General features: G+C 55.4%; 47 protein-coding genes, 4 tRNA genes, 3 rRNA genes and 1 riboswitch (1 of these 55 running past the window's edge). Of the genes, 24 read left to right on the top strand and 30 right to left on the bottom strand.

Annotated features, from left to right (window positions below; all coding sequences use genetic code 11):
• Window positions 1-165, top strand: partial view of an HTH-type transcriptional activator IlvY gene (ilvY, locus tag ACQG2G_RS21700; protein WP_013099284.1) — the final stretch only. The gene continues 726 nt to the left of window position 1, outside the view; only the last 165 of its 891 coding nucleotides appear in the window; its start codon lies beyond the left edge, outside the window; its stop codon occupies window positions 163-165.
• A 45-nt stretch (window positions 166-210) separates the two neighbouring features.
• On the opposite strand, the gene ilvA is transcribed toward ilvY, so the two are convergent.
• The 7 genes from ilvA to ilvL form a co-directional block, all read right to left on the bottom strand.
• Window positions 211-1,755, bottom strand: coding sequence for a threonine ammonia-lyase, biosynthetic (gene ilvA, locus ACQG2G_RS21705; protein ID WP_014833732.1), 1,545 nt, complete (start codon window positions 1,753-1,755; stop codon window positions 211-213).
• A gap of 2 nt (window positions 1,756-1,757) precedes the next feature.
• On the bottom strand, window positions 1,758-3,608 hold the full coding sequence (ilvD, locus tag ACQG2G_RS21710) for a dihydroxy-acid dehydratase (protein ID WP_013099286.1): 1,851 nt from the start codon (window positions 3,606-3,608) through the stop codon (window positions 1,758-1,760).
• A gap of 60 nt (window positions 3,609-3,668) precedes the next feature.
• Window positions 3,669-4,598 carry a branched-chain-amino-acid transaminase gene (gene ilvE, locus ACQG2G_RS21715; RefSeq protein ID WP_013099287.1) on the bottom strand — a complete coding sequence of 310 codons (930 nt, stop codon included), beginning with the start codon at window positions 4,596-4,598 and terminating at the stop codon, window positions 3,669-3,671.
• Window positions 4,599-4,616: 18 nt separating this feature from the next.
• Window positions 4,617-4,880, bottom strand: coding sequence for an acetolactate synthase 2 small subunit (gene ilvM, locus ACQG2G_RS21720; RefSeq protein ID WP_003860184.1), 264 nt, complete (start codon window positions 4,878-4,880; stop codon window positions 4,617-4,619).
• On the bottom strand, window positions 4,877-6,523 hold the full coding sequence (gene ilvG / locus ACQG2G_RS21725) for an acetolactate synthase 2 catalytic subunit (protein ID WP_061771721.1): 1,647 nt from the start codon (window positions 6,521-6,523) through the stop codon (window positions 4,877-4,879). Before ilvG ends, ilvM begins: the two co-directional genes overlap by 4 nt.
• Before the next feature lie 2 nt (window positions 6,524-6,525).
• A complete protein-coding gene (gene ilvX / locus ACQG2G_RS21730) occupies window positions 6,526-6,576 on the bottom strand; it encodes a peptide IlvX (protein ID WP_102046757.1) in 51 nt (16 codons plus the stop codon).
• 86 nt (window positions 6,577-6,662) lie between these two features.
• Complete coding sequence (ilvL, locus tag ACQG2G_RS21735; RefSeq protein ID WP_023620831.1) at window positions 6,663-6,761, bottom strand: ilv operon leader peptide; 99 nt, start codon at window positions 6,759-6,761, stop codon at window positions 6,663-6,665.
• 342 nt (window positions 6,762-7,103) lie between these two features.
• On the opposite strand from ilvL, the gene ACQG2G_RS21740 reads away from it, so the two are divergent.
• Window positions 7,104-8,624 (top strand): YifB family Mg chelatase-like AAA ATPase, encoded by a 1,521-nt coding sequence (locus ACQG2G_RS21740; RefSeq protein WP_061771720.1) that lies wholly within the window; start codon window positions 7,104-7,106, stop codon window positions 8,622-8,624.
• Between the two features lie 32 nt (window positions 8,625-8,656).
• Here the strand turns inward: ACQG2G_RS21740 and ACQG2G_RS21745 are convergent, their stop codons facing one another.
• A complete protein-coding gene (locus ACQG2G_RS21745) occupies window positions 8,657-8,995 on the bottom strand; it encodes a DUF413 domain-containing protein (protein WP_013099290.1) in 339 nt (112 codons plus the stop codon).
• Between the two features lie 118 nt (window positions 8,996-9,113).
• Here ACQG2G_RS21745 and hdfR point away from each other — a divergent pair, with 118 nt between their 5' ends.
• A complete protein-coding gene (hdfR, locus tag ACQG2G_RS21750) occupies window positions 9,114-9,935 on the top strand; it encodes an HTH-type transcriptional regulator HdfR (protein ID WP_020685959.1) in 822 nt (273 codons plus the stop codon).
• A 103-nt stretch (window positions 9,936-10,038) separates the two neighbouring features.
• Here hdfR and ACQG2G_RS21755 read toward each other — a convergent pair.
• The 9 genes from ACQG2G_RS21755 to btuB form a co-directional block, all read right to left on the bottom strand.
• A tRNA-Trp gene (locus tag ACQG2G_RS21755) sits at window positions 10,039-10,114 on the bottom strand.
• Between the two features lie 53 nt (window positions 10,115-10,167).
• A tRNA-Asp gene (locus ACQG2G_RS21760) sits at window positions 10,168-10,244 on the bottom strand.
• A gap of 55 nt (window positions 10,245-10,299) precedes the next feature.
• A 5S ribosomal RNA gene (gene rrf, locus ACQG2G_RS21765) occupies window positions 10,300-10,415 on the bottom strand.
• 66 nt (window positions 10,416-10,481) lie between these two features.
• Window positions 10,482-13,384: ribosomal RNA gene (locus ACQG2G_RS21770) — 23S ribosomal RNA — on the bottom strand.
• Window positions 13,385-13,554: 170 nt separating this feature from the next.
• Window positions 13,555-13,630, bottom strand: a tRNA-Ala gene (locus tag ACQG2G_RS21775).
• Window positions 13,631-13,737: 107 nt separating this feature from the next.
• Window positions 13,738-13,814 (bottom strand) — tRNA-Ile (locus ACQG2G_RS21780).
• A 70-nt stretch (window positions 13,815-13,884) separates the two neighbouring features.
• A 16S ribosomal RNA gene (locus tag ACQG2G_RS21785) occupies window positions 13,885-15,424 on the bottom strand.
• The 16S, 23S and 5S rRNA genes sit together here with 4 tRNA genes alongside, the layout of an rRNA operon.
• 384 nt (window positions 15,425-15,808) lie before the next feature.
• A complete protein-coding gene (gene murI, locus ACQG2G_RS21790; protein ID WP_061771807.1) occupies window positions 15,809-16,660 on the bottom strand; it encodes a glutamate racemase in 852 nt (283 codons plus the stop codon).
• Complete coding sequence (gene btuB, locus ACQG2G_RS21795) at window positions 16,605-18,458, bottom strand: TonB-dependent vitamin B12 receptor BtuB (protein WP_046889509.1); 1,854 nt, start codon at window positions 18,456-18,458, stop codon at window positions 16,605-16,607. Before btuB ends, murI begins: the two co-directional genes overlap by 56 nt.
• Before the next feature lie 66 nt (window positions 18,459-18,524).
• A riboswitch (cobalamin riboswitch) is annotated at window positions 18,525-18,700 on the bottom strand.
• Window positions 18,701-18,804: 104 nt separating this feature from the next.
• On the opposite strand from btuB, the gene trmA reads away from it, so the two are divergent.
• Window positions 18,805-19,905, top strand: coding sequence for a tRNA (uridine(54)-C5)-methyltransferase TrmA (gene trmA / locus ACQG2G_RS21800; protein ID WP_040020274.1), 1,101 nt, complete (start codon window positions 18,805-18,807; stop codon window positions 19,903-19,905).
• Between the two features lie 79 nt (window positions 19,906-19,984).
• Here trmA and ACQG2G_RS21805 read toward each other — a convergent pair whose 3' ends face one another.
• Window positions 19,985-20,344: a YijD family membrane protein gene (locus tag ACQG2G_RS21805; protein WP_008501783.1), complete on the bottom strand. Its 360-nt coding sequence runs from the start codon at window positions 20,342-20,344 to the stop codon at window positions 19,985-19,987.
• A 9-nt stretch (window positions 20,345-20,353) separates the two neighbouring features.
• The gene (gene fabR, locus ACQG2G_RS21810) at window positions 20,354-20,992 is read right to left on the bottom strand and encodes an HTH-type transcriptional repressor FabR (protein ID WP_008501784.1); all 639 of its coding nucleotides are present in this window, start codon (window positions 20,990-20,992) and stop codon (window positions 20,354-20,356) included.
• Between the two features lie 196 nt (window positions 20,993-21,188).
• Between fabR and sthA the strand changes: the two genes are divergently transcribed.
• Window positions 21,189-22,589 (top strand): Si-specific NAD(P)(+) transhydrogenase, encoded by a 1,401-nt coding sequence (gene sthA, locus ACQG2G_RS21815; protein ID WP_014833741.1) that lies wholly within the window; start codon window positions 21,189-21,191, stop codon window positions 22,587-22,589.
• Here the strand turns inward: sthA and oxyR are convergent.
• The 4 genes from oxyR to argC all read right to left on the bottom strand — a co-directional run bounded on the left by oxyR (window position 22,572) and on the right by argC (window position 27,051).
• Window positions 22,572-23,489 carry a DNA-binding transcriptional regulator OxyR gene (gene oxyR, locus ACQG2G_RS21820; RefSeq protein ID WP_014833742.1) on the bottom strand — a complete coding sequence of 306 codons (918 nt, stop codon included), beginning with the start codon at window positions 23,487-23,489 and terminating at the stop codon, window positions 22,572-22,574. The genes sthA and oxyR overlap by 18 nt on opposite strands.
• Before the next feature lie 326 nt (window positions 23,490-23,815).
• Entirely contained in the window at window positions 23,816-25,189 is a 1,374-nt protein-coding gene (gene argH, locus ACQG2G_RS21825) for an argininosuccinate lyase (protein WP_020686924.1), read from the bottom strand.
• Window positions 25,190-25,263: 74 nt separating this feature from the next.
• On the bottom strand, window positions 25,264-26,040 hold the full coding sequence (gene argB / locus ACQG2G_RS21830; RefSeq protein WP_020686923.1) for an acetylglutamate kinase: 777 nt from the start codon (window positions 26,038-26,040) through the stop codon (window positions 25,264-25,266).
• A 6-nt stretch (window positions 26,041-26,046) separates the two neighbouring features.
• Window positions 26,047-27,051 carry an N-acetyl-gamma-glutamyl-phosphate reductase gene (gene argC, locus ACQG2G_RS21835; protein WP_020686922.1) on the bottom strand — a complete coding sequence of 335 codons (1,005 nt, stop codon included), beginning with the start codon at window positions 27,049-27,051 and terminating at the stop codon, window positions 26,047-26,049.
• An 88-nt stretch (window positions 27,052-27,139) separates the two neighbouring features.
• On the opposite strand from argC, the gene argE reads away from it, so the two are divergent.
• The 5 genes from argE to gldA all read left to right on the top strand — a co-directional run bounded on the left by argE (window position 27,140) and on the right by gldA (window position 33,979).
• A complete protein-coding gene (gene argE / locus ACQG2G_RS21840) occupies window positions 27,140-28,291 on the top strand; it encodes an acetylornithine deacetylase (protein WP_013099301.1) in 1,152 nt (383 codons plus the stop codon).
• Between the two features lie 271 nt (window positions 28,292-28,562).
• Window positions 28,563-31,214 carry a phosphoenolpyruvate carboxylase gene (ppc, locus tag ACQG2G_RS21845; RefSeq protein ID WP_013099302.1) on the top strand — a complete coding sequence of 884 codons (2,652 nt, stop codon included), beginning with the start codon at window positions 28,563-28,565 and terminating at the stop codon, window positions 31,212-31,214.
• A gap of 93 nt (window positions 31,215-31,307) precedes the next feature.
• Complete coding sequence (locus ACQG2G_RS21850) at window positions 31,308-32,072, top strand: helix-turn-helix transcriptional regulator (protein WP_061772743.1); 765 nt, start codon at window positions 31,308-31,310, stop codon at window positions 32,070-32,072.
• 128 nt (window positions 32,073-32,200) lie between these two features.
• Entirely contained in the window at window positions 32,201-32,863 is a 663-nt protein-coding gene (gene fsa / locus ACQG2G_RS21855; RefSeq protein ID WP_061772742.1) for a fructose-6-phosphate aldolase, read from the top strand.
• Between the two features lie 12 nt (window positions 32,864-32,875).
• Complete coding sequence (gldA, locus tag ACQG2G_RS21860; RefSeq protein WP_013099305.1) at window positions 32,876-33,979, top strand: bifunctional L-1,2-propanediol dehydrogenase/glycerol dehydrogenase; 1,104 nt, start codon at window positions 32,876-32,878, stop codon at window positions 33,977-33,979.
• Window positions 33,980-34,018: 39 nt separating this feature from the next.
• Here gldA and katG read toward each other — a convergent pair whose 3' ends face one another.
• From katG to metB, 4 genes are all read right to left on the bottom strand, one after another.
• The gene (katG, locus tag ACQG2G_RS21865) at window positions 34,019-36,199 is read right to left on the bottom strand and encodes a catalase/peroxidase HPI (protein ID WP_061772741.1); all 2,181 of its coding nucleotides are present in this window, start codon (window positions 36,197-36,199) and stop codon (window positions 34,019-34,021) included.
• Window positions 36,200-36,346: 147 nt separating this feature from the next.
• Complete coding sequence (metF, locus tag ACQG2G_RS21870) at window positions 36,347-37,234, bottom strand: methylenetetrahydrofolate reductase (protein ID WP_013099307.1); 888 nt, start codon at window positions 37,232-37,234, stop codon at window positions 36,347-36,349.
• A 225-nt stretch (window positions 37,235-37,459) separates the two neighbouring features.
• On the bottom strand, window positions 37,460-39,892 hold the full coding sequence (locus tag ACQG2G_RS21875) for a bifunctional aspartate kinase/homoserine dehydrogenase II (RefSeq protein WP_252107038.1): 2,433 nt from the start codon (window positions 39,890-39,892) through the stop codon (window positions 37,460-37,462).
• A gap of 2 nt (window positions 39,893-39,894) precedes the next feature.
• The gene (gene metB, locus ACQG2G_RS21880; protein WP_013099309.1) at window positions 39,895-41,055 is read right to left on the bottom strand and encodes a cystathionine gamma-synthase; all 1,161 of its coding nucleotides are present in this window, start codon (window positions 41,053-41,055) and stop codon (window positions 39,895-39,897) included.
• A 276-nt stretch (window positions 41,056-41,331) separates the two neighbouring features.
• On the opposite strand from metB, the gene metJ reads away from it, so the two are divergent.
• Window positions 41,332-41,649, top strand: a complete 318-nt coding sequence (gene metJ, locus ACQG2G_RS21885; RefSeq protein WP_003862042.1) for a met regulon transcriptional regulator MetJ — start codon at window positions 41,332-41,334, stop codon at window positions 41,647-41,649.
• Between the two features lie 48 nt (window positions 41,650-41,697).
• Here the strand turns inward: metJ and rpmE are convergent, their stop codons facing one another.
• Window positions 41,698-41,910 (bottom strand): 50S ribosomal protein L31, encoded by a 213-nt coding sequence (gene rpmE / locus ACQG2G_RS21890; RefSeq protein ID WP_003862040.1) that lies wholly within the window; start codon window positions 41,908-41,910, stop codon window positions 41,698-41,700.
• 200 nt (window positions 41,911-42,110) lie between these two features.
• On the opposite strand from rpmE, the gene priA reads away from it, so the two are divergent.
• The 7 genes from priA to rraA all read left to right on the top strand — a co-directional run bounded on the left by priA (window position 42,111) and on the right by rraA (window position 50,078).
• Window positions 42,111-44,306: a primosomal protein N' gene (priA, locus tag ACQG2G_RS21895; protein ID WP_248766694.1), complete on the top strand. Its 2,196-nt coding sequence runs from the start codon at window positions 42,111-42,113 to the stop codon at window positions 44,304-44,306.
• Between the two features lie 119 nt (window positions 44,307-44,425).
• Window positions 44,426-45,451: a DNA-binding transcriptional regulator CytR gene (cytR, locus tag ACQG2G_RS21900; protein WP_013099311.1), complete on the top strand. Its 1,026-nt coding sequence runs from the start codon at window positions 44,426-44,428 to the stop codon at window positions 45,449-45,451.
• 93 nt (window positions 45,452-45,544) lie between these two features.
• On the top strand, window positions 45,545-46,546 hold the full coding sequence (gene ftsN / locus ACQG2G_RS21905) for a cell division protein FtsN (RefSeq protein WP_028028089.1): 1,002 nt from the start codon (window positions 45,545-45,547) through the stop codon (window positions 46,544-46,546).
• Window positions 46,547-46,640: 94 nt separating this feature from the next.
• The gene (gene hslV / locus ACQG2G_RS21910; protein ID WP_008501802.1) at window positions 46,641-47,171 is read left to right on the top strand and encodes an ATP-dependent protease subunit HslV; all 531 of its coding nucleotides are present in this window, start codon (window positions 46,641-46,643) and stop codon (window positions 47,169-47,171) included.
• A 9-nt stretch (window positions 47,172-47,180) separates the two neighbouring features.
• A complete protein-coding gene (hslU, locus tag ACQG2G_RS21915; RefSeq protein WP_013099313.1) occupies window positions 47,181-48,512 on the top strand; it encodes an HslU--HslV peptidase ATPase subunit in 1,332 nt (443 codons plus the stop codon).
• A gap of 67 nt (window positions 48,513-48,579) precedes the next feature.
• Window positions 48,580-49,500 carry a 1,4-dihydroxy-2-naphthoate polyprenyltransferase gene (gene menA, locus ACQG2G_RS21920; RefSeq protein WP_248766695.1) on the top strand — a complete coding sequence of 307 codons (921 nt, stop codon included), beginning with the start codon at window positions 48,580-48,582 and terminating at the stop codon, window positions 49,498-49,500.
• Window positions 49,501-49,592: 92 nt separating this feature from the next.
• Window positions 49,593-50,078, top strand: coding sequence for a ribonuclease E activity regulator RraA (rraA, locus tag ACQG2G_RS21925; RefSeq protein ID WP_013099315.1), 486 nt, complete (start codon window positions 49,593-49,595; stop codon window positions 50,076-50,078).
• Between the two features lie 583 nt (window positions 50,079-50,661).
• Here the strand turns inward: rraA and zapB are convergent.
• The gene (gene zapB / locus ACQG2G_RS21930) at window positions 50,662-50,901 is read right to left on the bottom strand and encodes a septal ring assembly protein ZapB (RefSeq protein WP_013099316.1); all 240 of its coding nucleotides are present in this window, start codon (window positions 50,899-50,901) and stop codon (window positions 50,662-50,664) included.
• A gap of 398 nt (window positions 50,902-51,299) precedes the next feature.
• On the opposite strand from zapB, the gene ACQG2G_RS21935 reads away from it, so the two are divergent.
• From ACQG2G_RS21935 to fpr, 4 genes are all read left to right on the top strand, one after another.
• Entirely contained in the window at window positions 51,300-52,145 is an 846-nt protein-coding gene (locus ACQG2G_RS21935) for an MIP/aquaporin family protein (RefSeq protein ID WP_013099317.1), read from the top strand.
• A 21-nt stretch (window positions 52,146-52,166) separates the two neighbouring features.
• Window positions 52,167-53,675, top strand: a complete 1,509-nt coding sequence (gene glpK / locus ACQG2G_RS21940) for a glycerol kinase GlpK (RefSeq protein WP_013099318.1) — start codon at window positions 52,167-52,169, stop codon at window positions 53,673-53,675.
• Between the two features lie 123 nt (window positions 53,676-53,798).
• Window positions 53,799-54,809, top strand: coding sequence for a class II fructose-bisphosphatase (gene glpX, locus ACQG2G_RS21945; RefSeq protein WP_013099319.1), 1,011 nt, complete (start codon window positions 53,799-53,801; stop codon window positions 54,807-54,809).
• Between the two features lie 96 nt (window positions 54,810-54,905).
• Window positions 54,906-55,652 (top strand): ferredoxin--NADP(+) reductase, encoded by a 747-nt coding sequence (gene fpr / locus ACQG2G_RS21950; protein ID WP_013099320.1) that lies wholly within the window; start codon window positions 54,906-54,908, stop codon window positions 55,650-55,652.
• Here fpr and ACQG2G_RS21955 read toward each other — a convergent pair whose 3' ends face one another.
• Window positions 55,653-56,072 carry a DUF805 domain-containing protein gene (locus tag ACQG2G_RS21955; RefSeq protein ID WP_020686904.1) on the bottom strand — a complete coding sequence of 140 codons (420 nt, stop codon included), beginning with the start codon at window positions 56,070-56,072 and terminating at the stop codon, window positions 55,653-55,655.
• A gap of 112 nt (window positions 56,073-56,184) precedes the next feature.
• On the opposite strand from ACQG2G_RS21955, the gene ACQG2G_RS21960 reads away from it, so the two are divergent.
• A complete protein-coding gene (locus ACQG2G_RS21960) occupies window positions 56,185-56,781 on the top strand; it encodes a DUF1454 family protein (protein ID WP_013099322.1) in 597 nt (198 codons plus the stop codon).
• A 111-nt stretch (window positions 56,782-56,892) separates the two neighbouring features.
• On the top strand, window positions 56,893-57,660 hold the full coding sequence (tpiA, locus tag ACQG2G_RS21965; RefSeq protein WP_003862019.1) for a triose-phosphate isomerase: 768 nt from the start codon (window positions 56,893-56,895) through the stop codon (window positions 57,658-57,660).
• Window positions 57,661-57,671: the final 11 nt, after the last annotated feature.

Raw genomic sequence — 57,671 nt, forward strand, 5'->3', positions numbered from 1 at the left:
CCGGAAGTGGTGCTGGAAAACAGCCCGGAACCGGTGCGCAATCGCGTGATGATTCTGGAGCGCAGCGACGAAAAGACACCGTTCGAGCTTGGCGTGTGTGCACAAAAAAAGCGGCTGCATGAGCCGCTTATTGATGCGTTCTGGAAGATATTGCCGAACCATTAAAGTCGGGTGGCGCTACGCTTACCCGACCTATACGCAGACCTCCCCTTAGCCCGCGAGGAAGAAGCGGAACGCCGGGTTGTGGGTTTCATCATGGCACTCATAGCCCAGCTCGTTCAGTCGCGTTTCGAAATCCGGCTCGTGCTCGGCCAGTTCAAACGCGGCCAGCACGCGGCCATAGTCGGTGCCGTGGCTGCGGTAGTGGAACAGGGAGATGTTCCAGTGCGTGCCCAGCGTATGCAGGAACTTCAGCAACGCGCCCGGGGATTCCGGGAACTCAAAGCTGTAGAGACGTTCCTTAAGCGGCTTCGACGGACGACCGCCGACCATATAACGTACGTGCAGTTTCGCCATCTCATCGTCAGAGAGATCGACCACGCTGTAGCCGCCTTCGTGCAGCAGGTTGAGGATCTCTTTGCGCTCTTCCAGACCGCGGCTTAAACGCACGCCGACAAAAATACAGGCGTCTTTCGCATCGGCAAAACGGTAGTTGAACTCCGTTACCGAACGGCCACCAAGCAGCTGACAGAACTTCAGGAAGCTGCCCTTCTCTTCCGGAATGGTCACCGCCAGCAGGGCCTCACGTTGCTCGCCCAGCTCGCAACGTTCAGAAACGTAACGCAGACCGTGGAAGTTGACGTTAGCACCCGAGAGCACGTGCGCCAGGCGCTCGCCGCGAATGTTGTGCTGGGCAATGTATTTTTTCATTCCAGCCAATGCCAGCGCGCCGGACGGTTCCGCTACCGCACGCACATCCTCGAAGAGATCTTTCATTGCCGCACAGATCGCATCGCTGTCGACGGTGACGATGTCGTCAAGATACTCCTGGCACAGACGGAAGGTTTCGTCGCCAATACGTTTCACCGCCACGCCTTCGGCAAATAGCCCAACGCGCGGAAGATCGACCGGATGACCCGCATCCAGCGCGGCCTTCAGGCAGGCTGAATCTTCCGCTTCCACGGCAATCACTTTGATCTGCGGCATCAGCTGTTTGATCAGCACCGCCACGCCTGCGGCTAAGCCACCGCCGCCCACCGGAACAAAAACGCGGTCAAGATGGGCATCCTGCTGCAGCAGTTCCAGCGCCAGGGTACCTTGTCCTGCAATCACCATCGGATGGTCGAACGGCGGTACCCAGGTAAAGCCCTGCTGCTGCGCCAGCTCGATCGCTTTGGCTTTTGCTTCGTCAAAGTTAGCGCCGTGGAGCAGCACTTCGCCGCCGAAGCCACGCACCGCATCCACTTTGATATCCGCCGTGGCAACCGGCATCACGATCAGCGCTTTCAACCCCAAACGGGCAGACGAGAACGCCACACCCTGCGCGTGGTTGCCCGCCGACGCGGTAATCACGCCGCGTGCTTTTTGCTCGTCGGTCAACCCGGCCATCATCGCGTAGGCCCCGCGCAGCTTGAAGCTGTGCACCGGCTGACGGTCTTCGCGCTTCACCAGAATCACGTTGTCGAGGCGCGAAGAGAGTTTTTCCATTTTCTGCAGCGGGGTGACCTGCACCGCTTCATAGACCGGCGCGCGTAGCACTGCCCGGAGATATTCCGCCCCCTCAGGGGCGGCGGATAAGGGTTGTGACTCGGCCATCATTAGCCCCCAAGTTTCGATTTATCGCGTACCGCGCCTTTGTCTGCACTTGTCGCAAGGCTCGCGTAAGCGCGCAGGGCGAAGGAGACTTCACGCTGGCGGTCCTTCGGCGTCCAGGCTTTATCGCCGCGCGCTTCCTGTGCTTCACGACGAGCCGCGATCTCCTGATCGCTCAGCTTGAGCTGGATCCCGCGATTCGGAATGTCGATTTCGATCAGGTCACCGTCTTCGATGATCGCAATGTTGCCGCCGCTCGCCGCTTCCGGTGATACATGGCCGATGGAGAGGCCGGACGTACCGCCCGAGAAACGTCCGTCGGTGATCAACGCACAGGCTTTACCGAGGCCCATCGATTTCAGGAAGGTGGTTGGGTAGAGCATCTCCTGCATGCCTGGACCGCCTTTCGGCCCTTCGTAACGGATGACCACCACGTCGCCTTCCACAACTTTGCCGCCCAGGATGGCGTCTACCGCCTCGTCCTGGCTTTCGTACACTTTGGCCGGGCCGGTGAATTTCAGGATGCTGTCATCCACGCCCGCGGTTTTTACGATGCAGCCGTTTTCCGCAAAGTTGCCGTACAGCACGGCCAGACCGCCATCTTTACTGTAGGCGTGCTCCAGCGAACGAATGCAGCCTTCGGCGCGGTCATCATCCAAGGTGTCCCAGCGACAATCCTGGGAGAAGGCCTGCGTGGTACGAATACCGGCCGGACCCGCGCGGAACATGTTTTTCACCGCCTCATCCTGAGTCAGCATCACGTCATATTTATCCAGCGTCTGCGGCAACGTCAGACCGAGAACGTTCTTCACATCGCGGTTCAGCAGCCCGGCGCGATCCAGCTCGCCAAGAATACCGATGACGCCACCCGCACGGTGTACATCTTCCATGTGGTATTTCTGGGTGCTTGGCGCGACTTTACACAGTTGCGGCACTTTGCGGGACAGCTTATCGATATCGCTCATGGTGAAGTCGATTTCCGCTTCCTGCGCCGCAGCCAGCAGGTGCAAAACGGTGTTAGTAGAACCGCCCATGGCGATATCCAGCGTCATGGCATTTTCGAACGCCGCCTTGCTGGCGATGTTGCGCGGCAGCGCGCTGGCATCGTCCTGCTCGTAGTAACGTTTGGTCAGTTCAACAATGCGCTTACCGGCGTTGAGGAACAGCGCTTTACGGTCAGCGTGCGTCGCCAGCAGCGAACCGTTGCCCGGCTGAGAGAGGCCCAGTGCTTCGGTCAGACAGTTCATGGAGTTGGCGGTGAACATTCCGGAACAGGAGCCGCAGGTTGGGCACGCGGAGCGTTCCACCTGGTTACTCTGCTCGTCAGACACTTTTGGATCCGCGCCCTGGATCATCGCATCGACCAGGTCGAGCTTGATGATTTTGTCAGAAAGCTTGGTCTTGCCCGCTTCCATAGGACCACCGGAGACGAAAATTACCGGAATGTTCAGACGCAGGGAAGCCATCAGCATCCCCGGTGTGATTTTGTCGCAGTTGGAGATACAGACCATGGCATCCGCACAGTGCGCGTTAACCATGTATTCCACCGAGTCGGCAATCAGCTCGCGCGACGGCAGTGAATAGAGCATGCCCCCGTGCCCCATCGCGATACCGTCATCCACCGCAATGGTGTTGAATTCTTTCGCCACACCGCCCGCAGCTTCAATTTGCTCAGCAACCAGTTTGCCGAGATCGCGCAGGTGCACATGGCCCGGCACAAACTGGGTGAAGGAGTTCACCACGGCGATAATCGGTTTACCGAAATCTGCGTCGGTCATCCCGGTGGCGCGCCACAGTGCGCGGGCACCCGCCATGTTACGGCCGTGGGTGGTGGTGGCGGAACGATACTTAGGCATGCTTTATTTACTCCCGTCTGACTATTAAATGGGACGGTGCGTGCCGTCCCATATTTATGCTTATTGATTAACCTGATCCAACCAGCCGTATTTATCTTCTGTTTCGCCGGTGAAGAGGCCGAAGAAGGCTTGCTGAATACGTTTGGTAACCGGGCCACAGCGGCCTGCGCCCACCTGAATACCGTCTACACTGCGAACCGGCGTGATCTCAGCCGCCGTACCGGACATAAAGACTTCATCGGCCAGATACAGGGATTCGCGGGACAGAACCTGTTCACGCACTTCGATACCCAGATCTTTCGCCAGCTTAATGATGGCGTCACGGGTAATACCCGGCAGGGCTGAAGAGGTAAACGGCGGGGTGAACAGGATACCGTCTTTCACTTCAAACAGGTTCTCACCTGCACCTTCAGAGATATAACCGTTCACATCCAGCGCGATGCCTTCCTGGTAGCCGTGGCGGCGCGCTTCGCTGCCGACCAACAGTGAGGAGAGGTAGTTACCGCCCGCCTTGGCCGCAGTTGGGATGGTATTAGGCGCCACGCGGTTCCAGGACGAGACCATTGCGTCGATCCCCTGCTCCAGCGCTTCTGCACCCAGGTACGCCCCCCACGGGAACGCAGCAATGATCACGTCAGTGGTGTAACCGGCCGGCGGGTTTACGCCCATGCCCACGTCACCCACGAAGACCAGCGGACGAATATAGGCGCTGGTCAGGTTGTTCTTACGAATCACCTCGCGGCAGGCTTCCATCAGCTCATCAACACTCTGAGAAACCGGGAAACGATAAATTTTGGCTGAGTCATGCAGACGCTGCATATGTTCACGATGACGGAACACCACTGGCCCTTTGTGAGAGTCGTAGCAACGGATGCCTTCAAACACAGACGTACCGTAGTGCAGCGCATGGGACATCACGTGAACCTTCGCGTCCTCCCAACGAACCATCTCACCATTGAACCAAATGTAATCAGCTTTTTTTGTCGTCATTTTCTCTTCCTGTCACGCTCAGGCGCGGATTTGTTGTGATGTGGTTGTGCTCTGGCAGATGGCAACGTGGGCAACATCCACCAGCTTTGATAATTGACTAAACAGTAAGTCGACCGGGCGCGGGCTGGCAACGGTTAATTCGATACTGATATTTTGGGCGTCAGTGGCCGTCTCCATATTCATAGAGCAAATCTGAAAGCCACGATGACGGACCACGCGCAAAACGCGCTCTAATGTCTCTGGATTGAAGCGAGCCTGAACGGCGACCTGATGTTGCATCATGATAATTTCTCCAGCATTTGTGAGTTACTGGCACCTGGCGGTACCAACGGCCAGACGTTCTCAAGCTCGTCGATTGAGACATGAAGCAGGTAAGGCCCTTCGCTTGACAGCATGGTGTCGAGTGCCGCTTCAACCTGGTCTTTACGGGTGATGTGCTGTCCAGGAATGCCAAAGGCGCTGGCCAGAGTGAGGAAATCGGGGTTATCAGTCAGGGTGGTTTCGCTGTAGCGCTCCTCGAAGAACAGCTGTTGCCACTGGCGCACCATCCCTAAACGCTGGTTATCGAGCAACACGATCTTCAGCGGCAATTGTTTACGCTTAACGGTGCCCAACTCCTGAACGTTCATCATGAAGGAGCCGTCACCGGAGATACAGATGACCGTATCGTTTGCACGGGCAACCTGAGCACCCACCGCGGCAGGCAGGCCGAAGCCCATCGTGCCTAATCCGCTGGAGGTGATGAAGTTTTCCGGGCGGGTGTAGGTCATGTGCTGCGCAGACCACATCTGGTGCTGGCCGACATCGGTCGTCACTACGCTGTCTGCCGGTTTACGGTCAGACAACTGCTTCAACAGCAGCGGCGCATAGATGGCCTCACCCGGATGGTCGTAACGCCAGGCGTGCTCGGCACGCATTTCAGCCGTGTGCTGGCGCCACTCGCCGATATTCAAAGGCTGCTGTAACGCCGGCAGCAGCGTGTTGAGATCGCCCTGCAGCGCAACATGCGCCTGACGCAGCTTGTTCATTTCCGCCGGGTCGATATCCATATGGATAACTTTGGCGTTTGGCGCGAAGGTATTCAGCTTGCCGGTCACGCGATCGTCAAAACGGGCACCGACGGCAATCAGCAAATCACACTCCTGCACCGCCAGGTTTGCCGCTTTGGTGCCGTGCATCCCCAGCATGCCCAGGTAGTATGGGTAGTCAGCATCCACTGCGCCCAACCCTTTCAGCGTGCAGGTGGCAGGCATTTGCGTTACCGCGATAAATTCGCGCAGGGCCGGAACTGCCTGTGCCATGCCAACGCCGCCGCCGACGTACAGCATCGGCTGGGCTGCCTGCGCCAGCATCCGACGCGCCTCTTCGACTTCCGCATGTGGGAACGCGTCGTCACTTTCAACGGTGGAGAAGTGCGGTTCCAGCTCACCGAGTGCGACCTGAATATCTTTCGGGATATCCACCAGAACCGGGCCAGGACGGCCAGAGCTGGCAATACGGAACGCTTCCGCCATCACGCCTGGCAGTTCTTCGAGGGACTGCACGAGGAAGCTGTGTTTGGTACAGGCCAGCGACAAGCCGAGCACATCGACTTCCTGGAAGGCATCAGTACCGATGAAGGGTGAGGCCACCTGGCCGGTGATCGCCACCACGGGAACGGAATCGAGCAGCGCGTCAGCCAGACCGGTGATCAGGTTTGTGGCGCCCGGTCCAGACGTTGCCATGCAGACGCCCGTTTTACCGGTGGCACGTGCATAGCCAATGGCCGCCATGGCTGCGCCCTGCTCGTGTCGGCACAAGAGGTGTTCCACGCCGCCGTCATACAGTGCATCGTAAATCGGCATAATTGCGCCTCCCGGATAACCAAAGACGGTTTCGACTCCCTGTGCGCGCAACGCATGTACTACCCACTGTGCCCCATTCATAGTTAGTTCCCCGTCATAAATCGGGAGAAACAGAATTTTGTGCTATTTGTCATTCTCTACTCCTCGTTTAAGTTTTTTAGTCATAAAAAAACCCCCGGACCTTTCGGTGCGGGGGTCTTAGTTCGTTAAGGCTTGATTTCTAAGCCTTTCCTCGTCCAAGTGCAGCCCCGCACGGTGGGATAATAATCACCACCACGCTAATCACGACCAGGCTAATCACTAGTAGAAGGGCTGTCATTTTCAGTTCTTTGTGCATCTTGTTCGAAGGAATGCCTAAAGAGTTATCACAGTTATCAAATCAAACACAAGATTTATTTATGACGGATTTGATTAGCAGGCAAATCATATTCCTGAAAAGCTTTGTTTTATATAGGGAAATTAGATAGTGAATATTTTTCATTTTTTTGGGGTGTTTTAGCGCTCTGCAACGTTCCGTCCTTCTCTTTGCGAGAGGGCTTCCGAATGAGTGAAAATAGTTACACTATGTCGCTAAAAAGCAGGAATGAGCGTCGTAAATCAGCCAACTGACGCTCAACAGGCAAAATCAATACTGACATAGTGACTCACTGAGGAGGTGCTTATGTCACTGTCAGTTGTTTACACGCGCGCGGCGATCGGAGTAAAGGCACCGCTTATTTCTGTGGAGGTTCATCTGAGTAATGGGCTCCCTGGGCTAACGCTTGTCGGCCTGCCAGAAACCACTGTCAAAGAAGCCAGAGATCGGGTTCGCAGCGCAATTATCAATAGCGGTTATACCTTTCCCGCAAAGAAGATCACGATCAACCTTGCTCCCGCAGATCTGCCCAAGGAGGGCGGACGATACGATTTACCTATCGCTATTGCGCTTCTCGCAGCCTCTGAGCAGCTCAACACAGCGAGGCTAGGCTCGTACGAGTTCATTGGCGAACTGGCGCTTACAGGCGCGTTAAGAGGCGTTCCTGGCGCCATCTCTGGTGCGCTGGAAGCCATTCATGCCGGTCGACAAATTATTGTAGCCAATGAAAATGCCTCAGAAGTGAGCCTGATTGCCGAGAAAGGGTGCCTGGTCGCGGGGCATTTACAGGAAGTCTGCGCGCACCTTGAAGGCCGACATACGCTCTCCGAGCCAAAGGAAACCGGAGATATCCTGCCTGAAAGCCCGGACGACCTCAGCGATATTATCGGGCAGGAGCAGGGGAAGCGGGCACTGGAGATCACCGCAGCCGGAGGACATAACCTGTTGCTGATTGGCCCGCCGGGAACAGGGAAAACCATGCTGGCGAGCAGGCTGAATGGGTTATTGCCGCCACTCAATAATCATGAGGCACTTGAAAGCGCAGCGATATTCAGTCTGGTGAGCTCTGCATCATTGCAAAAACAGTGGCGACGACGCCCTTTTCGCTCTCCCCATCACAGCGCCTCCCTGACGGCCATGGTCGGAGGGGGCTCCATTCCGGGGCCGGGAGAGATCTCGCTGGCACACAATGGCATCCTGTTCCTTGATGAACTGCCTGAGTTTGAACGCCGCGTACTGGATGCCCTGCGGGAACCTATCGAATCTGGCGAGATCCATATCTCCCGCACGCGCGCCAAAATAAGCTACCCGGCACAGTTCCAGCTGGTTGCTGCCATGAACCCCAGCCCATCAGGCCATTATCAGGGGAATCATAATCGCTGCACGCCTGAGCAGACGCTGCGCTATCTGGGGAAGCTGTCAGGCCCTTTCCTCGATCGTTTTGATTTATCCCTGGAGATCCCCTTACCGCCCCCTGGTTTGCTCAGCCAGACAACGATACGCGGTGAGAGCACAGCGCAGGTTCGCGAACGGGTTATCACCTCACAGGCCCGACAGTACGCTCGTCAACATAAGCTAAATGCGCGTCTGGATAATGCTGAGATTCGGCAGTTTTGCCATCTTAAGGCTGAGGATGCCTGCTGGCTTGAAGAGACATTGACGCGATTTGGGCTCTCGATCCGTGCATGGCAGCGCCTGCTGAAAGTGGCTCGCACTATTGCCGATGTGGAAGGAGACCCAGAGATTGAAAGACACCATCTGCAGGAAGCGCTGAGCTATCGCGCCATAGATCGGTTGTTGCTGCACCTGCAAAAATTACTGGCATAAAAAAAGGAGCCGAAGCTCCTTTTCTCATCAACTTAGTCGTCAGACTCGGTGTAGTCTTCAGCACCTTCCATCTGCGGCTTACCGCCAGACAGCGTATGGAAACGCTTTGGACGCTTGATGCGTGCCATATACTTGATCCATACACGTTCTGCTTCAGACTGCGGCTCACGCTCACCGCGACAAACAGCAACAAACTGTTTTTCGTCTTCAGTCGCAGGCTCACGTTTACCCAGATCCAGCTCGTTAAAGGCATAACCATGACGCTCAAGCAATTGCGCCTCTTTGATGGTGAAATCGCCGTGACGAGAGAACCCGCGTGGATAATTTTTATTGTCGAAAAAACGATTAGTCGTCGTAAAGCTTTCCGCCATCCTACACGCTCCTAATTCTTTGGCCGAGCTATTTATGGCGCGGAGTATTAGTTACGCTTGACAGAGTGTAAAACAAAACATTTAAATCATAACGACAAATAATTTTGTGGAGAAAGATGTGGATACGGAATTGCTAAAAACTTTCCTTGAAGTGAGCAGGACACGCCACTTCGGGCGAGCAGCTGAAGCCCTCTATCTGACGCAGTCAGCGGTCAGTTTTCGTATTCGACAGCTGGAAAATCAATTGGGTGTGAATCTATTTACCCGTCACCGCAACAATATCCGCTTAACGCCGGCCGGTGAGAAACTGCTCCCGTATGCAGAAACGTTGATGAATACCTGGCAGGCGGCCCGTAAAGAGGTGGCTCATACGTCCAGGCACAATGAGTTCTCGATCGGGGCCAGCGCCTCCCTGTGGGAATGTATGCTCAGCCAGTGGCTTTCGCGGTTATACCATTCGCATGGGCATTTGCAATTTGAGGCCAGAATTGCGCAACGGCAGTCGCTGGTTAAGCAACTTCACGAGCGCCAGCTTGATCTGCTGATCACCACTGAAGCCCCCAAGATGGACGAATTTAGCAGCCAGATTGTTGGGCAGTTTGGTCTGGCTCTGTATGCTTCTGAGCCTGCGATGATGAAGTCCGATCTAACCTATCTGCGGCTTGAATGGGGCCCCGATTTTCAACAGCATGAAACCGGTTTGATCGCCCCTGACGATGTTCCACAGCTAACAACCAGCTCAGCGGAGATCGCCTGCCAACAGCTTTCCTTGCTAAAGGGCTGCACGTGGTTACCCGTTTGCTGGGCAGACAGTAAACCGGGACTCCATACCGTACTGGATTCCACTACGCTTTCCAGGCCGCTGTATGCAATCTGGCTGCAGAACAGCGATAAGCAATCGCAGATAAAAGATCTATTAAAAATCAATATTATGGAATGATTGACCAGCCAGCATAATAGCTGGCTGCAGTTTTTGATTAGGAAGGGATTTTGGCCATGTTGAAGGCAAAAAAAAATCCTTTGCCGAAGCAAAGGATTCTATATGGCAGGGGCGGAGAGACTCGAACTCGCGACACCCGGTTTTGGAGACCGGTGCTCTACCAACTGAGCTACGCCCCTAAAGTTTTTTGCCATTAAGCCTGCCGATAAGGCAGGCTTAATGTCTTAATAAGTGGCGGAACGGACGGGACTCGAACCCGCGACCCCCTGCGTGACAGGCAGGTATTCTAACCGACTGAACTACCGCTCCACCGAAGACTGCTGTAACCACCGGATTTATGCACCGGCTTACTACTTAATTTGATGCCTGGCAGTTCCCTACTCTCACATGGGGAGACCCCACACTACCATCGGCGCTACGGCGTTTCACTTCTGAGTTCGGCATGGGGTCAGGTGGGACCACCGCGCTAAAGCCGCCAGGCAAATTCTGTTAATCTGTATCAAGGCTGAAAATCGTCTCTCTTCGCCAAAACATCTTCGGCGTTGTAAGGTTAAGCCTCACGGTTCATTAGTATCGGTTAGCTCAACGCATCGCTGCGCTTACACACCCGACCTATCAACGTCGTCGTCTTCAACGTTCCTTCAGGAGACTTTAAGTCTCAGGGAGAACTCATCTCGGGGCAAGTTTCGTGCTTAGATGCTTTCAGCACTTATCTCTTCCGCATTTAGCTACCGGGCAGTGCCATTGGCATGACAACCCGAACACCAGTGATGCGTCCACTCCGGTCCTCTCGTACTAGGAGCAGCCCCCCTCAATTCTCCAGCGCCCACGGCAGATAGGGACCGAACTGTCTCACGACGTTCTAAACCCAGCTCGCGTACCACTTTAAATGGCGAACAGCCATACCCTTGGGACCTACTTCAGCCCCAGGATGTGATGAGCCGACATCGAGGTGCCAAACACCGCCGTCGATATGAACTCTTGGGCGGTATCAGCCTGTTATCCCCGGAGTACCTTTTATCCGTTGAGCGATGGCCCTTCCATTCAGAACCACCGGATCACTATGACCTGCTTTCGCACCTGCTCGAGCCGTCACTCTCGCAGTCAAGCTAGCTTATGCCATTGCACTAACCTCCTGATGTCCGACCAGGATTAGCTAACCTTCGTGCTCCTCCGTTACTCTTTGGGAGGAGACCGCCCCAGTCAAACTACCCACCAGACACTGTCCGCAACCCGGATTACGGGTCTACGTTAGAACACCAGCCATTAAAGGGTGGTATTTCAAGGATGGCTCCACGCAGACTGGCGTCCACGCTTCAAAGCCTCCCACCTATCCTACACATCAAGGACCAGTGTTCAGTGTCAAGCTATAGTAAAGGTTCACGGGGTCTTTCCGTCTTGCCGCGGGTACACTGCATCTTCACAGCGAGTTCAATTTCACTGAGTCTCGGGTGGAGACAGCCTGGCCATCATTACGCCATTCGTGCAGGTCGGAACTTACCCGACAAGGAATTTCGCTACCTTAGGACCGTTATAGTTACGGCCGCCGTTTACCGGGGCTTCGATCAAGAGCTTCGCGTTGCCGCTAACCCCATCAATTAACCTTCCGGCACCGGGCAGGCGTCACACCGTATACGTCCACTTTCGTGTTTGCACAGTGCTGTGTTTTTAATAAACAGTTGCAGCCAGCTGGTATCTTCGACTGATTTCAGCTCCACCCGCAGGGGCTTCACCTACATATCAGCGTGCCTTCTCCCGAAGTTACGGCACCATTTTGCCTAGTTCCTTCACCCGAGTTCTCTCAAGCGCCTTGGTATTCTCTACCTGACCACCTGTGTCGGTTTGGGGTACGATTTGATGTTACCTGATGCTTAGAGGCTTTTCCTGGAAGCAGGGCATTTGTTACTTCAGCACCGTAGTGCCTCGTCATCACACCTCAGCGTTAAAAGGTACCGGATTTACCTGGAACCTCCGCCTACATGCTTAAACCGGGACAACCGTCGCCCGGCTAACATAGCCTTCTCCGTCCCCCCTTCGCAGTAACACCAAGTACAGGAATATTAACCTGTTTCCCATCGACTACGCCTTTCGGCCTCGCCTTAGGGGTCGACTCACCCTGCCCCGATTAACGTTGGACAGGAACCCTTGGTCTTCCGGCGAGCGGGCTTTTCACCCGCTTTATCGTTACTTATGTCAGCATTCGCACTTCTGATACCTCCAGCAGCCCTCACAGGCCACCTTCAACGGCTTACAGAACGCTCCCCTACCCAACAACACAGAGTGTCGCTGCCGCAGCTTCGGTGCATGGTTTAGCCCCGTTACATCTTCCGCGCAGGCCGACTCGACCAGTGAGCTATTACGCTTTCTTTAAATGATGGCTGCTTCTAAGCCAACATCCTGGCTGTCTGGGCCTTCCCACATCGTTTCCCACTTAACCATGACTTTGGGACCTTAGCTGGCGGTCTGGGTTGTTTCCCTCTTCACGACGGACGTTAGCACCCGCCGTGTGTCTCCCGTGATAACATTCTTCGGTATTCGTAGTTTGCATCGGGTTGGTAAGCCGGGATGGCCCCCTAGCCGAAACAGTGCTCTACCCCCGAAGATGAGTTCACGAGGCGCTACCTAAATAGCTTTCGGGGAGAACCAGCTATCTCCCGGTTTGATTGGCCTTTCACCCCCAGCCACAGGTCATCCGCTAATTTTTCAACATTAGTCGGTTCGGTCCTCCAGTTAGTGTTACCCAACCTTCAACCTGCCCATGGCTAGATCACCGGGTTTCGGGTCTATACCCTGCAACTTAACGCCCAGTTAAGACTCGGTTTCCCTTCGGCTCCCCTATACGGTTAACCTTGCTACAGAATATAAGTCGCTGACCCATTATACAAAAGGTACGCAGTCACACCCGAAGGTGCTCCCACTGCTTGTACGTACACGGTTTCAGGTTCTTTTTCACTCCCCTCGCCGGGGTTCTTTTCGCCTTTCCCTCACGGTACTGGTTCACTATCGGTCAGTCAGGAGTATTTAGCCTTGGAGGATGGTCCCCCCATATTCAGACAGGATACCACGTGTCCCGCCCTACTCTTCGAGTTCACAGCCTGTGTGCTTTCGTGTACGGGACTATCACCCTGTACCGTGCGACTTTCCAGACGCTTCCACTAACACACAAGCTGATTCAGACTCTGGGCTGCTCCCCGTTCGCTCGCCGCTACTGGGGGAATCTCGGTTGATTTCTTTTCCTCGGGGTACTTAGATGTTTCAGTTCCCCCGGTTCGCCTCGTTAACCTATGTATTCAGTTAACGATAGTGCAACGGATTGCACTGGGTTTCCCCATTCGGACATCGCCGGGTCAAGGGTTCATATCACCTCGCCGGCGCTTTTCGCAGATTAGCACGTCCTTCATCGCCTCTGACTGCCAGGGCATCCACCGTGTACGCTTAGTCGCTTAACCTCACAACCCGAAGATGTTTCACTTCTGATTGCGAAAATTTGAGAGACTCGAACACACATTAACTGTGTGTCGTTTCAATTTTCAGCTTGATCCAGATTTTTAAAGAGCAAAACTTCGCAGTGCACCTTTTCAGGTTCACTCTGAAGTTTTCTTGTGTTCGCAGTAAAAGATGGTGGAGCTATGCGGGATCGAACCGCAGACCTCCTGCGTGCAAAGCAGGCGCTCTCCCAGCTGAGCTATAGCCCCATCGTTTGCAAACCTCTGTACCGGTAATTTTTCCTGAGACAAGGCGTGGTAACGCGACGCATACATCAGTATGTGAGCGTTGCCGCAACGCAGTATCAGGGAAAATTTGGTAGGCCTGAGTGGACTTGAACCACCGACCTCACCCTTATCAGGGGTGCGCTCTAACCACCTGAGCTACAAGCCTGTAGAGGTTTTTTACTGCTGTTTTTCATCAGACAATCTGTGTGAGCACTGCAAAGGCAGGTTCTTTAAGGTAAGGAGGTGATCCAACCGCAGGTTCCCCTACGGTTACCTTGTTACGACTTCACCCCAGTCATGAATCACAAAGTGGTAAGCGCCCTCCCGAAGGTTAAGCTACCTACTTCTTTTGCAACCCACTCCCATGGTGTGACGGGCGGTGTGTACAAGGCCCGGGAACGTATTCACCGTAGCATTCTGATCTACGATTACTAGCGATTCCGACTTCATGGAGTCGAGTTGCAGACTCCAATCCGGACTACGACGCACTTTATGAGGTCCGCTTGCTCTCGCGAGGTCGCTTCTCTTTGTATGCGCCATTGTAGCACGTGTGTAGCCCTGGTCGTAAGGGCCATGATGACTTGACGTCATCCCCACCTTCCTCCAGTTTATCACTGGCAGTCTCCTTTGAGTTCCCGGCCTAACCGCTGGCAACAAAGGATAAGGGTTGCGCTCGTTGCGGGACTTAACCCAACATTTCACAACACGAGCTGACGACAGCCATGCAGCACCTGTCTCACAGTTCCCGAAGGCACCAATCCATCTCTGGAAAGTTCTGTGGATGTCAAGACCAGGTAAGGTTCTTCGCGTTGCATCGAATTAAACCACATGCTCCACCGCTTGTGCGGGCCCCCGTCAATTCATTTGAGTTTTAACCTTGCGGCCGTACTCCCCAGGCGGTCGATTTAACGCGTTAGCTCCGGAAGCCACGCCTCAAGGGCACAACCTCCAAATCGACATCGTTTACGGCGTGGACTACCAGGGTATCTAATCCTGTTTGCTCCCCACGCTTTCGCACCTGAGCGTCAGTCTTTGTCCAGGGGGCCGCCTTCGCCACCGGTATTCCTCCAGATCTCTACGCATTTCACCGCTACACCTGGAATTCTACCCCCCTCTACAAGACTCCAGCCTGCCAGTTTCGAATGCAGTTCCCAGGTTGAGCCCGGGGATTTCACATCCGACTTGACAGACCGCCTGCGTGCGCTTTACGCCCAGTAATTCCGATTAACGCTTGCACCCTCCGTATTACCGCGGCTGCTGGCACGGAGTTAGCCGGTGCTTCTTCTGCGGGTAACGTCAATTGCTGTGGTTATTAACCACAACACCTTCCTCCCCGCTGAAAGTACTTTACAACCCGAAGGCCTTCTTCATACACGCGGCATGGCTGCATCAGGCTTGCGCCCATTGTGCAATATTCCCCACTGCTGCCTCCCGTAGGAGTCTGGACCGTGTCTCAGTTCCAGTGTGGCTGGTCATCCTCTCAGACCAGCTAGGGATCGTCGCCTAGGTGAGCCGTTACCCCACCTACTAGCTAATCCCATCTGGGCACATCTGATGGCAAGAGGCCCGAAGGTCCCCCTCTTTGGTCTTGCGACGTTATGCGGTATTAGCTACCGTTTCCAGTAGTTATCCCCCTCCATCAGGCAGTTTCCCAGACATTACTCACCCGTCCGCCACTCGTCACCCGAGAGCAAGCTCTCTGTGCTACCGTTCGACTTGCATGTGTTAGGCCTGCCGCCAGCGTTCAATCTGAGCCATGATCAAACTCTTCAATTTAAAAGTTTGATGCTCAATGAATTAAACTTCGTAATGAATTACGTGTTCACTCGTTGAGACTTGGTATTCATTTTTCGTCTTGCGACGTTAAGAATCCATGTCACTTTGAGTGCCCACACAGATTGTCTGATAAATTGTTAAAGAGCAGTGCAACGCGGCTTTCGCTCACCGTTGCGAGGTCCCGTATAATACGTTTTCCTCATTCAGAGTCAAGTGATTATTTTCACTTTTCTCTGTCGGCATTCATCTCTGAACCCCGCTAACCCGGCGGCTTGCAAGCCGTTGTTCCGTGTCAGTGGAGGCGCATTATAGGGAGTTCTCAGACGTTGACAACCCCTCTTTTAAAAAAAACGTTCAACCGTCTCTTTTTTGCTCAAAACCGTGCTACAGCGCGAGTTTTTCGAGCGTTTCAAACCCATAACGGCGCAAAACGGGTAAAAGTTGTTTAGTCTCGTCTGTCAGTGCCATACAAAAAGCGATATTCGCATCGGCAGATTTGGCATCCGGCGCTTCATGTTCCAGCAGCCAGGCAGTACGACGGGCAATAGCCGCACCGGAATCCACCAGACGCGTCCCCTCCGGCAGTACTTCTAACAATTCTTCCTGTAAGAGCGGGAAATGAGTGCAGCCCAATACGACGGTATCCGGCGGTTCCGGCATACGCAGCCACGGGCGAAGAATACGACGCAGCTCCTCAAGTGGCACCGTCTTGCCATGCAGCTTCGCTTCAGCCATCTCCACCAGCTCTGCCGAACCGAGCATCGCGATCTGACATTCATTGGCAAAACGATCGATCAATTCACGCGTATAAGGACGCTTCACCGTGCCGCGCGTAGCCAGCAGACCCACAATACCATTCGCAGTCAGGCGCGCAGCAGGCTTTATTGCGGGAACCACGCCCACAACCGGGAACTGAAATTTTGCGCGCAATGCAGGCAGCGATACCGTGCTTGCCGTATTACAGGCGATGACCGCCAGCGCCAGGGGATAACGCTGCTGTACCGCGGTGACGATTTCAACGACACGCTCAACAATAAAGTCCTCGCTCTTCTCCCCATAAGGGAAAGCGACGTTATCGAAGGCGTAGATATAATGGAGATCCGGCAGGAGATGCCGAATCTCATCATAGACCGAAAGCCCACCGACGCCGGAATCAAATACCAGCACGGTGGGACGCGGATTAGAAGGTGTAGCTGCCAGACAAGGTGTATTCCCGTCCTGCAGTTTGGTAGCCATAAACTGTCTCGTAATCTTTATCGAACAGGTTGGCTATTTTACCACGAACTGTAAGGTGAGAGGTGACAGGATATGAAACTGCGACATCCCACAGGCTTACCCCGCCCATTTTCACGCGTTCTGACGCATAAGTGTCTGGATCGATCGCGACATCATAGCGGGTGCCGAGGTAACGGTAAGCGAGGTTCCAGTCGAGATCCCATACCTGCCAGTCAAGCTGATACTTAACCTGCTGCTTAGAACGGCGGGCCAGCACTTCATGAGTTTTGGCGTTACGCGGGTCAACATAATCATAGGAGATCTGGTGTCCAACCGGTCCAGTTTCGAACTGTGCCGTCGCTTCCACACCTTTAATACGCGCTTCGTCAACGTTGTAGTACCGATACGTATGCGGATCGCTGCTGATCAGGTTATCAATATCATTACGATAACCGGTGATACGCCAGTTGACCGGTCCCGTCAGGCCTTCAAAGCCCCCTTCCCACTGTTTACTCTCCTCCGGTTTAAGGTTCGGATTTCCGTAAGAAGCGCTGTGGATCTGGCTCATCGTCGGTGCTTTAAAAGCGGTGCCGTAGGAGGCAATCACGCGATAGCCATCCACAAACTCCCACGCTGCGCTGGTTTGCCACGTGCCATGGTTGCCAAAGTTGGAGTTGTCGTCATTACGCGCCGCCGCTTCCAGCGTCACGCTGTTGAACTGCTGCATCGCAGACGCGAACACGCCGGTATTACGTTGCTCGTAACCTTTTTCCAGGTAACCGGTCCCGGCCTGCGTCTTCTGCTTTTGCCAGTCCAGGCCTGCACCGATATTGCCATGGCCAACTTCTATAGTGTTGAGCCATTGGGTGGTGTACTGCTTCACGTCATCCATGGTTGCGGAATCAGCGTAGCGCCCTTTCTTCGGATCATAGTTCTGATCTTTACTGCGGCCGTAACCCGCCACCAGCTGTGACTGGAAAATCCCTTGGCTGTAACGCAAACCGGTATCCCAGTTCTGGCTGTAAAGCTGGCGAGTATCAGGTCGTCCATCCACCATAAAATTGGCGTCGTAATGATCGTAACCGTCATACGCAGTGCGGTTGTCATAACCAAAGCCACGGAAGAACCCGCTCACGCTGTCGGTAATTTGCTGTTCCACGGAGCCGTACAGCGATTTACTCATAAAACCATCGCGGTCAGGCTGGCGCGGCGCATCCTGGGCAGCAATATCAAAGCCGCGGGTATAGGTGTAGTTACCCGCCATGGTGATTTTGGTTTTATCCAGCACCTGCTGGAAAGCGCCATCATAGGTCTGGTAGCCCTTAGAGCCGACGCCCGCTGAGATTTCCGCACCCGGCTTATCGCGCCCGGTGATGATGTTAATCACGCCGCCAATCGCGTCGGAGCCATACAGCGCAGAACGCGGGCCACGGACGTATTCGATTCGCTGAATCAGCGAGGTTGGGATTTGGCTCAGATCGGGAACGTTGCTAATCCCGGCGCTGTTCAACGGTACACCGTCAATCAGGACCAGAACATGACGGGATTCAGTGCCGCGGATAAAGGTAGAAGAGGTGGCACCCAGGCCACCGCTTTGCGCGATATCTACGCCCGGCAGACGTGACATAATCTCCACAACGCTCTTTGCCTGCCAGCGCTCAATATCTTCACGCGTCACCACGGACGTCGGTGCCAGAACTGTTTTTGCCGGTTGTTCAAAACGATTTGCTGTCACCACCAACGAGTCAGCGCTATCCTGCGCCCAGCCCGAAAATGCCGTAACGGACAACGCCGTTAACAGCGATACTTTTTTAATCATTGTTAAAGCATCCACAATATAAGAAGGATGCCGCAGGCCTCATCTATAGCACGCGATGATGAAACCAAATGCGACGTGATCCCGGCAGGTCTTCGGGCTGGGTGGCGTTTTGTGGATGAAGACTTCCCATTTTCACAGTGTCTGCAACTCTCATCCCGCCAGTCTTTACCGCTGCGCGTCAGCTCCAGATTTACACTGGATTCCCTTTTCACTCTCAGGAGACCGGAAACAGAATGCTACAATTAGACACGTATAGATGTCCAGATAGCTATTAGCCATTAAATCTGGACATCCACTGCACAATCCCTACAATCCCCGCGTAATTCTTTATCACTCAGGACGCATCATGACCCCCGAACACCTCCCGACAGAACAGTACGACGCACAGCTGGCAGAGAAAGTTGTCCGCCTGCAAAGTATGATGACGCCGTTCAACGCGCCCGTTCCTGAGGTGTTCCGTTCCCCCGTCAGCCACTACCGTATGCGCGCCGAGTTCCGCATCTGGCACGATGGCGACGACCTGTATCACATCATTTTCGATCAGCAGACTAAATCCCGTATCCGGGTTAACAGCTTCCCGGCGGCGAGTGAGCTGATTAACCAGCTCATGACTCTGATGATTGACGGTGTGCGCAACAACCCGGTGCTGCGCCATAAGCTGTTCCAGATTGACTACCTGACCACCCAAAGCAATCAGGCCATTGTCTCTCTGCTGTACCACAAGGCGCTTAACGACGAGTGGCGCGAGCAGGCAGAAGCGCTGCGCGATGCGCTACGGGCGCAAAACATCAACGTTCACCTGATTGGCCGCGCGACAAAAACCAAAATCATGCTGGATCAGGATTACATCGATGAGCGCCTGTCGGTGGCAGGAAAAGAGATGGTTTACCGTCAGGTAGAGAACAGCTTCACCCAACCTAACGCGGCGATGAACGTGCAAATGCTGGAGTGGGCGCTGAAAGCGACCGAAGGGTCAAAGGGGGATCTGCTTGAGCTGTACTGTGGGAATGGCAACTTCTCGCTGGCACTGGCGCGCAATTTCGAGCGCGTACTGGCAACGGAAATTGCCAAACCGTCCGTTGCGGCCGCGCAGTACAACATTGCCGCCAACCATATCGACAACGTGCAGATTATTCGTATGGCAGCAGAAGAGTTTACGCAGGCCATGAACGGCGTGCGCGAATTTAACCGTCTTGAGGGGATCGATCTGAAGAGCTATCAGTGCGAGACGATTTTTGTCGATCCGCCGCGCAGTGGCCTGGACAGCGAAACCGAGAAGATGGTGCAGGCATACCCGCGTATTTTGTACATTTCCTGTAACCCGGAAACGCTGTGCAAAAACCTGGAAACATTAAGCCAGACGCACAAGGTTGAACGTCTGGCGCTGTTCGATCAGTTCCCGTATACGCACCATATGGAGTGCGGTGTTTTACTTACCGCACGGTGATCTGTAGGCCGGATAAGCGTAGCGCCATCCGGCGTTTTTGGCAGGTGGCGCTTCGCTTACCTGCCCTACAAATAATTCCTTACTCCGGCAACTGGCTCTTGCGGCTGCGCATGCGAGAGCCAATCCAGAACACCAGCGCCACAGACAGAACAGCAGGGAAGAAGTTAGAGCCGATATCCGGGTACTCTGCGCGCACCACCGTGCTGTACAGCAACACACCCAGAATAAAGCAGGCAGCGGCCAGACCCGGTAACCCCACCGGCATGGTGCGGTTCAGATAACGCTGGTGCAGGCAGTACACCGTCAGCACCAGGGCGATAAGCGGGAAAATCGAGAAGGGTACGATGGAGCTAAAAATAGCGGCAAACGTACCATTAATGGATAAGCCAGCGATCAATGCCAGCAACAGCGTCCCTTTATCCTGACCTGACTGTTTCATTACTCACCTTCACTCTTCGGTTTGATGTGCCAGTTTCTCTTGTTCACGGCGATACCAGTAGTACGCACCTTTGGAGATCATCCTGAGCTGCAATACCAGTCGCTCTTCGAGTTGCTTACGTTGTTCAATGCTGACATCCAGCGCTTCGGCACCTGCACTGAAAACAATCGTCACCATTGCTTCAGCCTGTGCTTCGGTGAACGCACGCGGCATATGGTTTTCGAGTTCAAGATAGTCGGCAAGTTCCGCAATGAAATGCTGAATTTCACGCGCGACAGCGGCACGAAATGCCGCTGATGTCCCTGAACGCTCGCGCAGCAACAGGCGAAACGCGTTGGGGTTATTGCCGATAAATTCCATAAAGGTCGACACGGAGGTACGGATAACGCTACCGCCTTTCGCGATACGCTGCCGCGCCTGGCGCATCAACTGGCGCAGCATGAGCCCACTCTCGTCGACCATGGTCAGACCCAGTTCATCCACATCACGGAAATGGCGATAGAAGGACGTTGGCGCAATCCCGGCCTCGCGTGCGACTTCACGCAGGCTCAAACTGGCAAAACTCCGCTCAGCACTCAGTTGACTGAATGCAGCTTCCACCAGCGAACGCCGGGTTTTCTCTTTTTGTTGTGCTCTTACGCCCATCACGATAGTTGAATCCTTCCAAAGGTCTGATGGCACTATACCAGAGAATAAAATTAATCTGTTTACCTGGCTTTGTGAATGATTGTTTACGCGCGCTTTGTGCTCCACTGCCGGAAAAAAGCACAACGATAATTGGGTTACCCTGGCAATGATGTTATGATTCTGTTGCTTTTATGTATAAGAACAGGTAAGCCTTGCCATGCCACATTCCTACGATTACGACGCAATAGTTATTGGTTCCGGCCCCGGCGGCGAAGGCGCTGCTATGGGTCTGGTAAAACAGGGAGCCAGAGTAGCGGTCATTGAGCGCTACCATAATGTTGGCGGCGGTTGCACCCACTGGGGCACCATCCCTTCCAAAGCCCTCCGCCACGCCGTTAGCCGCATTATTGAATTTAACCAGAACCCTCTTTACAGCGACCACTCCCGACTTCTTCGTTCCTCTTTTGCCGATATCCTGAATCACGCAGATACCGTTATTAACCAGCAGACACGCATGCGTCAGGGTTTTTACGAGCGTAACCATTGCGAAATTCTTCAGGGTAACGCGCATTTTGTGGATGAACATACGCTGGCGCTGGAGTGTCACGACGGTTCGGTTGAAACCCTCACCGCTGAAAAATTTGTTATCGCCTGTGGTTCCCGCCCGTATCATCCGGCAGACGTGGACTTCTCCCACCCGCGCATTTACGACAGCGATTCCATCCTCAGCCTGCACCATGAACCTCGCCATGTGATTATCTATGGCGCGGGGGTGATCGGGTGTGAATATGCGTCTATCTTCCGCGGAATGGATGTCAAAGTTGATCTGATTAACACGCGCGACCGCCTGCTGGCTTTCCTGGATCAGGAGATGTCAGACTCGCTCTCCTACCACTTCTGGAACAGCGGTGTGGTGATTCGCCACAACGAAGAGTACGAGAAGATCGAAGGCTGCGACGACGGCGTGATCATGCATCTGAAGTCTGGCAAAAAGCTGAAAGCCGACTGCCTGCTGTATGCTAACGGCCGTACCGGTAACACCGATTCACTGGCGCTGGAAAACATCGGTCTGGAGACGGACAGCCGTGGTCAGTTGAAGGTTAACAGCATGTACCAGACTGCCCTGCCGCACGTTTACGCGGTCGGTGACGTGATTGGTTACCCGAGCCTCGCTTCCGCGGCCTATGACCAGGGGCGCATTGCGGCGCAGGCGCTGGTAAAAGGCGAAGCGACGGCGCATCTGATCGAAGACATTCCAACGGGGATTTACACCATTCCGGAAATCAGCTCCGTGGGGAAAACCGAGCAGCAGCTGACCTCCATGAAGGTGCCTTACGAGGTGGGTCGCGCCCAGTTTAAACATCTGGCACGGGCACAAATTGTTGGCATGAGCGTGGGAACGCTGAAGATCCTGTTCCATCGCGAGACGAAAGAGATCCTCGGTATTCACTGCTTTGGTGAACGCGCGGCGGAAATCATTCATATCGGCCAGGCGATAATGGAGCAAAAAGGTGGCGGTAACACCATTGAGTACTTCGTTAACACCACCTTTAACTACCCGACCATGGCGGAAGCCTATCGGGTTGCCGCGCTGAACGGTTTAAACCGCCTGTTTTAACGCGTTGTCAAAATGGCCATCCATCGCACCACGGATGGCCTCTGCCAGCTGCTCATAGCGGCTGCGCAGCGGTGACCCCGGACGATAAACCAGACCTATAGTACGACGTGGCTCTGGTTTAATGCACGGCAGGTAAACCACACCGTCACGTTTACGCTCGCGCGGCACGGCCAGCGCAGGCAGCAACGTAATACCACTTCCCGCCGCCACCATATTACGCAGCGTTTCCAGGCTGGTTGCGCGGAAATGGGTGTCTTCATCCGCTCCCGCTTCAAAACAGAAGCCCATGGCCTGATCGCGCAGGCAGTGGCCATCTTCCAGCATCAGCAGCTTTTCACCGGCAAGATCGGCCATCGGCACGCGATCGCGGTTCGCCCACGGGTGATCTTCGTAGATCGCCAGCATCATCGGCTCGTCAAACAACGGCACTTCGATAAAGGCTTCGCTCTCTTTTACCAGCGCCAGAATGGCGCAGTCGAGCTTGCCGCTATCTAACTGTGCCAGCAGCTGATGGGTTTGCGCTTCATGCAGATACATTTCGAGTTTCGGGAACGTCTGGTGCAGCATCGGAATGATGTGCGGCAGAAGGTACGGACCAACGGTTGGGATCAGGCCAATATGCAGCGGGCCGGACATGGTCTCCCCTTGCTGACTTGCCATTTCCTTGAGCACTTTGACCTCGCGCAGCACGGTGCGCGCCTGATCCACCAGCAGCAAACCCGCCTGAGTGAACAGCACTTTACGACTGGTGCGCTCCAGCAGCATCACGCCCAGCTCGTCTTCCAGCTTGCGGATCTGACCGCTCAGCGTAGGCTGGCTGACGTGGCAGGAATCTGCCGCACGGCGAAAGTGGCGATGCTCGGCTAACGCTACCAGGTATTCAAGATCACGAATATTCATTATTCATCCTCCGTCGCCACGATAGTTCATGGCGATAGATAGCATAGCAACGAACGATTATCCCTATCAAGCATTCTGTTGAATAATACACCACATAGACGAGGCGGCACGTGTTTGACCCTTGACGTCCCCGCACCGTCAGCGAGTTTCTCTCAAAACTCGAACAACTAAAACCAACGTGAACTTTTGCGGACCCCGTGGTCCGCTTTTTTTTGCGTAAAAAAACCCGGGGGTAAAAGCAAAATGGCAACCGAAGTTGCCATTTTTAGGGTTTGCTCCCTCTCCCTGTGGGAGAGGGCCGGGGTGAGGGCACCAGCCCGCACAAATCAAACCAACCGGTTTTTCGCGTCCGCAATCGCCTGCGCCACCTGCTTCGGCGACACACCGCCTTTCGCCGCACGCTTATCCAGGCATGACTGCAACGACAGAATCGGGTACACATCCTCCCCGATAACCGCACTGAATTTCTGCAGGTCGGCAAGCGCCAGCTCTTCCAGCGGTTTCCCCTGACGAATCGCTTCCACTACCGCTTCGCCCACAATGTGGTGCGCTTCACGGAACGGTACGCCTTTCGCCACCAGGTAATCCGCCAGTTCGGTCGCGTTTGCATAACCCTGCTGCGCCGCTTCCTGACAACGAGAACGTTTCACCTGAATGCCGTCCAGCACCAGCGCACCCATATGCAGGCAGTCCAGCCAGGTGTCGAGCGCGTCGAACAGCCCTTCTTTGTCTTCCTGCATATCTTTGTTGTACGCCAGCGGCAGCCCTTTCAGGGTCATCATCATGCCGGTCAGTGCGCCCTGTACGCGGCCACACTTCCCGCGAATCAGCTCCAGCGCATCCGGGTTTTTCTTCTGCGGCATCAGGGAAGAGCCGGACGTTACACGGTCAGACAACTCCACAAATCCGGCTTCGCCAGAGTTAAAGAAGATCAGGTCTTCGGCAAAGCGTGACAGGTGGACCATCCCGATAGAAGCATTCGACAGCAGTTCCAGCACGTGGTCACGGTCAGAGACGCTGTCCAGACTGTTACGGGTGGCAGACGCAAAGCCCAGCCAGCCTGCCAGCTGCTCGCGGTCAATTTCATATGCCGTACCCGCCAGCGCACCGCTGCCCAGCGGGCTGACGTCCAGGCGCTTCAGGGTATCCTGCAGACGGCTTTCGTCACGCGCCAGCATCTCGACATAGGCCAGACACCAGTGCGCAAAGGTCACCGGCTGCGCGCGCTGCAAATGGGTATAACCCGGCATCACCGCGTCCTGGTTGTTCTGCGCCGTTTCCACCAGCGCGCTCTGCAACTGACGGTTAGCCGCCAGCAGCTCCGCGACGGTATCTTTACACCACAGCTTCAGATCGGTCGCGACCTGGTCGTTACGGCTACGGCCGGTGTGCAGCTTTTTACCCAGCTGGCCAACTTTGTCGATCAGTTTGCCTTCTACCCAGCTGTGAATATCTTCGGCATCGCTTTGCAGAATTTGCTGCGGATCCAGACGCACTTCTTCCAGCAGATTATTGAGCGCCTCTTCCAGCTGCTGCTGCTCCTCTGCGGTCAGCACGCCCACCGTCACCAGCGCTTTGGACCAGGCCACAGAGCCGACGATATCCTGTTCGGCCAGGCGGTAGTCGAAGCGCAAAGAGTCGTTGAACTGTTTGAACCGTTGATCCGCTGCCTGTGTAAAACGCCCACCCCAAAGTGCCATAACATCGTTCCTTTATTCGTTAGTTCCGCCGGGTGGCGCTGCGCTTACCCGGCCTACGGTCATTCATTAATAACTTACGCTAAAATACGCGTGCCAATTGGCGTGCCGTTAAACAGCGCCGGAAGCTGCTCCGCGTGACGCCAGGAGGCGATATCCACCGGGCGCCCGAGCGTACGGGCGGCATCCAGCGCGGCATTCACTTTGACGATCATCCCGTCGGTAATAATGCCCTGGGCGATCAGCTGTTCGGCTTTTGCCGCGGTCATTTCCGCAATGCGCTGGCCTTTGCCGTCCAGAATACCGCTCACATCGGAGAGCAGGATCAGGTCCGCGCCCAGCGTTGCCGCCAGTGCCGTCGCCGCCTGGTCCGCATTCACGTTCATCAGCTCACCCTCTTCGGTCACCCCGATAGAGCTCACCACCGGCAGGAAACCGCCTTCCAGCAGCGTGTTAATCAGCTTAGGCGAACCTGGCTGCGCCAGTCCAACGTGGCCGAGTTCTTCATCGAGCTGGGTCACTTTTACGCTGTCACCGTCGCCCAGATAGAGGCCAACGGAGGCAATGTGGTGTTTCTTCGCCCAGGACAACAGAGTCTTATTCGCCGTACCTGCCAGCGCACCGGTGATGATGTCAATCTGGTCGGCAGGCGTCACGCGCAGGCCGTTTTTCTTTTTCACCGGCAGGTTGAGCCCTTTCATCAGCTCATCCACTACGCAGCCGCCGCCGTGCACAATCACCAGCGGACGCTGGTGTGATTCGCGATAGTTAACCAGCGCGGTAAACAGACGCTCCAGCGCTTCTTCGCTGTCCAGCAGTACACCACCGAGTTTGATAATTAATGGGTTCATCATCACACCTTAAATAAGAGCCTGCGTTTCCGGGAAACCGAAACGAATATTTGCACACTGCATTGCCTGAGCGGCAGCGCCTTTGAGTAAGTTATCTTCTGCTGCCACCACGATCAGATGCTCGCCCTGCACGGCATAGCCGATGTCGCAGAACGGCAGGCCAACCACGTTTTTCAGCGCGGGCACGCCTTTGTCGTAGAGACGCACCAGCGGTTTATCCGCATACGCCTGAGTAAAGGCCTCGCTCACCTGGTCTTTGGTCACGCCCGGTTTCAGGCGGCAGGTAATGGTTTCGAGGATCCCACGCGGGAAGCTGCCCAGGTGCGGCGTAAAGATGACATTGGCCCCCAGATGGGTGGTGATTTCCGGATGATGGCGGTGATTAAACACGCCATACGGCTGCAGGCTGACTTCACAGAAGCTGTTAGAAATAGCAGCCTTGCGTCCGGCACCGCTGACACCACTGGTGGCGTTGATCACCGGCCACTGGTTCAGATCCAGCAGGTCTGCGTCGATCAGCGGCTTCAGAGAAAGCTGTGCGGCCGTCGGGTAGCAGCCCGGCACGGCAATCAGATCCGCTTCTTTCAGCTTGTCTGCGCTCCACTCCGCCAGCCCATACACGGCTTTTGCAAGCAGGTCCGGGTGCTGATGGGTAAAGCCATAATATTTTTCGTAGAACGCGCCGTCGTTAACACGGAACGCGCCGGAGAGGTCGAACACCACGCAACCGGCCGCCAGGAATTGCGGCGCCAGGTCGTGACTGACCTCGTGCGCGGTGGCCAAAAACACCACGTCGACGCCGTCAGTGAACTCGCTGATGTCAGACATTGGCTGCAGTGGCAAGTCGACAATGCCCTTAAGCCACGGATGCAAATCAGAAATTAACTTTCCTGCATCATTGCTTTGCGCTGACACGGTCAAAGCGGTTATGGTCATATGTGGATGGCGATTCACGTAGCTTACAAGCTCTGCGCCCGCATAACCGCTAGCGCCTACAATCAGCGTATTCAACATCGGGTTCCTTTATGCTCAACGTTAATGTATTTTTATTCACATTTATTGCATGAATATTGATACTATCACGACCTAAGGTGTGTCAACAATGAAAATGAACTTACCGCCATTTATCGAGATTTACCGCGCCCTGATTGCCACACCCTCCATCAGCGCGACCGAAGAAGCGCTGGATCAGAGCAATGAGTCTTTAATCAATCTGCTGGCGGGTTGGTTTAGCGATCTTGGCTTTAACGTTGAGGTTCAGCCTGTTCCCGGAACACGCCATAAATTTAACCTGCTCGCCAGTACCGGACACGGCGCAGGCGGACTGCTGCTGGCCGGTCATACCGACACTGTGCCGTTTGACGATGGCCGCTGGACCCGCGACCCGTTTACCCTGACCGAGCATGACAACAAGCTTTACGGCCTTGGCACCGCCGACATGAAAGGCTTCTTCGCCTTTATCCTTGACGCGCTACGTGACGTAGACGTGACAAAACTGAAAAAGCCGCTCTACATTCTGGCGACCGCCGATGAAGAAACCAGCATGGCGGGGGCGCGTTACTTCTCAGAAAACACATCGATTCGCCCGGATTGCGCCATCATCGGTGAGCCAACGTCATTACAACCGATCCGTGCGCATAAAGGCCATATTTCCACGGCAGTGCGCGTGATGGGCCAGTCCGGCCACTCCAGCGATCCGGCGCGTGGCGTGAACGCCATTGAACTGATGCACGACGCCATCGGCCGCATCATGACTCTGCGCGACGAACTGAAAGAGCGGTATCACTACGATGCCTTCACCGTGCCGTATCCGACCCTGAACCTCGGTAGCCTGCACGGTGGCGATGCCTCTAACCGTATCTGCGCCTGCTGTGAGCTGCACATGGATATCCGTCCGCTGCCGGGCATGACGCTGAGCGATCTCGACGGCTTGCTGACCGAAGCGCTGGCCCCGGTGAGTGAACGCTGGCCTGGCCGCCTGACGGTGTCTGAACTGCATCCACCGATCCCGGGTTATGAATGTCCACCGGATCATCAGCTGGTTGAGGTGGTGGAAAAACTGCTCGGTGAGAAAACCGACGTGGTGAACTACTGCACCGAAGCGCCGTTTATTCAGACGCTGTGCCCGACGCTGGTACTTGGCCCAGGCTCCATCAACCAGGCGCACCAGCCAGATGAATACCTGGAAACCCGCTTCATCAAGCCCACCCGCGAACTGATTACCCAGGTCGTGCATCACTTCTGCTGGCATTAAAACCGCACCGATTAGTCCCCTCTCCCGGTGGGAGAGGGTTAGGGTGAGGGCAACAAATCCCGCGATCTCCGTCACATTCCCATAAGCATCTCTTATCTGACGCAATGCGAATTAAATTTCGTAAATTGCCCGCATTTATTCGTTTGCTGAACCGTTTTCGCAGCAATTGACGACGGGGGTTTTACGTGGCTTTATAAAGGGAGATGACAAAATAATGTCCAGAAGATTTTCGCATGGGCATAAACAAAAATGATGGGGTGACTGGGTTTTTATGAACGAACAATATTCCGCGTTGCGTAGTAATGTCAGTATGCTCGGCAAAGTGCTTGGAGATACCATCAAAGATGCGTTGGGGGAAAACATCCTCGACCGCGTTGAAACCATCCGCAAGCTGTCTAAATCTTCCCGTGCCGGTAACGAAGCGAGTCGTCAGGAGCTGCTCACCACCTTGCAGAACCTCTCTAACGATGAGCTGCTGCCCGTTGCACGCGCATTCAGCCAGTTCCTGAACCTGGCAAACACGGCTGAGCAATACCATAGCATTTCGCCAAACGGCGAAGCTGCCAGCAACCCGGAAGTCATTGCCCGTACGCTTCGTAAACTCAAAGACCAGCCAAACCTCAACGAAGCCACCATTAAAAAAGCGGTGGAGTCCCTTTCGCTGGAGCTGGTGCTGACCGCCCACCCAACCGAAATCACCCGTCGCACCCTGATCCACAAAATGGTCGAAGTGAACAACTGTCTGAAACAGTTGGATAACAAAGACATTGCCGACTACGAACGTAACCAGCTGATGCGCCGTCTGCGCCAGCTGATTGCGCAGTCCTGGCACACCGATGAAATTCGTAAGCATCGCCCAAGCCCGGTAGACGAGGCCAAATGGGGCTTTGCGGTGGTGGAAAATAGCCTGTGGGAAGGGGTGCCGAACTACCTGCGTGAGCTGAACGAACAGCTGGAAGCAAACCTGGGCTATCGCCTGCCGGTAGATTTTGTCCCGGTACGCTTTACCTCCTGGATGGGCGGTGACCGCGACGGTAACCCGAACGTGACGGCAGAAATCACCCGCCACGTGCTGCTGCTGAGCCGCTGGAAAGCCACCGATCTGTTCCTGAAAGACATTCAGGTGCTGATCTCCGAGCTGTCGATGGTGGAAGCAACGCCAGAACTGCGCGCGCTGGCCGGTGAAGAAGGTGCCAGCGAGCCGTATCGTTTCCTGATGAAAAAATTGCGTAGCCAGCTGATGGCGACCCAGGCCTGGCTGGAAGCACGCCTGAAAGGCCAGCGCCTGCCGAAACCAGAAGGTCTGCTGAGCCAGAACGAACAGCTCTGGGAACCGCTATACGCCTGCTATAAATCACTACAGGCCTGCGGGATGGGCATCATCGCCAATGGCGAACTGCTCGACACCCTGCGCCGCGTGAAGTGTTTTGGCGTGCCGCTGGTGCGTATCGATGTGCGTCAGGAGAGCACCCGCCATACCGAAGCGCTGGGCGAACTGACCCGTTATCTTGGCATTGGCGACTACGAAAGCTGGTCTGAAGCCGACAAACAGGCCTTCCTGATCCGCGAGCTGAACTCCAAGCGTCCTCTGCTGCCGCGCAACTGGGAGCCAAGCAACGAAACCCGCGAAGTTCTCAACACCTGTAAAGCGATCGTGGATGCGCCGAAAGGATCGGTCGCCGCCTATGTGATCTCGATGGCGAAAACCCCGTCCGACGTGCTGGCCGTTCACCTGCTGCTGAAAGAAGCCGGTATCGACTATGCCCTGCCGGTCGCCCCGCTGTTTGAAACCCTTGACGACCTGAACAACGCCAATGATGTAATGACCCAGCTGCTGAACATCGACTGGTATCGCGGCTTTATTCAGGGCAAACAGATGGTGATGATCGGCTATTCCGACTCTGCAAAAGATGCGGGCGTGATGGCGGCATCCTGGGCGCAGTATCAGGCGCAGGACGCGCTGATCAAAACCTGCGAGAAAGCCGGTATTGAGCTGACGCTGTTCCACGGTCGCGGTGGCTCCATTGGCCGTGGCGGTGCGCCTGCGCACGCGGCGCTGCTCTCTCAGCCGCCGGGAAGCCTGAAAGGCGGGCTGCGCGTGACCGAACAGGGCGAGATGATCCGCTTCAAATACGGCCTGCCGGAAGTGACCATCAGCAGCCTGTCGCTCTATACCAGTGCGATTCTCGAAGCAAACCTGCTGCCACCACCGGAGCCGAAAGAATCCTGGTGCCGCATTATGGATGAGCTGTCTGACATCTCGTGCGACCTGTACCGCGGCTACGTGCGTGAAAACAAAGATTTCGTACCTTACTTCCGCTCTGCTACGCCAGAGCAGGAGCTGGGCAAACTGCCGCTGGGTTCACGTCCGGCTAAGCGTCGTCCGACCGGCGGCGTGGAGTCTCTGCGTGCAATCCCGTGGATCTTCGCCTGGACGCAGAACCGTCTGATGCTGCCAGCCTGGCTGGGTGCCGGTGCGGCGCTGCAGAAGGTGGTGGAAGATGGCAAACAGAACGAACTGGAAACCATGTGCCGCGACTGGCCGTTCTTCTCTACCCGTCTGGGTATGCTGGAGATGGTCTTCTCGAAAGCTGACCTGTGGCTGGCGGAATACTACGATCAGCGCCTGGTGAAACCAGAGCTGTGGGCGCTGGGTAAAGAGCTGCGCGAACTGCTGGAAGGCGACATCAAAGTGGTGCTGGATATCGCCAACGACTCCCATCTGATGGCCGATCTGCCGTGGATTGCCGAGTCTATCCAGCTGCGTAACATCTATACCGACCCACTGAACGTCCTGCAGGCGGAGCTGCTGCACCGTTCGCGTCTGGCGGAAGAGGAAGGTAAAGATCCGGATCCACGCGTTGAACAAGCGCTGATGGTGACAATTGCGGGCGTTGCAGCGGGTATGCGTAACACCGGCTAATGCTCACTGCCCGGCGGCGCTTCGCTTGCCGGGCCTACGACAGGTAGGCCGGGTAAGCGTCAGCGCCACCCGGCACATTTCGGTAGTCTCCTGATGCATTCCGATATCACCCGAATTTTGACAGAGCTGGTTAACCGCACGTTATCGCTGGGTCAGATCCATTTCTCAGCCAGGGCTGAGCAGTCCCCCCGAACAGCGCCCTGCCTCGTTATTACCCTGAATAATTCCTGTGAGGCGATATTTTCCTCATCCGGGCACATGACTCATCACCCGGCTAACTTCCTAAGAATCAACTTCGGTAAGCAGCAAATGGCCATTGAGTTACAGCGTGAGAACGTGCCTGCGCAGCAGGTCCAGGTCGCCCGGCGTGGCCCGCGAACCGGTGCGTTTCTCCTCCAGACACTAGCCGAATTACAGATGCAACCGGATGAACAAGACACCGCGAGGCTGGTGGTACTGAGTCTGCTCAGCCACTGCCGGGATCTTTTTGGCAGCGACATTCGCACCGCCAACCGCAGCCACGCGCTCTTCGAAGCGATTCGTAGCTATATCGACGAACATCACGCCTCTTTGTTAACGCGTGAATCGGTGGCGCAGGCGTTCTACATCTCCCCAAACTATCTTTCCCATCTCTTTCAGAAAGTTGGCAGTGTCGGATTCAATGAATACCTGACCCAAACCCGACTTGAACATGCCCGACAGTTGCTTAAAGGCTACGATCTCAAAATCAAGGATATCGCCGCACGATGCGGTTTTATGGACAGCAACTACTTCTGCCGCCTGTTTCGCAAACACACCGAACGTTCTCCTTCCGAATATCGCCGCCAGTATCACAGCCAGTTAACCGCCAAAAACTAGCACTGTGATCGGCATCGCACATCGCTAAGCACATTACATTTGTCCAGTATTTGGCAAAATTGACCTGTATATCCTGCCTGCCGCTCCGCCTTATCCTTAAATCAATCTTTTTGACTTAAGGAAAAATAATGGAACTGTATCTCGATACCGCCAACGTGGCGGAAGTTGAACGCCTTGCGCGCATTTTCCCCATCGCAGGCGTCACCACCAATCCGAGCATCATTGCCGCCAGCCGTGAGTCTGTCTGGGAGGTACTGCCGCGCCTGCAAAACGCCATTGGGCCAGAAGGCACGCTATTTGCCCAAACAATGAGCCGCGACGCAGAAGGCATGGTGGCGGAAGCCAAACGCCTGAGCAACGCCATCCCGGATATCGTGGTGAAAATCCCGGTCACCGCCCAGGGGCTCATCGCTATTAAGGCGCTCAAAACAGCGGGCATTACTACGCTGGGGACCGCCGTATACAGCGCCGCGCAAGGCCTGCTGGCTGCACTGGCCGGGGCAAAATATGTCGCGCCATACGTAAACCGCGTGGATGCCCAGGGCGGGGACGGTATTCGCATGGTTCAGGAGCTGCAATCCCTGCTGGAACAGCATGCACCGGAGAGCAAGGTGCTGGCAGCCAGCTTCAAAACGCCACGCCAGGCGCTGGACTGCCTGCTCGCCGGATGTGAAGCAATCACGCTTCCCTTAGATGTAGCGCAACAAATGCTCGGCACGCCGGCGGTAGAGTCAGCAATAGAGAAGTTCGAGCAGGACTGGAAAAACGCGTTTGGTAACCTCAACCTCTAAGGGAGATATGTTATGGACCGTATCATTCAATCGCCGGGAAAATATATCCAGGGCGCTGATGTTCTCACCCGTCTCGGCGACTATCTGAAACCTCTGGCTACACGCTGGCTGGTTGTTGGCGATAAATTTGTGCTGGGTTTTGCCGAAGAGACCCTGCGCCAGAGTTTTAAAAATGCAGAGCTACATGCCGAAATCGCGCCGTTTGGCGGCGAATGTTCGCAGAATGAGATCGATCGTCTGAAAAAACTGGCCGACAGTGCGGACTGCATGGCGGTGCTGGGTATTGGCGGCGGTAAAACGCTGGATACCGCCAAAGCGCTGGCACATTTTATGGACGTGCCGGTCGCTATCGCCCCGACTATCGCCTCCACCGATGCCCCGTGCAGCGCCCTTTCTGTGATTTATACCGACAGCGGCGAATTCGAACGCTATCTGATGCTGCCGCATAACCCCAATATGGTAATTGTCGACACCAAAGTGGTGGCTGGTGCGCCGCCGCGTCTGCTGGCCGCCGGAATTGGCGATGCCCTTGCCACCTGGTTTGAAGCGCGTGCCTGTTCCCGCAGTGGCGCGACCACCATGGCGGGCGGCAAGTGCACGCAAGCCGCGTTAGCGCTTGCCGAGCTGTGCTACAACACGCTGATTGAAGAGGGAGAAAAAGCGATGCTGGCCGCCGAGCAGCACGTCGTCACCCCCGCGCTGGAACGCATTATCGAAGCCAATACCTATCTGAGCGGCGTAGGGTTTGAAAGCGGCGGGCTGGCGGCAGCGCATGCCATTCACAACGGGATGACGGCAGTGCCGGATGCGCATCACTTCTACCACGGTGAAAAAGTGGCGTTTGGTACGCTGACGCAACTGGTGCTGGAAAACGCGCCGGTTGAGGAGATCGAAACCGTCGCGGCACTTTGCCACAGCGTTGGATTGCCGATCACGCTGGCGCAGCTGAATATCAAAGAAGACATTCCGGCCAAAATGCGCCTGATTGCCGAAGCGTCTTGCGCTGAGGGAGAGACCATCCACAACATGCCGGGTGGCGTGTCGCCGGATCAGGTTTACGCGGCACTGCTGGTTGCCGACCAGTATGGACAGCGTTTCCTGCAGGAGTGGGAGTAACAAAAAAGCCGGGTGCGCTATGCGTACCCGGCTCAATGTTTATTTCACGTCAAAACGGTCCAGATCCATCACCTTCGCCCACGCTGCAACGAAGTCGCGAACGAACTTCTCGTGAGCATCACTGCTGGCGTACACCTCTGCCAGCGCGCGAAGGACAGCGTTAGAGCCGAAGACCAGGTCAGCGCGAGTGGCAGTGTATTTCACTTCACCGCTGGTGCGATCGCTTCCGGCAAACAGCTCGTTCGATTCATCGGTCGCCTTCCACTGGGTGTTCATATCCAGCAGGTTCACGAAGAAGTCATTGCTCAGCACGCCTTCGCGGTTGGTAAACACACCATTTTTACTGCCGTCAAAGTTTGCACCCAGTACGCGCAGGCCGCCGATCAGCACCGTCATTTCTGGTGCGGTTAGCGTCAACTGCTGGGCTTTATCAATCAGCAGCGATTCGGTGGTGGAAACATCAACCTGCGCACGATAGTTACGGAAACCGTCAGCAATCGGTTCAAGCAGGTTAAACATATCGATATCCGTCTGATCCTGACGTGCATCCACACGGCCCGGCGTGAACGGTACGGTGACGTAAACGCCTGCCGCTTTCGCCGCCTGCTCAACGCCTACCACACCCGCGAGCACGATAATATCGGCCAGTGAGGCTTTATTGGTGGTGCGCTGAATAGCTTCCAGAGCAGGCAATGCACGTACGGCTGCGGCGTTAACATCCCAGTTGCGCTGAGGCGCAAGCGCCAGACGTGCACCGTTGGCACCGCCACGCTTGTCGCCGCCGCGGAAGGTAGAGGCTGACGCCCATGCCACGGAAATCAGTTCGCTCACGGAGAGCCCGGATGCTGCAATTTCCGCCTTCAGGCTCTCAATGTCCTCTTTGGTCGGATTGAATACTGCCTCCGGCAGCGGATCCTGCCAGATCAGATCTTCTTTCGGCACTTCCGGGCCAAGATAACGCGATTTTGGCCCCATATCGCGGTGGGTCAGTTTGAACCACGCGCGGGCGAAGGCTTCGTTGAAAGCCTGCGGATCGTTCAGGAAGCGGCGGGAAATTTTTTCGAATTCCGGGTCAAAACGCAGCGTCAGGTCGGTAACCAGCATGGTGGGTTTGCGTTTTTTCGACGGGTCGAACGGGTCTGGCATGATCTCAGGCGCGTCCACGGCTTCAAACTGAATCGCACCGGCCGGGCTGCGGGTTTGCACCCATTCATATTTGAACAGGTTCTCGAAGAAGTAGTTGCTCCACTGGGTTGGGGTTTGTGACCAGATGACTTCCAGACCGGAAGTAATGGCATCTGCACCTACACCGGTACCATGCGTGCTGGCCCAGCCCAGGCCCTGCGCTTCAATCGGAGACGCTTCCGGGTCTGTGCCAACGTGTGTTGCTTCACCCGCGCCGTGGGTCTTGCCGAGCGTATGACCACCAGCGATCAGCGCCACGGTCTCTTCGTCGTTCATCCCCATGTTGCCGAAGGTTGCGCGGATGGCTGCCGCCGCTGACAGCGGTTCACCGCTGGCGTTTGGCCCTTCCGGGTTAACGTAGATCAGCCCCATTTCAGTGGCCGCCAGAGGACGCTTCGCGAGCGCTTCCGGGTCACGATGGGTCAGCCAGGCTTTTTCATCACCCCAGTTGACGTCGAGATCCGGTTCCCAGACATCTTCACGCCCGGCACCAAAACCAAAGGTGCGGAAGCCGGAGTTTTCCAGCGCCACGTTGCCCGCAAGAATGAACAGGTCGGCCCAGGAGATTTTTTGACCATATTTTTGCTTGATCGGCCACAGCAGACGGCGAGCTTTATCCAGACTGACGTTATCTGGCCAGGAGTTCAGCGGCGCAAAGCGCTGTTGACCGCGTCCGGCACCGCCGCGTCCGTCAACGGAGCGATAGGTTCCCGCACCGTGCCAGGCCATGCGAATAAACAGGCCCGCATAGCTGCCCCAGTCGGCAGGCCACCACGGTTGAGAGTCGGTTAAGAGTGCTTTGAGATCGCCCTTGAGGGCGGAGTAATCCAGCTTGCTAAATTCTTTGCGGTAGTCGAAGTCTTCACCCAGAGGGTTCGAACGATTGGAATGTTGGTTAAGAAGATCGATGCGGAGTTGTTTTGGCCACCAGTCGCGGCTGCCTGTACCTGCCCCCGCGCTGTGATCGACGCCGCCCTGGTGGAACGGGCATTTGCCGACTGATGCCGCTTTATTGCTCTCGTCTGACGTGCTCATCGCTATGCTCCCTTTTACAGTGTTACCGTTACGATATACACCACTAGCAATAAGATATAGTTGAATTAATCCACAGATTCGATAGCTAATACCTTTTAACTTTTAGCCAGACTAAAAAGCCCTCCATTCAGGAGGGCTTGATGTTTATTACGCCGGGCGAACACCGAGCGTATGACAAATGGCGTAGCTCATTTCCGCGCGGTTCAGCGTGTAGAAGTGGAAATCTTTTACCCCTTCCCGACTTAAAATTTTCACCATGTCCATTGCGATATTGGCACCCACCAGCTTGCGCGTTTCCGGATCATCGTCCAGCCCTTCGTACATTTTGGACATCCACAGCGGAATGCGTACGTTGGTCATATCGGCAAATTTCTTCGCCTGTTTGAAGTTAGAGACCGGCAGAATACCCGGGATGATTTCCACGTCGATACCCGCAGAAACGCAGCGGTCGCGGAAGCGCAAGTAGCTTTCCACATCAAAGAAGAACTGAGTAATGGCCCGGTTCGCACCGGCATCCACTTTACGCTTCAGGTTAAGGAGGTCGGCCTGAGCGCTTTTCGCTTCCGGATGCACTTCCGGGTACGCCGCCACGGAGATATCAAAATCGGCAACGTCTTTCAGCAGCGCGACCAGATCCGCCGCATACATTTCGGGCTTACCGCTACCCGGCGGCAGGTCGCCGCGCAGGGCGACGATATGACGAATCCCGTTATTCCAGTAATCCTGGGCGATAGCACGCAGCTCGTCACCGGTGGCGTCGATACAGGTCAGATGCGGCGCCGCTTCCAGACCGGTTCTGTCTTTAATGCCTTTAATAATGCTGTGCGTACGGTCACGCTCGCCGGAGTTCGCGCCGTAGGTCACGGAGACAAATTTCGGTTTCAGGCTGCTCAGGCGATCGATAGAGCTCCAGAGGGTTTGCTCCATTTCACTGGTGCGCGGCGGGAAAAATTCAAAAGAGACGTTAATCTGGCCGTTTACTTCGGCCAGGCTCTGATTCAGGGCTTCCCGCTGGTTGGCGTGAAAAAAGCTCATACCTTACCTCTATCTTTCGCGTGTCGTTGTTTGTTGTGTTGTGAACTTCTATACGTTTAGACGTCCAGATGTAAAAATGACGGAAAAGCGGAGTGACGTCAACAGAAATAATCAACAATAACGGTGAGGAATGCTCAGGGAAGATGAAGGAAATTCAAGATGGGGTGAGTGCGGTTGCTTGCCCTCACCCTGGCCCTCTCCCACCGGGAGAGGGAACATGCGGGATTACAGCAACTTAGCGAGACGATTGATGTCCGACTGGATCGCCCCGGCGGTGACATCGCGCCCTGCACCCGGGCCACGGATCACCAGTGGGTTATCGCGGTACCAGCGGCTTTCGATTGCAAAGACGTTATCGCACGGCAGCAGCGCCGCCAGCGGATGTTCAGGACGCACCGCCTCAACCCCCACACGCGCTTTACCGTTGGCCTCGAAACGCGCCACATAGCGCAGCACCAGCCCCATCTCGTTTGCGGCTTCCAGACGTTGCAGCATCTGCTCGTTCAGTTCATCACCGTTTTCAAAGAAGTGATCAATGGATCCTTCCTCGCAGCCTGCCGGCACCAGCGACTCGACGCGAACAGCGCCGGGTTCAATGTCATAACCGGCTTCACGCGCCAGGATCACCAGCTTACGCATCACATCTTTACCGGAGAGATCGACGCGGGGATCGGGTTCGGTTAGCCCCTGCTGCCACGCCTGATCCACCAGGTCAGTGAACGGTACGGTGCCATCAAACTGCAGGAACAGCCAGGAGAGCGTACCGGAGAAAATACCGCTCAGCGCCAGAATGCTGTCGCCGCTTTCAATCAGATCGCGCACGGTATGGTTAACCGGCAGACCCGCGCCTACGGTGGCGTTATAGAGCCAGTGACGACCGGTTTTTTCGAACGCGTCGTGGATCTGACGGTACTTATCGGTGCTGCTTGCTCCCGCCAGTTTGTTCGCACTGATGACGTGGAAACCGTGGCTGGCGAAATCAAGATACTGATCGGCAAGCTGTTCGCTGGCGGTAACGTCCAGCACCACCAGATCGTCATACGGGTGCGCGCGCATCCACAGGAACAGCGCCTCTTCGTCTTGTTCAACCGCTTCATCATTAAAGAAGGCAAGCGCGCGGCTGGCATCCAGCCCCTCGTAGTTCAACAGACTGCGGCGGCTGTCCACCACTCCGGCGAGGATAAATTCAAAGCCGGTACGTGCTGAGAGCGTGACCTGCTCGCGCGCGAACAGCTCCAGCCAGCGAGAACCGATGTTGCCTTTACCGAACAGCACCAGACCGATACGTTTTTCCGCACGGAACAGAGAGGTATGCAGACCCTGAATCAGGCTCTCAGTTGGTCCTTTACGCAGGACGGCAACGAGGCTGATGCCCTCTTCCGACTGCCAGGTAAATTCAACCGGTTGCCCTTTCAGCTGTTGCCAGAATCGGTGGCAGTGCAGCGGGTTACGGGTGACGCCCGCACCTACCATCGCCACCAGCGCCAGCCCCTGACGCAGACGAAGCTCGCCCGGCAGGCCCGCTTCATCCAAAATTTTTAGCGCGCTGTCTGCCACTTCGGCGGTGTAGCAGAACTGCAGCAGTTGACGGTCGTTATGTACGCCAACCGCCAGCGGACGCACCTGAGCACGTTTGAGGATCGTGTCGATATCTTTATGCGCCAGTTTGAAGTCCTGGCCCGCCGGGACCTGGAACTCAATCAGGCAGATGTCGTCGTGGCTGGTGACAATACGCGCCCCCGTACCGGATGCCAGTACGCGTTCGATGCGCGTGGAGCCCTGATCCGGGGTGTAACTGCAGCGCAGCTGCAAATCAATATCGCTGCCGGAAACCGGCTGCAGCGTACGCGCGTGCAGAACCGGCGCGGCCAGACGTGCCAGCTCGCTGGCTTCATCCAGGCGCAGCAGCGGCAGCAGGCAGGCGTCTTTCACCTTACGTGGATCAGCACTGTAAACACCGGCGACGTCACTCCAGATGGTGACGCGGGACACGCCCGCCAGGGCACCGATTTGCGTCGCCGAGTAGTCAGAGCCGTTACGCCCCAACAGCACGGTTTCCCCGGCATTGCTGCGGCTGATAAAGCCGGTCACCACAATGCGTTTACCCGGATGCTGTACCAGCAACTGTTGCAGCAGCGGGTAGGATAGACCTTCGTCCACCTGTGGCTGTGCGGCGCGTTCGGCACGCAGGAAATCACGCGCGTCGAGCCAGGCAGCCTCAACGCCCAGATGTTGCAGCACGGCGGCCATCAGGCGCGCAGACCACACTTCACCGTGCCCCACCACTTCGGCGTACACCGCATCGGTAATACCGCTGTCCAGCAGGGCGGCCAGACGCTCAAGGTCATGCGTAAAAGCGCTAATCAACCCATCCGCCACGTCTGCAGGCAGCAAACCGGCAATCAGCTCGCTCTGGTAACGGCGTAAGGACTGTTGCACCTGATGCGCAGAGAGGCGATCGGTCTGGCTCAATTTCAGCCAGCTAATCAGCTGGTTGGTGGTGCTGCCCGCCGCGGAGACAACCATTATGTCACCCGGCTGTGAATACTCTGTCATGATCCCTGCAACGCGCAGGTAACACTTCACATCAGCAAGACTACTACCACCAAACTTGTGCAGTTGACGACCCTTCGCCCCTGCCTGCGCTATCACACTCATGATTACCCCTTGGCTGCGACCCGGAAGCCATTTTCCAGATCGGCAATTAAATCTTCAGAATCTTCAATACCGGTTGAGATCCGCAGCAGCGTCTCAGAAATCCCGGCGGCGGCACGTGCCTCTGGTGCCATACCTGCGTGCGTCATGGTCGCGGCGTGGGAGATCAAACTTTCAACCCCACCTAACGATTCCGCCAGCGTAAACAATGACAGCCCGCTCAGGAAGCGACGCAGCGTTTGCTCGTCACCGTCCAGTTCAAAACTTAACATCGCGCCAAACCCTTTCTGCTGACGCGCGGCAATCTCGTGCCCCTGGTTTTCAGGCAGCGACGGGTGATAAAGCTTCTTCACCAGCGGCTGCGTTTTCAGGAAATCGACAATTGCCTGGGCATTGCGCTGTGCCACCTCCATACGCGGCGACAGCGTGCGAATCCCGCGTAACAGCAGATAGCTGTCGAAGGCCCCGGCGGTGACGCCAATGTTATTGGCCCACCATGCCAGTTCGGTGACAACGTCGGGATCTTTTGCAATCACCACGCCTGCGACGACATCAGAATGACCGTTCAGATATTTAGTGCATGAATGCAATACCAGATCTGCACCCAGCGCCAGTGGGTTCTGAAGGGCCGGACTGAGGAACGTATTATCCACTACACTTATCGCTCCCGCATCCCTTGTGAGCTGACAAATTTTCGCAATATCGACAACGCGCAACAATGGATTGCTTGGACTTTCCACCAGCACCAGCTTCGGCTTCTCTGCCAGCGCCTGTTTCAGCGCCTGTTCGTCATTTTGATCGACAAACAACACCCGGTAACAGCCGCGTTTTGCCAGGCTATCAAACAGACGATAGCTGCCGCCGTAACAGTCGTGCGGCGCAACCAGCAGATCGCCCGGCTTCAGGAACACGGTAGTCACCAGATGAATGGCAGACATGCCGGTATTGGTTAATACTGCCCCTGCGCCACCTTCCAGTTCCGCCAGCGCGCGCTGGGTAACATCACGCGTAGGGTTGCCACGACGCGAGTAGTCATGCGCACGGGGTTCATTAAATCCGGTGAAATTATAGGTACTGGAAAGATGAATCGGCGGGACAACACAGCCGTACTGCTCGTCATCATTCAATCCGCTACGCACTGCGATGGTGGCCTGTTTACGCGTCATGGTGAAGGCTTCCTGGCTAATTAGGTGAAAAGTCAGGCACCAGAGTAAACATTGAAAGTATGGACGTCAATACATCTGGACATCTAAACTTCTTTGCGTATAGATTGAGCAATGCGTAAATAGCCGTTAAAATTATATGCTTTAGTGCACGCTGCAGCGGCAATATCCGTGCCACGGTATCGTCTCTACGGTAAACTACGCAGGTTTACGGTTCAAAACCGACGGTTACAGGTTTTGCACCTTTAGATTAATGACTGAGAGGATTAAAGGTATCTCATGGCTGAATGGAGCGGCGAATATATCAGCCCATACGCTGAGCACGGTAAGAAGAGTGAGCAAGTAAAGAAAATTACGGTTTCCATTCCTCTGAAGGTGTTGAAGATCCTCACCGATGAACGTACGCGTCGTCAGGTGAACAACCTGCGCCACGCAACCAACAGCGAACTGCTGTGCGAAGCGTTTCTGCATGCGTTTACCGGCCAACCGTTGCCGAACGATGACGACCTGCGCAAAGAGCGTAGCGACGAAATCCCGGAAGAGGCGAAGGTGATCATGCGTGAACTGGGTATCGACCCGGAGACGTGGGAATACTGATAAGCGGATACAAAAAAGGCACCTTGCGGTGCCTTTTTTTCGGGAAACTTATTTAGCGCCCGGGATGCTGAAACGCTTGTTGAAGCGGTCAACACGGCCACCGGTTGCAACGTCACGCTGCTTACCAGTGTAGAACGGGTGGCATTTGCCGCACACGTCCAGGTTCAGATCGTGACCCACGGTAGAGCGGATCTGGATAGAGTTACCGCAAGAGCAGTTTGCAGTAATCATTTCGTATTTCGGGTGAATATCTTTTTTCATGGGAGAACCTCAGTTAAGGCCGCGTCGCTCTTCCAGCCCTAACGCCAGACACCACGCGATGTTGAATGTAAGTTCTTTGGCGTAAAGTACACCAAAGGCGGCGAATCATACAGAATTTGACCAACGTATGCAAACTGATCCGCACGCCGCTTTCACTAATGTGTATACTAACGCGCCACTTTTCAAGTCAGGAAGATTCGATGCCCGTCGCTCACGTTGCCCTGCCCGTTCCGCTTCCCCGCACGTTTGACTATCTGCTGCCCGACAGCATGAGCGTTAAAGCGGGCTGTCGCGTGACCGTGCCCTTTGGCAAACAGCAGCGCGTAGGGATCGTCGTCTCCGTCAGCGACAAGAGCGAATTGCCGCTTAACGAACTGAAATCGGTCGTTGAGGTGCTCGACAGCGAGCCCGTTTACTCCACCAGCACCTGGCGACTGCTACTATGGGCGGCGGATTATTATCATCATCCGATTGGCGATGTTCTGTTCCACGCTTTACCGATTATGCTGCGCCAGGGCAAAAGCGCCAGCCACGCGCCAATGTGGTACTGGTTTGCGACCGAACAGGGCCAGGCGGTGGACATTAACAGCCTGAAGCGCTCCCAGAAGCAACAGCAGGCGCTGGCCGCCCTGCGTCAGGGGAAAATCTGGCGCCATCAGGTCGATGAGCTGGAAGTCAGCGAAACCGCGCTCCAGGCACTACGAAAAAAAGGGCTGAGCGAACTGGCAAGCGAGGCTCCGGCCCTGTATGACTGGCGGGAGCGATTTTCCGTCTCGGGCGATCGCCTGCGCCTGAACACCGAGCAGGCCACCGCCGTGGGGGCGATCCACAGTGCCTCCGGCCATTTCTCCGCCTGGCTACTGGCCGGGGTCACCGGTTCCGGCAAGACAGAAGTCTATCTCAGTGTGCTGGAAAACGTGCTCGCGCAGGGCAAACAGGCGCTGGTGATGGTGCCGGAAATTGGCCTGACGCCGCAAACCATCGCGCGCTTTCGCGAGCGGTTTAATGCGCCGGTTGAGGTGCTGCACTCTGGCCTGAATGACAGCGAACGCCTCAGCGCCTGGCTGAAAGCGAAAAACGGCGAAGCGGCGATCGTGATTGGCACCCGTTCATCACTGTTTACACCGTTCAAAAATCTTGGCGTCATCGTCATTGATGAAGAACACGACAGCTCTTATAAGCAGCAGGAAGGTTGGCGGTATCACGCCCGCGATTTGGCCGTCTATCGCGCACACAGCGAGCAAATCCCCATCATTCTGGGCTCTGCTACCCCGGCGCTCGAAACGCTGCATAACGTTCGTCAGCGTAAATACCATATGCTGCGCCTGACGCGTCGCGCGGGGAATGCGCGTCCGGCCATTCAACACGTGCTGGATCTGAAAGGTCAGCAGGTGCAGGCGGGGTTAGCACCTGCCCTTATCACCCGGATGCGTCAGCATTTGCAGGCGGGCAATCAGGTTATTTTGTTCCTCAACAGACGCGGCTTTGCCCCGACACTGCTGTGTCACGACTGCGGCTGGATCGCAGAATGCCCGCGCTGCGACCACTACTACACCTTCCATCAGGCCCAGCGCCATTTGCGCTGCCACCACTGCGACAGCCAGCGCCCGGTGCCGCGTCAGTGCCCGTCGTGCGGGTCAACGCACATCGTGCCGGTCGGTCTGGGCACTGAACAACTGGAACAGGCCCTGGAGCCGTTCTTCCCGGATGTGCCCATTTCCCGAATCGACAGGGACACCACCAGCCGTAAAGGGGCGCTGGAGCAGCAGCTGGCAGAAGTGCATCGCGGTGGCGCGCGCATCCTGATTGGCACCCAGATGCTGGCCAAAGGTCATCACTTCCCGGACGTGACGCTGGTTGCCCTGCTGGATGTCGATGGCGCACTGTTCTCTGCCGATTTCCGCTCAGCCGAGCGTTTTGCCCAGCTTTATACCCAGGTGGCCGGACGCGCGGGACGCGCCGGGAAACAGGGCGAAGTGGTACTGCAAACGCACCATCCTGAGCATCCGTTGCTGCAAACCCTGCTGCACAAAGGCTATGACGCGTTTGCCGAGCAGGCGCTGGCTGAACGCCAGACCATGCAACTTCCCCCGTGGACCAGCCACGTGATCATCCGCGCGGAAGATCATAACAACCAGCAGGCACCGCTTTTCCTGCAGCAGTTGAGAAACCTTCTGCAGGCCAGCCCGCTGGTTGATAATCAACTATGGATTTTAGGGCCGGTTCCGGCGCTGGCCCCCAAGCGCGGCGGACGTTTTCGCTGGCAGATTTTGCTGCAACACCCTTCGCGCATCCGTTTACAGCACATCGTCAGCGGCACGCTGGCCTTGATCAACACCCTGCCAGAAGCGCGCAAAGTGAAGTGGGTGCTTGACGTTGATCCCATCGAAGGCTGAAGCCGGATCGAAAAATTTAACGTCCTTCACACTTTTTATGAAAATTCTGTAACCGATTCCATTAACTATCTGTAAAAATGGTGGCGTCAGAAGTTCGGTGTTCAGGCGAGGAGAAGACGTTGAAGTCCAGGAAAGAGGTTGCCACGGCGACCATGAAAGACGTTGCCCAGAAAGCACAAGTCTCTACGGCAACCGTGTCCCGCGCATTAATGAACCCGGATAAAGTCTCTCAGGCGACCCGCAACCGGGTAGAACAGGCCGCGCTGGAAGTGGGGTATTTCCCACAGGCGATGGGGCGTAACGTTAAACGTAATGAGTCGCGGACCATCCTGGTGATTGTGCCGGACATCTGCGATCCCTTCTTCAGCGAAATTATTCGCGGCATCGAAGTGACCGCTGCGGAGCAAGGGTATCTGGTGCTCATTGGCGACTGCGCGCACCAGAATCAGCAGGAAAAAACCTTTATCGACCTCATTATCACCAAGCAGATCGACGGCATGCTGCTGCTTGGTTCGCGCCTGCCGTTTGATGCCAGCATTGAAGAGCAGCGCAATTTACCGCCGATGGTAATGGCCAACGAATTTGCGCCGGAGCTGGAACTGCCAACGGTGCATATTGATAACCTGACCGCCGCGTTCAACGCCGTTAACTACCTGCAGGAGCTGGGGCATAAACGGATTGGCTGCATTGCCGGGCCAGAAGAGATGCCGCTGTGTCACTATCGCCTGCAGGGCTATGTTCAGGCACTTCGCCGAACCGGCGTGACGGTTGATCCGCACTACATTGCGCGCGGTAATTTTTCCTTCGAAGCCGGTGGTCAGGCGCTGGAAAAACTACTGGCGTTGCCTGAGCCGCCTACCGCAGTGTTCTGCCACAGCGACGTGATGGCGCTGGGGGCATTATCGTATGCGAAACGCCGCGGCCTGCGCATACCGAAAGATTTGTCGATTATCGGTTTCGATAATATTTCGCTTTCAGAATTTTGCGATCCCCCGCTCTCAACCGTTTCGCAGCCACGCTACGACATTGGCCGTGAAGCGATGCTTCTTTTGCTCGATCAGTTGCAGGGTCAAACAGTTAGCAGCGGATCGAGGTTGCTGGACTGCGAACTGATTATTCGTGGTTCTACCCAGGCATTGACTTAAAGTAAATGTCTTTAGGACACCCTTATCTGGTCAAAGCCCCGCCGCTTAAGTAACATGGCGGACTGACGAACGAATAAATACAGCGAAACGATAGTGGCACAACGAGATTATGTACGTCGCGGCCAGCCGGCACCTTCGCGACGCAAAAAGAGTAGCGCAAAGAAAAAGCAACGTAACCTGCCTGCTGTCTCGCCAGCAATGGTCGCTATTGCTGCGGCGGTACTGGTGGCCTTCATCGGCGGCCTGTACTTTATCACGCACCATAAAAAAGAAGAGGCTGAGGCCCTTCAGGGCAACAAAGTGGTTGGAAATGGTCTGCCACCGAAGCCTGAAGAGCGCTGGCGCTATATTAAAGAGCTGGAAAGCCGTCAGCCTGGCGTGCGTGCGCCGACCGAGCCATCCGCCGGTGGCGAGGTGAAAAATGCCGATCAGCTAACGGACGAACAGCGTCAGTTGCTGGCACAGATGCAGGCCGATATGCGCCAGCAGCCTACGCAGCTGAATGAAGTGCCGTGGAATGAACAAACGCCGGCGCAGCGTCAGCAAACGCTGCAACTGCAGCGCCAGCGTCAGGCACAGATTCAGCAGCAACAACAACAGCAGCAGTGGACGCAAAACCAGCCGGTACAGCAACCTAAAGCGCAGCCGCGCGTGACGGAACAGCCGTACCAGCAGCCGCAGACACGAACGGCGCAGTCTCAGCCTGCTCAGCAGCCAAAGGCCCAGACGCAGAAGCAAACGGCTCAACCGTATCAGGATCTGCTGCAGACGCCTGCGCATACCACCGCGCAGCAGCCGAAAACACAGCAGGCCGCACCGGTCACCAAAGAGACCGAGGCACCGAAGCAGACGGCTGAGAAGAAAGACGAACGCCGCTGGATGGTGCAGTGCGGCTCGTTCAAAGGCGCCGAGCAGGCCGAAACGGTCCGCGCTCAGCTGGCATTTGAAGGATTTGACTCGCGCATTACCACCAATAACGGCTGGAATCGCGTGGTGATTGGCCCGGTCAAAGGCAAAGAAAATGCCGATGGCACCATTTCTCGTTTGAAAGTCGCCGGTCACACAAACTGCATCCGACTTGCTTCCGGGGGTTGAAACCCCCAAATTCCCCCCCATCTATCTTTCTATTCAGCCCTGAGCACAGGCTCAGGGCTTCTGTTTCCCGATTCTGTAACCAGGGGGTCTGCTCGTGACAACAATAGTAAGTGTACGCCGTAACGGCCACGTGGTAATCGCCGGTGATGGCCAGGCCACGCTGGGTAATACCGTAATGAAAGGCAACGTGAAAAAAGTCCGTCGTTTATACAACGACAAAGTGATCGCCGGTTTTGCAGGCGGCACGGCTGATGCTTTCACGCTGTTTGAACTGTTTGAACGTAAACTGGAAATGCACCAGGGTCATCTGGTGAAAGCCGCCGTTGAGCTGGCGAAAGACTGGCGAACCGACCGCATGCTGCGCAAACTCGAAGCGCTGCTGGCCGTGGCCGATGAAACCGCATCGCTGATCATCACCGGTAACGGTGACGTCATTCAGCCGGAAAACGACCTGATTGCCATCGGCTCTGGCGGCCCTTATGCCCAGGCTGCGGCTCGCGCACTGTTGGAGAATACCGACATGAATGCGCGTGATATCGCTGTGAAGGCGTTGGATATTGCGGGTGATATCTGCATCTATACCAACCACAACCACACCATCGAAGAATTGACCTCTAAAGCGTAAGGATCTCCCATGTCTGAAATGACCCCACGCGAAATTGTCAGCGAACTGGACAAACATATTATCGGCCAGGATAACGCCAAGCGTTCCGTGGCTATTGCTCTGCGTAACCGCTGGCGCCGCATGCAGCTCGACGAAGAGCTGCGCCATGAAGTGACGCCAAAAAACATTCTGATGATCGGCCCAACCGGTGTCGGTAAAACCGAAATCGCGCGCCGTCTGGCGAAACTGGCTAACGCGCCGTTCATCAAAGTTGAAGCCACTAAATTCACCGAAGTGGGCTATGTAGGTAAAGAAGTTGACTCGATCATCCGCGATCTGACCGACTCGGCAATCAAGATGGTTCGCGTTCAGGCGATCGAGAAAAACCGCTATCGCGCGGAAGAGATGGCTGAAGAGCGCATTCTTGACGTGCTGATCCCGCCGGCGAAAAACAACTGGGGCCAGGCTGAACAGCAGGCTGAACCGTCTGCGGCACGTCAGGCATTCCGCAAAAAGTTGCGCGAAGGCCAGCTGGATGACAAAGAGATTGAGATCGATCTCGCCGCCGCGCCAATGGGTGTGGAAATCATGGCACCTCCTGGCATGGAGGAGATGACCAGCCAGCTGCAGTCCATGTTCCAGAACCTGGGCGGTCAGAAACAGAAAGCGCGTAAGCTGAAAATCAAAGATGCGATGAAGCTGCTGATTGAAGAAGAAGCAGCAAAGCTGGTGAACCCGGAAGAGCTAAAGCAGGATGCGATCGACGCGGTTGAGCAGCACGGTATCGTGTTTATCGACGAAATCGATAAGATCTGTAAGCGCGGTAACGCGTCCGGCCCGGACGTCTCCCGTGAAGGCGTGCAGCGCGACCTGCTGCCGCTGGTTGAAGGCTGCACCGTCTCCACCAAGCACGGGATGGTCAAAACGGACCACATCCTGTTTATCGCGTCCGGTGCGTTCCAGATTGCCAGCCCGTCTGACCTGATCCCGGAACTGCAGGGCCGTCTGCCTATCCGCGTTGAGCTGCAGGCGCTGACCACTGAAGATTTCGAACGTATCCTGACCGAGCCAAACGCGTCTGTGACCGTACAGTACAAAGCGCTGATGGCGACCGAAGGCGTGAACATTGAGTTCACCGAAGACGGTATCAAACGCATCGCCCAGGCGGCCTGGCAGGTCAACGAAACTACCGAGAACATCGGTGCGCGTCGTCTGCACACGGTGCTGGAACGCCTGATGGAAGATATCTCTTATGATGCGAGCGACCTGAACGGTCAAACCATTACTATTGACGCAGAATATGTGGGTAAACACCTGGATGCGTTAGTGGCAGATGAAGATCTGAGCCGTTTTATCCTATAATCGCGGTTACTGCATTCTCATCACATTTAATGGGGGCTAATGCCCCCATTTTTTTGGCTTAATAACTATGACTGATATCAGCCGTACTCAGGCGTGGCTCGAAAGTCTGCGCCCTAAAACCCTTCCTCTGGCCTTTGCCGCGATTATCGTTGGTACCGTCCTTGCCTGGTGGCAGGGGTATTTCAATCCGCTGGTTGCCGTGCTGGCGCTGGTCACCGCCGGTTTGTTGCAGATCCTCTCTAATCTCGCCAACGACTACGGCGATGCGGTTAAGGGTAGCGATAAGCCTGACCGTATCGGCCCTCTGCGCGGGATGCAGAAAGGGATGATTACGCAGGCACAGATGAAGCGTGCGTTGATTATCACCGTGGTACTGATTTGTTTATCCGGCCTGGCGCTGGTGACGGTCGCCTCGAAAACCACCAGTGATTTCATTGGTTTTCTGGTGCTGGGCCTGCTCGCTATTATCGCCGCCATTACCTATACCGTCGGCACGCGCCCTTACGGTTATATCGGCCTGGGTGATATTTCCGTGCTGGTATTTTTTGGCTGGCTGAGCGTGATGGGCAGCTGGTACTTACAGGCGCATACGCTTATTCCTGCCCTGTTCCTGCCCGCCACCGCCTGCGGTCTGCTGGCAACGGCGGTACTTAATATCAACAACCTGCGCGATATCGACAGCGACCGTAAGAACGGCAAAAACACGCTGGCCGTGCGTCTCGGGCCGGTTAACGCGCGTCGCTATCATGCCTGCCTGCTGATGGGCGCCCTGCTCTGCCTCGCGCTGTTCAACCTGATCTCGCTGCATAGTCTCTGGGGCTGGCTGTTTGTGCTCGCCGCGCCGCTGCTGATTAAACAGGCCCGCTTTGTGATGCGTGAGCTCAGCCCGGCAGCCATGCCACCGATGCTTGAGCGCACGGTAAAAGGCGCACTGCTCACTAACCTGTTGTTCGTGATAGGGATTGTGCTGAGCCAGACGCTGAGTTAACTGACAAATATCAATTAACAATTGATGATTTTGCCAACAACGCATTTCGCACGATATACTGAACACATTCGCAGCAACAGAGCGTTAAACCTATGAAATACGATACCTCCGAGCTTTGTGACATCTACCAGGAAGATGTCAACGTCGTTGAACCGCTGTTCTCCAACTTTGGTGGACGGTCTTCGTTTGGCGGACAAATCATCACGGTGAAATGTTTCGAGGATAACGGGTTGCTGTACGATCTGCTCGAACAGAACGGTCGTGGTCGCGTGCTGCTGGTTGATGGCGGCGGCTCCGTACGTCGTGCATTGATTGACGCGGAACTGGCCGGAATTGCCGTGCAAAATGAATGGGAAGGCATTGTGGTCTACGGTTCAGTACGCCAGGTGGACGATCTCGAAGACCTCGATATCGGCATTCAGGCGATTGCCGCCATTCCGGTAGGCGCCGCAGGTGAAGGCATTGGTGAAAGCGATATCCGCGTCAATTTCGGCGGCGTGACCTTCTTCTCCGGCGACCATCTCTATGCCGATAACACCGGCATTATCCTCTCCGAAGATCCGCTGGATATTGAGTAGTAAACAGTAAGCGAGCGCCATAAAAAAACCGCCAACAGCAATGTGGCGGTTTTTTTGTCCCTCGGGATTCGCGGTCCGTTGGGAAGGCTTGCAGGCTAATACCAAGGATCTTCATCATACTCTCGTCCAAACCTTGGGCAACCCCTCAGAAGCTTTATAAAATCCTAATTCTTTATGAATACCTTAACACCACGGTTGCTGCTTATTATGATGCAGCGTCCCTTTCCGCCATCTCGCAAATGGGCATCGGTCCAGGGAAAGGTGTATTCACAACCGTAAAACAGGCTAATACCAGGGCTTGTGTCCACCGACTTATCACCGGTGGTGAACGGTGGAGCGGTTAGCTGCAGGGACCGCATAATGAAACGCTATTTATGTATCGCGTTCATTGTCGCCAGCGTACTCGTTGTGAAGAGTGATGAACCCAATGTGTTCTTTGCTTTTGCTACGACAGCGCAGGACAAGTAGCGTTAAGGCCGCCTTGGGCGGCCTTTTTTATGGTTATTACCCATTCGCGATAACCATAAAAAAGCCGGGTGGCGGCTTCGCCTTACCCGGCCTACTCAGTTCAATCCCAGGGGAATTAAACCTCTTCCATACGTCCCAGCAGTGCCTGCAGACGTTCCTGCCAGCCGTTCTGCTGTTCACGCAGCTGGTTGTTTTCGCGCTCCAGTTCTTCACGACCGTGCTGAGCTGTCTGCACTTCTTGCGCCAGGCTGTTGTTCTTTTCTTTCAGCTCTTCAATTTCCATCTGCAGCAGCGTGATGGTGTCAATCGCCTGCTGTACTTTCGATTCCAGTTTCTCAAACACTTCTAAAGACATGATCCTACCTCTCCTGAATTGCAAGGCGACGCTTTAACGTAAACGCGCACAACATCTATGCCGATTGTATGAAGCCCCGTCGCCCCTGTCCAGCGACACACCGCGCAGATCTCGGTTTGCAACACTTTTCGGCCTCGTCCTGGTGCGTTCGCGGCAATTACCCCTAAGTTGTTAACTCATTAGTTAATGAAATGATTCAGCTCATACTCTCTCGCTGATGCAAAAATGCGCTTTATGGCGCGCAAACGCTCATTTTATTGACGCAGACCACACATTTTGATTTCGATATTTCTCGTTTTTGCTCGTTAACGATAAATTAACACTATGTCTACAGGACATCATGGCTGTCACGGGCGGCCATGCTAACAATAAACATCAATCTCTTCAGGATTCCGATTATGAGTCAGACATCAACCTTAAAAGGCCAGTGCATTGCCGAGTTCCTTGGTACCGGGTTGTTGATATTCTTCGGAGTGGGCTGTGTTGCTGCACTGAAAGTGGCGGGTGCCAGTTTTGGTCAGTGGGAAATCAGTATTATCTGGGGTCTGGGTGTGGCGATGGCCATCTACCTGACTGCAGGGGTTTCTGGCGCACATCTTAACCCGGCGGTGACCATCGCACTGTGGCTGTTCGCGTGCTTCGACGGACGCAAAGTTGTTCCTTTCATTATTTCTCAATTTGCCGGCGCGTTTTGCGCAGCGGCGTTAGTTTACGGGCTTTATTACAATCTTTTCATCGACTTCGAACAGACGCATCATATGGTGCGCGGCAGCGTCGAAAGTCTGGATCTGGCAGGTATCTTCTCTACATATCCAAACCCGCATATCAATTTTGTGCAGGCGTTCGCAGTTGAAATGGTGATTACCGCTATTCTGATGGGCGTTATCCTGGCGCTGACCGACGACGGAAACGGCATTCCGCGCGGCCCGCTGGCACCTCTGCTGATTGGCCTGCTGATTGCGGTGATCGGCGCATCCATGGGCCCGCTGACCGGCTTCGCAATGAACCCGGCGCGTGATATCGGACCAAAAGCGTTCGCCTTTATCGCTGGCTGGGGCGACGTGGCCTTCACCGGTGGCAAAGACATTCCTTACTTCCTGGTTCCGCTGTTTGCGCCGGTTGTCGGGGCTGCGCTGGGTGCGTTTAGCTATCGCAAATTAATTGGTCGCCACTTACCGTGCGACACTTGTGTGGACGAGGAGAAAGAGACGACTTCTACCGCACAACAAAAAGCTTCGCTGTAATCTGACTACGGGACTTACACCATGACCGAAAAAAAATATATCGTTGCGCTCGACCAGGGCACCACCAGCTCCCGCGCTGTCGTAATGGATCATGACGCGAACATTGTCAGCGTGTCACAGCGTGAATTTGAGCAAATCTATCCTCGTCCAGGCTGGGTAGAGCACGACCCGATGGAGATCTGGGCATCGCAAAGCTCCACGCTGGTCGAAGTGCTGGCGAAAGCCGATATCAGTTCTGACGAAATAGCCGCGATTGGTATTACCAACCAGCGTGAAACGACAATCGTCTGGGAACGTGAAACCGGCAAGCCAATTTATAACGCCATCGTCTGGCAGTGTCGTCGTACGTCAGAGATTTGCGAACAGCTGAAGCGCGACGGTATGGAAGAGTACGTCCGCAGCGCCACGGGCCTGGTGGTCGACCCGTATTTCTCGGGTACCAAAGTGAAGTGGATCCTTGACCACGTGGAAGGTTCACGTGAGCGTGCAAAACGCGGCGAACTGCTGTTCGGTACCGTCGATACCTGGCTTATCTGGAAGATGACCCAGGGTCGCGTTCACGTCACGGACTACACCAACGCCTCGCGTACCATGCTGTTCAACATCAACACGCTGGAGTGGGATGATAAGATGCTGGACGCGCTGGATATTCCACGCGCTATGCTGCCAGAAGTACGTAAATCTTCTGAAGTGTACGGTCAGACCAACATCGGTGGTAAAGGCGGCACGCGTATTCCTATCGCCGGTATCGCCGGTGACCAGCAGGCGGCGCTGTTCGGCCAGCTGTGCGTTAAAGAAGGGATGGCGAAAAACACCTACGGTACCGGCTGCTTTATGCTGATGAACACCGGCGAGAAAGCGGTGAAATCAGAAAACGGTCTGCTGACCACCATCGCCTGCGGCCCACGCGGTGAAGTGAACTATGCGCTGGAAGGTGCGGTGTTCATGGCGGGTGCATCCATCCAGTGGCTGCGCGACGAGATGAAGCTTATCAGCGATGCGTTCGACTCCGAGTACTTCGCCACCAAAGTGAAGGATACCAACGGCGTGTACGTGGTACCTGCGTTTACCGGTCTGGGTGCACCGTACTGGGATCCGTATGCACGCGGCGCGATTTTCGGCCTGACGCGTGGTGTGAATTCTAACCACATTATTCGCGCCACCCTGGAATCTATCGCTTACCAGACGCGCGACGTACTGGAAGCGATGCAGGCTGACTCCGGCATCCGTCTGCACGCTCTGCGCGTGGATGGCGGTGCGGTCGCGAACAACTTCCTGATGCAGTTCCAGTCCGACATTCTGGGCACCCGCGTGGAACGCCCGGAAGTGCGCGAAGTGACCGCGCTGGGTGCGGCGTACCTTGCGGGTCTGGCGGTCGGCTTCTGGCAGAATCTGGACGAGCTGCAGGAAAAAGCGGTTATCGAACGTGAATTCCGCCCTGGCATCGAAACCACCGAGCGTAACTACCGCTACAGCGGCTGGAAGAAAGCGGTGAAACGCGCCCTGGCGTGGGAAGAGCACGAAGAGTAATCATACATTCCCTCTCCCCCGGGGAGAGGGTCAGGGTGAGGGGCTCCGGCTGCACCGGTCCCCTCGCCTCGCCCCACTCTATGATAAACTTCGTGCAATTCCTTTTGATTGCACGAGTACCTCATGAAACGTGAACTTGCTATCGAGTTTTCCCGCGTTACCGAAGCCGCTGCCCTGGCAGGCTATAAATGGCTTGGCCGTGGCGACAAAAATACCGCCGACGGTGCGGCTGTCCATGCCATGCGCATTGTCCTCAATCAGGTCAATATTGACGGCACTATTGTGATCGGCGAAGGCGAGATCGACGAAGCGCCAATGCTCTACATCGGTGAAAAAGTGGGTACCGGCAAAGGCGATGCCGTGGATATCGCCGTCGACCCGATCGAAGGCACACGCATGACGGCGATGGGTCAGGCCAACGCGCTGGCCGTTCTGGCCGTGGGTGATAAAGGCTGCTTCCTCAACGCACCGGATATGTACATGGAAAAGCTGATTGTCGGTCCTGGCGCGAAAGGCGCCATCGACCTCAGCCTGCCGCTGGAAGAGAACCTGCGTAACGTCGCCAGCGCGCTGAACAAACCGCTGAGCGAACTCACCGTCACCATTCTGGCGAAACCGCGTCACGACGCTACCATCGCACAGATGCAAAAGCTGGGCGTACGCGTGTTTGCCATCCCGGATGGCGACGTGGCGGCTTCCATTCTGACCTGCATGCCAGACAGTGAAGTGGATGTCCTGTACGGGATTGGCGGCGCGCCGGAAGGCGTGGTCTCTGCTGCGGTGATCCGCGCGCTGGATGGCGACATGCAGGCCCGCCTGCTGCCTCGTCATGAGGTCAAAGGCGACAACGAAGAGAATCGCCGCATTGGCGAAGATGAGCTGGCGCGCTGTGAGGCAATGGGTATCGAAGCCAATAAAGTCCTCGCACTTCACGAAATGGCCCGCAGCGACAACGTTGTTTTCTCCGCGACCGGCATCACCAAAGGCGATCTGCTGGATGGCATCACCCGCAAAGGCAACATGGCGACCACGGAAACGCTGCTGATCCGCGGCAAATCGCGTACCATTCGTCGCATTCAGTCAATTCACTATCTCGACCGTAAAGACCCGGACGTACAGACGCACATTCTGTAAAACCGTTTGATCGATAGAGCTTTCCAGCCCGAATGGGCTGGATATCTTCATCACAAATACGGAAGATAGATCCGAGAAACAGCACAGGAGAAGATCATGGCGGACTGGGTAACAGGTAAAGTCACTAAGATAAAATTCTGGACCGATGCGCTATTTAGTCTCACCGTGCACGCCCCCATCCATCCGTTTACGGCCGGACAGTTTGCCAAACTGGGGCTGGATATCGACGGCGAACGCGTGCAGCGCGCTTACTCGTACGTCAACGCGCCCGATAATCCGGATCTCGAGTTCTATCTGGTTACCGTCCCGGACGGCAAACTCAGCCCGCGCCTGGCGGCGCTTAAACCCGGTGATGATGTCCAGATTGTGAGTGACGCAGCAGGTTTCTTCGTGCTGGACGAAATTCCGGACTGCGAAACCCTGTGGATGCTGGCAACCGGCACGGCCATCGGCCCCTATCTCTCCATTCTGCAGTACGGCAAAGACCTGGAGCGGTTTAAAAACATCGTGCTGGTGCATGCCGCGCGTTACGCCGCAGACTTAAGCTATCTGCCGCAGATGCAGGAGCTGGAGCGGCAGTATGCCGGAAAGCTGAAAATCCAGACCGTGGTGAGCCGGGAAACGGCAGCAGGTTCGCTGACCGGCCGCGTGCCGGCATTAATTGAGAGTGGAGCCCTGGAAGAAGCCGTTGGCTTGCCGATGCGTGCCGAAACCAGCCACGTGATGCTGTGTGGTAACCCGCAGATGGTACGGGACACTCAGCAGCTTCTGAAAGATACCCGGCAGATGACGAAACACCTTCGCCGCCGACCGGGTCATATGACCGCCGAACACTACTGGTGATCAGCGGTATTTCACCTCAAGAGTGTCTTTACCGTATTTGTTTTCGCTCTGGGTGCCGATGAACGCACCCAGATCGATAACCATCATCACAAAGATAATGGTCGGTAGCAGTCTGCCCACCACCCAGGGGAGGATGGACGGAAGTATTGACCAGTTCCCGGCGACCAGCATCCACGCCAGAATAATCAGAAAAGCCCATGCACCGGAACGACCGCGATCGTGCAGGCGTTTCACCACCACGGCCGCGGTTGGCCACAGTAAACAAACCAGCGCAAACGCCGCGGTTTGCGTGCTCAGCCATGCGTTATAGGCCACAAAAAACAGAAGCAGCATAGCGATAATCCACGTCGCCATCCAGATCCAGAAATCACGGCGTCCAATACGCCCTTTGAATGAAAACAACCACTGCTGTATGGTCATGTAAGGTTCCTTATTATCATATCGTGCGCATTTTACCCTGGAGTTGTGACCTTTTGACAAGCCGACCAGATATCGATTTAATCATGAGCACTTACGGCCAGGGACAATGTTGATGAAAAATTCGGCACACCTTCTTTTCCTGTGTTTCGCGATGCTGAGCGCCGGTCTCCCCCTGCACGCCGCCGAACCCCCTGCTCCGACAACCGCGCCCTACCTCCTGGCGGGTGCGCCATCGTTCGATCAGTCCATCAGTCAGTTTCGTGAAACGTTTAACAAAACCAATCCAACGCTGCCGCTGGATGAATTTCGCGCCATTGATGGCGCACGCGATACTCCAAACCTGACCCGTGCCGCCAGCAAGATTAACGAAAACTTGTACGCTTCCACTGCGCTGGAGCGCGGTACGCTAAAAATCAAAAGTATGCAGATCACCTGGCTGCCGATTCAGGGGCCAGAGCAGAAAGCCGCCAAGGCGAAGGCGCTGGAGTACATGAGCGCGGTGCTGCAGGCATTTACGCCCGCACTGACAAAAAAACAGAGCCAACAAAAGCTGCAAAAACTGCTGGTTACGGGTAAAAACAAGCGCTATTACACCGAAACCGAAGGCGCGGTGCGCTATGTGGTGGCGGATAACGGCGAAAAAGGCCTGACCTTCGCTGTTGAACCGATTAAGCTGGCACTATCTGACACACTCGGAGGGGCGAATTAATGACAAAAAGCAAAGCCTTTCGAGGGAAAATCTCTATACTGATTCACAGACCATGCTGCCCGTCAGGGTGGCCATATTCCTTAATTCGCTTATTTAGCGTGGAGAATTGAAATGCGACATCCTTTAGTGATGGGTAACTGGAAACTGAACGGCAGCCGCCACATGGTAAACGAACTGGTTGCGAACCTGCGTAAAGAGCTGGCTGGCGTGACTGGCTGCGCGGTTGCTATCGCTCCGCCGGATATGTACCTGGATCTGGCTAAACGTGCCGCTGACGGCAGCCACATCATTCTGGGCGCACAGAACGTTGACGTTAACCTGTCTGGCGCATTCACCGGTGAAACCTCCGCTGAAATGCTGAAAGATATCGGCGCCAAATACATCATCATCGGCCACTCTGAGCGTCGCACCTACCACAAAGAATCCGACGAGTTCATCGCGAAGAAATTTGCGGTGCTGAAAGAGCAGGGTCTGATCCCGGTTCTGTGCATCGGTGAAACCGAAGCAGAAAACGAAGCAGGCAAAACGGAAGAAGTGTGCGCACGTCAGATCGACGCTGTGCTGAAAACGCAGGGCGCGGCAGCATTCGAAGGCGCGGTTATCGCTTACGAGCCAGTCTGGGCGATCGGTACCGGCAAATCTGCAACCCCAGCGCAGGCTCAGGCGGTTCACAAATTCATCCGTGACCACATTGCTAAAGCCGACGCGAAAGTGGCAGAGCAGGTCATCATCCAGTACGGCGGTTCCGTAAATGCCTCTAACGCGGCAGAACTGTTCACCCAGCCAGACATCGATGGCGCGCTGGTTGGCGGTGCATCCCTGAAAGCTGACGCTTTCGCGGTAATCGTTAAAGCGGCAGAAGCGGCTAAGCAGGCGTAATGCTGTTGTGG

The organism is Enterobacter cloacae complex sp. 382A5 (genome assembly GCF_050031095.1).
Classification (GTDB): domain Bacteria; phylum Pseudomonadota; class Gammaproteobacteria; order Enterobacterales; family Enterobacteriaceae; genus Enterobacter; species Enterobacter cloacae.

Excerpts from the sequence above, each read along its gene's own strand:
- priA (WP_248766694.1), top strand. The coding sequence starts at position 42,111 with ATGCCCGTCGCTCACGTTGCCCTGCCCGTTCCGCTTCCCCGCACGTTT.
- ACQG2G_RS21850 (WP_061772743.1), top strand. The coding sequence starts at position 31,308 with ATGCATTCCGATATCACCCGAATTTTGACAGAGCTGGTTAACCGCACG.
- ACQG2G_RS21935 (WP_013099317.1), top strand. The coding sequence starts at position 51,300 with ATGAGTCAGACATCAACCTTAAAAGGCCAGTGCATTGCCGAGTTCCTT.
- gldA (WP_013099305.1), top strand. The coding sequence starts at position 32,876 with ATGGACCGTATCATTCAATCGCCGGGAAAATATATCCAGGGCGCTGAT.
- ilvD (WP_013099286.1), bottom strand. The coding sequence starts at position 3,608 with ATGCCTAAGTATCGTTCCGCCACCACCACCCACGGCCGTAACATGGCG.
- oxyR (WP_014833742.1), bottom strand. The coding sequence starts at position 23,489 with ATGAATATTCGTGATCTTGAATACCTGGTAGCGTTAGCCGAGCATCGC.
- rpmE (WP_003862040.1), bottom strand. The coding sequence starts at position 41,910 with ATGAAAAAAGATATTCACCCGAAATACGAAATGATTACTGCAAACTGC.
- argC (WP_020686922.1), bottom strand. The coding sequence starts at position 27,051 with ATGTTGAATACGCTGATTGTAGGCGCTAGCGGTTATGCGGGCGCAGAG.
- ilvM (WP_003860184.1), bottom strand. The coding sequence starts at position 4,880 with ATGATGCAACATCAGGTCGCCGTTCAGGCTCGCTTCAATCCAGAGACA.
- tpiA (WP_003862019.1), top strand. The coding sequence starts at position 56,893 with ATGCGACATCCTTTAGTGATGGGTAACTGGAAACTGAACGGCAGCCGC.
- fsa (WP_061772742.1), top strand. The coding sequence starts at position 32,201 with ATGGAACTGTATCTCGATACCGCCAACGTGGCGGAAGTTGAACGCCTT.
- metB (WP_013099309.1), bottom strand. The coding sequence starts at position 41,055 with ATGACGCGTAAACAGGCCACCATCGCAGTGCGTAGCGGATTGAATGAT.
- ACQG2G_RS21805 (WP_008501783.1), bottom strand. The coding sequence starts at position 20,344 with ATGAAACAGTCAGGTCAGGATAAAGGGACGCTGTTGCTGGCATTGATC.
- ilvL (WP_023620831.1), bottom strand. The coding sequence starts at position 6,761 with ATGACAGCCCTTCTACTAGTGATTAGCCTGGTCGTGATTAGCGTGGTG.
- btuB (WP_046889509.1), bottom strand. The coding sequence starts at position 18,458 with ATGATTAAAAAAGTATCGCTGTTAACGGCGTTGTCCGTTACGGCATTT.
- ppc (WP_013099302.1), top strand. The coding sequence starts at position 28,563 with ATGAACGAACAATATTCCGCGTTGCGTAGTAATGTCAGTATGCTCGGC.
- ACQG2G_RS21960 (WP_013099322.1), top strand. The coding sequence starts at position 56,185 with ATGAAAAATTCGGCACACCTTCTTTTCCTGTGTTTCGCGATGCTGAGC.
- ACQG2G_RS21745 (WP_013099290.1), bottom strand. The coding sequence starts at position 8,995 with ATGGCGGAAAGCTTTACGACGACTAATCGTTTTTTCGACAATAAAAAT.
- ilvG (WP_061771721.1), bottom strand. The coding sequence starts at position 6,523 with ATGAATGGGGCACAGTGGGTAGTACATGCGTTGCGCGCACAGGGAGTC.
- metJ (WP_003862042.1), top strand. The coding sequence starts at position 41,332 with ATGGCTGAATGGAGCGGCGAATATATCAGCCCATACGCTGAGCACGGT.
- murI (WP_061771807.1), bottom strand. The coding sequence starts at position 16,660 with ATGGCTACCAAACTGCAGGACGGGAATACACCTTGTCTGGCAGCTACA.
- fpr (WP_013099320.1), top strand. The coding sequence starts at position 54,906 with ATGGCGGACTGGGTAACAGGTAAAGTCACTAAGATAAAATTCTGGACC.
- katG (WP_061772741.1), bottom strand. The coding sequence starts at position 36,199 with ATGAGCACGTCAGACGAGAGCAATAAAGCGGCATCAGTCGGCAAATGC.
- menA (WP_248766695.1), top strand. The coding sequence starts at position 48,580 with ATGACTGATATCAGCCGTACTCAGGCGTGGCTCGAAAGTCTGCGCCCT.
- ilvE (WP_013099287.1), bottom strand. The coding sequence starts at position 4,598 with ATGACGACAAAAAAAGCTGATTACATTTGGTTCAATGGTGAGATGGTT.
- glpX (WP_013099319.1), top strand. The coding sequence starts at position 53,799 with ATGAAACGTGAACTTGCTATCGAGTTTTCCCGCGTTACCGAAGCCGCT.
- metF (WP_013099307.1), bottom strand. The coding sequence starts at position 37,234 with ATGAGCTTTTTTCACGCCAACCAGCGGGAAGCCCTGAATCAGAGCCTG.
- ACQG2G_RS21740 (WP_061771720.1), top strand. The coding sequence starts at position 7,104 with ATGTCACTGTCAGTTGTTTACACGCGCGCGGCGATCGGAGTAAAGGCA.
- glpK (WP_013099318.1), top strand. The coding sequence starts at position 52,167 with ATGACCGAAAAAAAATATATCGTTGCGCTCGACCAGGGCACCACCAGC.
- argE (WP_013099301.1), top strand. The coding sequence starts at position 27,140 with ATGAAAATGAACTTACCGCCATTTATCGAGATTTACCGCGCCCTGATT.
- argB (WP_020686923.1), bottom strand. The coding sequence starts at position 26,040 with ATGATGAACCCATTAATTATCAAACTCGGTGGTGTACTGCTGGACAGC.
- sthA (WP_014833741.1), top strand. The coding sequence starts at position 21,189 with ATGCCACATTCCTACGATTACGACGCAATAGTTATTGGTTCCGGCCCC.
- hslU (WP_013099313.1), top strand. The coding sequence starts at position 47,181 with ATGTCTGAAATGACCCCACGCGAAATTGTCAGCGAACTGGACAAACAT.
- ACQG2G_RS21875 (WP_252107038.1), bottom strand. The coding sequence starts at position 39,892 with ATGAGTGTGATAGCGCAGGCAGGGGCGAAGGGTCGTCAACTGCACAAG.
- trmA (WP_040020274.1), top strand. The coding sequence starts at position 18,805 with ATGACCCCCGAACACCTCCCGACAGAACAGTACGACGCACAGCTGGCA.
- rraA (WP_013099315.1), top strand. The coding sequence starts at position 49,593 with ATGAAATACGATACCTCCGAGCTTTGTGACATCTACCAGGAAGATGTC.
- argH (WP_020686924.1), bottom strand. The coding sequence starts at position 25,189 with ATGGCACTTTGGGGTGGGCGTTTTACACAGGCAGCGGATCAACGGTTC.
- ACQG2G_RS21955 (WP_020686904.1), bottom strand. The coding sequence starts at position 56,072 with ATGACCATACAGCAGTGGTTGTTTTCATTCAAAGGGCGTATTGGACGC.
- ilvA (WP_014833732.1), bottom strand. The coding sequence starts at position 1,755 with ATGGCCGAGTCACAACCCTTATCCGCCGCCCCTGAGGGGGCGGAATAT.
- zapB (WP_013099316.1), bottom strand. The coding sequence starts at position 50,901 with ATGTCTTTAGAAGTGTTTGAGAAACTGGAATCGAAAGTACAGCAGGCG.